Below are 56,813 nucleotides of genomic sequence, written 5' to 3' on the forward strand. Positions count from 1 at the left end.
TTGACGCCCTTCCCATCGAAGGTCGTCGCGCGTCGCGTTTCGGGAATCAGCCAGACATCGAACCAGCCTTCGTCGCGGTTGACGTCGGACACCGTCAGGCTGCAGCCGTTGATCGCGATATAACCCTTCGCGAACACATACCGCTTGAAGGCGTCCGGCACGCCGATGCGCACCATCCGGTTATGTTCGGATACGGCGATGTGCCGGATCGTCCCGGTGAAGTCGACATGGCCGGACAGCGGATGCCCGCCGATCTCCGCGCCGTCCTTCGCGGCCCGCTCCACGTTGACGGGGGCGCCCGTCACGAGATCAGCCAGCGTGGTGATCCGCAGGCTCGGCAGCATCACGTCGAAGTCGATCAGCTCCGGCGAATGGATGGTCGTCACCGTCAGGCAGACGCCGTCGACCGAGACGCTGGCGCCGATCTCGATGTCGTCGGTAAACCGCTCCGGGAATTCGATGCTGAAGGTTCTCAGTTCCCCGTGATCGGCGATCGTCTTGATGGTGGCAACGCCCTGGACAATTCCTGTAAACATGGTCGATCCCTTGTCGCGAATTTGCTGGCCGACATGATAAGGGATCCGGGAAAGGGACACCTCGCGGCGCGCGGTTGCGGGGCGGCAGGCGTGAGGCGCTGACGTAAAAAAGGCCGTGCGCCTGGCACGGCCTCGATCCGGATCCATTATTCATTTGCAGACGCGCGCCGCGACGCGCTTGCGTCATACCTCGGCCGGCTCGCCCAGCGGCCCGGTGTCGTCGTCCGCCGTGCGTCGCGGCGAATCGGCGAGCCCCTTCGCGAGCTCCAGCGCCTGCCGCTCGAACAGCCGGCGATAGATGCCGCCTTCGATGCGGATCAGCGCGTCGTGGTTACCTTCCTCGATCACCTTGCCGCGATCGAGCACGAGCAGCCGGTCGAGCGCGCGCACGGTCGACAGCCGGTGCGCGACCACGAGCGTCGTGCGGCCGACCATCAGCCGTTCCATCGCCTGCTGGATCAACAGCTCGCTTTCGCTGTCGAGGCTCGACGTCGCTTCGTCGAGGATCAGGATCGGCGCATCGGCGAGGAACGCGCGCGCGATCGCGACCCGCTGGCGTTCGCCGCCCGACAGCTTGATCCCGCGTTCGCCGACGAGCGTGTCATAGCCGTCCGGCAGCGTGGCGATGAAGTCGTGCGCGCTGGCAAGCCGCGCGGCGCGCTCGATGTCGGCCCGGCTCGCGTCGGGGCGCGCATACGCGATGTTCTCCGCGAGCGTGCGGTGGAACAGCACGGGCTCCTGCTGGACGATCGCGATCTGGCTGCGCAGCGAATCCTGCCGCACCCGCGCGATGTCCTGGCCGTCGATCGTGATGCGGCCGCCCGACACGTCGTACAGGCGCTGGATCAGCTTGATGAACGACGTCTTGCCCGACCCCGAGTGGCCGACGAGGCCCACGCGCTCGCCTGGCGCGATCCGCATCGAGAAATCGTCGTACAGCGGCACCGGATGGTTGTCGTAGCGGAACGTCACGTGCTCGAAGCGGATCTCGCCTTGCCCGATCCGGATGGCCGGCGCGCCGGGACGATCGTCGATGCCGAGCGGCTGGCGTTCGAGCGCGACGAGTTCTTCCATGTCGTTCACCGAGCGTTGCAGGTTGCGGATGTGCATGCCGACGTCGCGCAGGTAGCCCTGCAGCATGAAGAACATCGTCAGCGCGAATGCGATGTCGCCGACGCTCGCCTCGTCGTTCGCCCACAGCCGCAGCGCGACGCCGATCATCGCGGCCTGCATCGCGACGAGCATCGCGCCCTGCAACCCGCCGTTGAGCGTGCCGCGCACCCAGGTGCGGCGCGTGCGCTGCCGCCACTTGCCGATCACGCGCGCGAGCCGCGCTTCCTCGCGCGTTTCCGCGCCGAACGCCTTGACGACCGCGTTGCAGCTCACGGCATCGGCGAGCGCGCCACCCATGCGCGTATCCCACAGGTTGCCGAGCCGCGCGGCGGGCGCGACGATGCCGAGCGACACGGCCACCGTTACCGCGATGTACAGCAGCGAACCCGCGCCGACGACGAGCCCCATCACGGGCCAGTACGTGCCGAGCAGCACGGTGGCACCGACGAGCATCGTGACCGATGGCAGCAGCGCAATCAGCACGGTGTCGTTCAGCAGGTCGATCGCCCAGATCCCGCGCGTGATCTTGCGCACGGTCGAGCCCGCGAAGCTGTTCGCGTGCCAGTCGGTCGAGAAGCGCTGCACGCGATGGAACGACGCGGCCGCGATCTCGCTCATCATCTTCAGCGTGAGCGTGATGATGTTCAGGTAGACGCCTTGCCGCAGCACCGTCGCGCCGAGCCCGAGCGCGGCGAGCGTGCCGAACGCGACGAGGGCCGCATGCCACGCGGCGGCGCGGTCGGTCACGCCCATCGACAGCGCGTCGACGAGGCGACCGGCGAACAGTGGCGTGAGCACGTCGGCGAGTGCGGCGAGCAGCGCGAGGCCCGCGACCGTGGCGGTGCGGGCCGGCTGCTTGCGCCAGTAACGGAAGGTGAAGCCGAAGACGGCCTGGAATGCCTGGCCGCCCAGATGGGAAGTTTTTCTGGTCATTTATCGTTGCCCGGCGCATCGCGCGACGGGACTTTCCGGTTCGGAGAACATCGAAAACGCAACAGCCAGGCCGCGCGAAAATGGCGGGTGGAAAACGAAACAGGCTGTCGGGAAACGGCGCGGCTGACGGATTAGCGGAAAACTCGGGAGCCGGCGCGGACGGCGGGCTGGATCAGCTGTGCCGTGGGACCACGTTCGGGAAGGTTGCTGGCATTGGGAACATCTGCACCTCCCCTGAAGTGAACGGTTGAAAGGACGCCGAAAAGACGTGAAAAGATTCTATCAGCAGAGTCGGGCGCGCCGCAACGTCTGACGAATGGGCGTTGCCGCGTCGATACGGTTAGTATTCAGGGTTTCGGCCCTTCTTTTGCGGCCCTTCCACAGTGCGGCAACGCAAGGGCCGGCACGCGCATCGATTACACTCCAGCGTCTGCGGCGCACGACGCCGCGGCCCTCGCAGATTCACCACGATACATTCCTGAGGAAACGATGAGCGACGTTCAGCAAGGCATCCTGACCCCGATCGATACGGTGTCCCGATACCTCACTTTTACGATTTCGAATGACGGCAATGTGGCAGCGGCGCTGGCCGCGCTGCGTGAGATCGTCGACGGACGCGACACGGTGGTCGGGTTCGGGCACGCGCTGGCGGCGCACCTTGGGCGCCCGGTGCCGGGCCTGACCGAATTCCCGGCGTTCGCGGTGAAGGACCGCACGCTGCCGGCCACGCCGGCCGACGTGTGGGTCTGGCTGCGCGGCGACGACCGCGGCGAAATCGTGCTGCGCGCGCGGGCGATCGAACGCGCGCTGGCGCCGGCGTTCGCGTTGCAGGATGCGGTCGACGGTTTCCGCTATTCGACCGATCGCGACCTGTCCGGCTATGAAGACGGCACCGAGAATCCGGACGGCGACGAAGCAGTGGCCGCGGCGATCGTGACGGGGCAGGGCGCGGGGCTCGACGGTGCGAGCTTCGTCGCGGTTCAGCAGTGGCTGCACGACTTCGACCAGATGGAGCGCATTCCGTCGGGTGACATGGACAACATCATCGGCCGTCGCCGCTCGGACAACGAAGAACTCGACGACGCGCCCGAGTTCGCGCACGTGAAGCGCACCGCGCAGGAAAGCTTCGAGCCCGAGGCGTTCATGCTGCGCCGTTCGTCGCCGTGGTCGGACGCGCGCCGCGCGGGCCTCTATTTCGTGGCGTTCGGCTGCTCGTTCCGCGCGTTCGACGTGCAGATGCGCCGGATGAGCGGCGCGGAAGACGGTATCGTCGACGGCCTGTTCCGCTTCACGCGGCCGCTGACGGGCGCGTATTTCTGGTGCCCGCCGTTGAAGGACGGCAAGCTCGACTTGACCGCGCTCGGACTGTAAGCGCCTGACGGGTTCGACGAAACGGGGGGCCGCGCATCGTGCGCGGCCCCCCTTTTTTTCGCGGCGATCGTGCGCCGCGTGCGCTGTGTGCGTTGCGTGTCAGCTCAACGTCGTGTCGATCCGCGTGCCGCGCTTGATGAACAGCGTGACCGGCGTCTTCTCGCAGATTTCGGCAAGGCGCTGGCGTTGCGCGTCGTCGAGCGGGCCGTCGAGCGTCACGACGCGGCGCACGTATTGCGTGCCGTCGCGATCGGCATGCAGCTCGGTGCGCACGTCGATGCGCGCGGCCGGCCACGCCTTGCGCTGCATATACATGCGCAGCGTCGCGGCCGTGCATTGCGCGAGGCCGGCCAGCACGAACGCGAACGGTGCCGGCCCGCGATCCTGGCCGCCTTCGCGTGGCGCTTCGTCGCCGGTCAGCGCGTGGGTGCCGGCTTGCAGCTGGACGACGTAGTCGGGCGCATCGGCGTCGAGGACGGCGGCGGCATGGATGAGCGACATGGCAGGTCTCCGGTCAGCGGGAACAAGAAAGCGGGCGCCGCGGGGCGGCGTGCAGCCGTCAGCATACCGTCCCGATCGCGATGGCGCGCGCCGTGCGGCTATGCGTCGGCGACGCCGGCGCTGCTGCGCACGAGCGCGGCGATGCGTTCGCGCACCCACTGGTGCGCGCGATCGGCGTCGCGCGATTCATGCCAGTACGCGAGCAGCGGGAACGGCTTGAGCCGCAACGGCAGCGGCCGCACGACGATCGGCAGCAGCGCGGCCATCCGCAACGCGTAGGTGTGCGGTAGCGTGACCAGCAGGTTGCCGGTCGCGGCGATCTGGCACGCGGCGAAATAGTGCTGGCAGGTGAGCCGGATATCGCGGAAGCGTCCGTCGTTGCCGAGCAGCACGTCGAGCGACTGCGGTTCGCCGAGCGACGACACTGCGACATGCTGCGCCGCGAAATAGTCGCCGCGCCGCAGCGGGTCGCGTGCCAGCGGGTGATCGCCGCGCAGCGCGACGACCAGCGAATCGTCGAGCAGGTGTTCGGTGGCGATGCGCGGGCCGGTCGGCACGCGGCGATCGACGGCGAGATCGAGGTTGCCCGACGCGAGTTCGCGCTCGATGTCGGCCACCGCGATGCGGCGGCTCACGAGCCGCAGGCCCGGCGCTTCGTCGGCGAACGCGGCGACGATCCGCGGCAGCGCGATCGATTCGAGCACGTCGCGAATGCCTACCGCGATGCTCAGGTCGAGCGTCGCGGGATCGAATGCCGACGGCGCGCGCGCGGTGCCTTGCAGACCCTTCAGGTGGACCTGCACGTCCGCGATGATCGAACGCGTGCGTTCGGTGGCCACGACGCGGTTGCCCTGCCGCACGAACAGCGGATCGTCGAAATGCGCGCGCAGCCGGTTGAGCGCATGCGTGACGGCCGGCTGCGTGAGATGCAGCGCGCGGGCGGCCGCGCCGATGCCGCCGTGCACGTAGACGGCGTCGAGCACGCGAAACAGGTTCAGGTCGAGACGGTGATCGGCGGGCACGGGGCGCGGGCGCGTGGTGAATCTTGGCTCGATTCTAAAGGATGCGCAGGCAACGGATACGCGGGCGTTCCGGCGCGGCGATCGATGGCGCGGGACAGGTGCCGATATCGTTTGGGCCGATATCCGGCTTCGCATTTATCCGGATACCCGAGGCCTCCTGTCGTCATGAAATGCGCAGCGTGCGACGCACATCATCGCAACAATCGGCGAGAACGGCCCGTGCGACTCCACGCAGACGCGCCAGTCACCCCCCCCGACAGCCTGTAGTAATCCGCCATCATGCTGTCCCCGTCGGCCATTTCGCGCCAAAGGCGCGACCCGTTCGGCTAAGATGCCGTCGCTTCATATTTCGGGATAGCCGTCCTGTCGCACGCATTCAAACCAAATATAAGCCTGACAGTTCGACGGTAATAAAAGAAGTCGAAACAAGTCGGGGGCTTGGCCAGTGAATGCAGCAGATCAGAGGTGGGTCGTTATCTATTTGAGTACGGGGTTTTCGTTGGCCCAGGCCGCGCGTCTTGGCGAGGCTTTCAACCTGGCGAATCGCCTGCACGCATACAGTGCTGATTACCAGTTGAAGTACGTATCCGAAAGCGGGGGGCTGTTGCAGTCGTCGTCCGGCGTGAGCATCGCGGCCGATCCGCTCGGCGACGAGCACGGCCGTCGTGCGCTCGCGTTCTTTCATCTCCACGGCGACCGCGCGGCCGTCAACTGGGACGGCGCATTGCAGCGTCGCCTGACCGACATTCGCCGTCATGCGCGCTGGATCGTCGACGCAATGGACCTGCCCGCGCTCGCGGCCATGCAGCGGCCGTCGGCGACGCTCGAAGAGCGGCCCGGCCGGGCCGGGCGCCGGGTCGCCACGACGGTCGAGTTGCAGGCCGGCGAAACCGACGTGTTCGCCGCCGTGCTCGACATGTTCCGCGTCGATCTCGGCGACAGCGCCGCGCAGGAGATCGCCAGCAACATGCTGCGGCCCGTCGAGCAACGCTATACGCAGTCGATGTGGGCCTTTCGCGAGCTGAGCGCGAGCCCGTCGATCCGGATGTCGGCGCAGCGGCTGCGCGCGCAGAGCGTGAACCGCATCTCGATCGCGAACGCCGCCCAGGCCGCCGCGATGAGCGAGCGCAACTTCCTGCGGCGCTTCAAGAAGGAGATCGGCGTGACGCCGACCGAGTTCGTCCAGCACGTGCGGCTCGAGCGCGCCTGCCACATGCTGATCCACACGACGCTGCCGGCCGACAAGGTCGCGCGCCGCACCGGGTTCGGCAGCGGCGAACGGCTCGCGAAACTGTTTCGTCAGCGCATGCTGATGTCGCCGACGGAATTTCGCGTCACCGAACGCGAAAGGATCCTCACCCGAGGCGCTACGCCATCCGATGCGCACGGGGGGACCGGTGACGACGCAGGGGGGGCGTGCGCCGCGTGTACCGCCGCGCGGGAGAAAACCGGACGGATACCCGTAGAATCGTCGTGTCGCGATCTCGATCCCCGGTTTCCATGCCCCTCCTCCCCACTACCGCCACCGCCCCTTTCTGCCCGTCGGAAGTAAAGGGCAGCATCACGATCGATGCCGGCGCGCCGCGCTGGCAGAAGCTCAAGCGCTTCTTCGGCCCCGGCCTGCTGGTCGCGATCGGCTACATGGATCCCGGCAACTGGGCGACCGATATCCAGGCCGGCTCGCAGTTCGGTTATTCGCTGCTGTGGGTCGTCGCGTTCTCGAGTCTCGCGGCGATCTTCCTGCAGATGCTCGCGGCGCGGCTCGGCCTCGTCGCGGGCAGGGATCTCGCGCAGGCCAGCTACGACCGCTACGGCCGGCTCGGCCGCATCGTGCAGTGGGTGACCGCCGAAGTGTCGATCATCGCGTGCGACATCGCGGAAGTGCTCGGCTGCGCGCTCGCGTTCAAGCTGCTGCTCGGCGTGCCGCTCGCGTGGGGGATCGTGCTGACCGCGCTCGACACGGTGATCGTGCTCGGCCTGCAGGGCAAGGGGTTCCGGCAGATCGAGGCGATCGTGCTCGCGCTGATCGCGACGATGGCGTTCTGCTTCGTCGCACAGGTCGCGATCACGCCGCCCGACTGGCATGCGGTGGTCGGCGGGCTGGTGCCGGGCGATCCGGGCCACGACCGCAAGGACGCGATCGTGCTCGCGCTCGGCATCGTCGGCGCGACGATCATGCCGCACAACCTGTACCTGCATTCGTCGGTCGTGCAGACGCGGCGCGTGGTGGGCGGTGCGCGCGGGACGATTCGCGACACGCTCGCGCTGGTGCGCATCGATACGTTCGTGTCGCTGTTCGTCGCGATGCTCGTCAACGCGGCGATCCTGATCGTCGCGGGTGCGGCGTTCCACGCGACGGGCCAGCACAACGTGACCGACATCGAGCAGGCCTACAAGCTGATTACGCCGATCGCGGGCGGCGCGGCCGCGCTGCTGTTCGGGATCGCGCTGCTCGCGTCGGGGCAGAGCTCGACGCTTACCGGCACGATCGCCGGCCAGGTGATCATGGACGGCTTCCTGCATACGAAGATCCCGTGCTACCAGCGCCGGCTGATCACGCGCGGGCTCGCGCTCGTGCCGGCGCTGATCGGCGTGCTGTGGCTCGGTGACGGCTCGGTCGGGCAGCTGCTGGTGTGGAGCCAGGTGCTGCTGAGCCTGCAGCTGCCGTTCGCGATGTGGCCGCTGATCCGCTCGGTCAGCGATCGCAATACGATGGGCGAGCACACGATCGGGCGCGGGATGCAAATCGCCGCGTGGGCGCTGTTCGTCGTCATCACCGGTACGAACCTGTTGCTGATTACCGGTGTGGCGGGCTGATACAGCCTGTCACAGGCTGACACAGTCGCGCGGCGCGCATGCGGTAAACTGCGGCCTTTCGATCGTCGTCCGAAGTCCGTTATGTGGAGTGAAATCAGCAACATCGGCGATGCCGCGCTGACCCTGCCGATCGCGCTGACGTGCGCGGCGTGGCTCGCGCTGACCGATTGGCGCCTTGCCGCTCGCTGGGGCGTGCTGCTCGCCGCCGGCATGGGGCTCGTCGGCGCAACGAAGATCCTGTATGCCGGGTGCGGCATCGAGCTGCCGCAATTCGATTTCCGCGTGATCAGCGGCCATACGATGCTGTCGACGTCCGTGTGGACGGTCGCGCTGTCGATGCTGTGGCAGGCGTTCCGGCCGGGCAAGGCGCCCGGCATCGCGGCCGGGCTGGCCATCGGCGCGGTCACGGCCGTCGCGCGCGTGTTCGATCATTCGCACACCGTCCCGGAAGTGATCGTCGGCTGGATGCTCGGCGCGCTCGTCGCGCTGGTGTTCCTGCGCGGTTACGACGGCGCGCGGCAGCGTGCGTTCTCGCCGCGCGTCGCGGCCGTCTGCCTGCTGCTCGTGTCGGGCATTGCGTACGGGCACCGCGCGCCGTTCCAGCAGATGATCGATACTCATTCGCCGCAACTCTGCGCGTTCGTGCGCGCGCCGTCGGGCGACGGCTTCTGACGATAGCCTGCCGCGGCGCTCGGGCGCCGCTTGCTTGCCGCCGGCGTTCGCCCGGCGGTGCCACGATTCCCCCCCGTTTCATCTTCCCGAGCGCTTCCTCGCCCGCGCGGAACGCATCCCCCCGTCATTCCCCGCATCATTGAATCAGCCGGCCCGTGCGCGCATGCCGGCAAACGAAGGTCATGAACCAAGTCTATGACCGGGCATAAGGAATATTCATTTCATCGATTGGCGCCATTCGCGTACGCTGGCTGTCGTTCAACCGGGACCGGCTACCCGGCCTGCCCGCTGCGCATCGCGTTCATCTCGATATACTCGCGGAAACCGTGCGGTGCCTCGTGAGGTCGAGGCACGGCCAACCGGTCCGCAGCGGCCGGAACGGGCACGGCCAACCCGTCGCGGCAGCGGTTCGCGACGACGATTCACGATAGGAGCAGGTCACATGACAGTCGTTTCTTCGCGCCTTGCCGGCAAGTGCGCATATATCACGGGCGCCGCGGGCGGCCTCGGCCGCGCGATCGCGCGCCGGATGGTCGAGCAGGGCGCGCGCGTGTTCGTGACCGACATCGCCGACGCCGCGGTGCTCGACGCGTTCGCGCAGGAACTCAACGCGGGCCATGCGGCACCGGTCGCGTTCGCCGCGACGCAGGACGTGCGCGACGAAGCGCGCTGGCAGGCGTTGCTCGCGCAGGCGGTCGATGCGATGGGCGGGCTGTCGGTGCTCGTCAACAACGCGGGCGTCGGCTCGATCGGCTCGCCCGCGCAGATCGAACTGGACGAATGGCGGCGTGTGATGGCGATCAACGTCGAGAGCATCGTGCTCGGCTGCAAGCATGCGCTGTCGTATCTGGCCGAGAGCCATCCCGCGTCGATCATCAACATCTCGTCGGTCGCCGCGTTCAAGGTCGAGCCGGATTTCACCGCGTACAACGCATCGAAGGCGGCGGTCGCGTCGCTGACGAAGTCGGTCGCGATCGACTGTGCCCGCCGCGAGATCGACGTGCGCTGCAACTCGATTCACCCCGCGTTCATCCGCACGGGGATCGTCGAGCCGCTGTTCCAGTCGCTCGGCGAACGCGACGCCACGCGCAAGCTCGCGCGCGGCATTCCGCTGCGCCGGCTCGGCGAGCCGGACGACGTCGCGCACGCGGCCGTGTATCTCGCATCCGACGAGAGCCGCTTCATGACGGCCGCCGAACTCGTGATTGACGGCGGCATGTGCGCGGTCTGACGCGCATCCCGAACAACAACGCCTGGAGGAGAACATCGTGTCGACACCCGTGAACCGCCAACTGCTGCTGAAGACGCGCCCGGAAGGGCGGGTCGGCCGCGAACACTTTTCGCTCGTCGAGACGCCGGTGCCGGCGCTCGCGGACGGCGAGGTGCTCGTGCGCGTGCTGTATCTGTCGATGGATCCGACCAACCGCGTGTGGATGAGCGACGTGCCGCAGTACCTGCCGCCCGTCGCGATCGGCGAGGTGATGCGCGCGCTCGGCATCGGGCGCGTGGTGGCGTCACGTCATGCGGGGTTCGCGGAAGGCGATCTCGTGCAGGGGCTGGTCGGCTGGCAGGACTATGCGGTCGTGCCGGCCGAGCAGGCCGCGCAGCTCGTGAAGCTGCCCGCGCAGTCGGGCCTGCCGCTGCCGACGCTGCTCGGCGCGTGCGGGATGAGCGGGTTGACCGCGTACTACGGGCTGACCGACATCGCGCCGGTGCAGCCCGGCGAGACGCTCGTGGTATCGGCGGCGGCTGGCTCGGTCGGCTCGATCGCCGGGCAGATCGGCAAGATCCACGGCGCACGCGTGGTCGGCATCGCGGGCGGCGCGGACAAATGCCGCTACCTGACCGAGACGCTCGGCTTCGACGCGGCCGTCGACTACAAGGCCGACGATTTCCGACAGCAGCTGAAGGCGGCGACGCCGGACGGCGTGCACGTGAACTTCGAGAACGTCGGCGGCGAGGTGATGCGCGCGGTGCTGTCGCGGATGGTGATCGGCGGGCGCGTCGCGCTGTGCGGCGTGATCTCGAATTACAACAGTGGGCGCGCGGCGGACGACGTCGGCGTGCTGATCTCGAAGCGGCTGACGATGCGCGGCTTCCTGATCCTCGACTATCGCAAGAGCCGCGAGGCGGTGCAGACGCTCGCGGGCTGGCTGCGCGACGGCCGGCTCAAGGCCGAGGAGACGGTGGCGGACGGTCTCGAAAACGCGCCCGACGTGCTGAATCGCCTGTTCGACGGCGACCATCGCGGCAAGCTCGTGCTGCGCGTGGATCCAGACGCGTGACCGGCCCGCGGCACGGCGTGCGAGGCCGTTCGTACGCTGCCGCGAGCGGGTGTCGGACGCGGTGCGTTCGATCAATCGTGTCTTAGTTTCAGACTTGTCTCATATATTGTCCGGGCTTCTCTCCCTAAAGTGATTGCCAGCAGACAGGCGGCGTGACCGACGCGTCACGCCGCCTTTTTTTCTGGTTACGCGGCAGAGGAGAGGGAACATGCGAAACGACGCGAAGCAGGTGGCATCGGTGGCGATGCGCAATCGAACGGTGCGAGGCGCCGGTGCCGCGCGGCGGATGGCGATCGGGCTTGGCGTGGCGTTCGCGATGTCGAATGCGGTGGCGGCCGGGCAGGCCGCGTCAGGCGGCGTCGTGCGGTTCGCGGGCGCGCTCGTCGATTGCTACGACGTGACGCTCGATGCGCGGTCGGGCGTGGTGGTCGAAGGACGAGAGCGGGCGAACGGCGAGGTTGCGGCAACGCTGCGATTCGATGCGCATGGCCGGCGTTTGCCGGGTGCCCATGTGGCACTGGTCGCGCCTGACGGCGCGCCGTTCGCGCCGGATGTCGCTTCGCGTGTGCGTGCAACCTGGCACGACGCGCACGACGATCGAAGCGTGCCGCTGGTGTCGGGCCGTACATATCGCGTGGGGCCGTATGGCGGCGTGATGAGGCTGGCGGCGGATGAAGAAACGGGCGCCGTGGCGCCCGTCGTGATTCGCATTCGTCATCCGTGATGGCGAATGTCCGCCGCTGCGCGGCACGTGGCCGCGCGGCGTGTCATTCGGCCTGTTCCGCGCGTGCGTAGATGTCCCAGCTCGCCATAAACAGCGCGGCGACGAGCGGCCCGATCACGAAGCCGGTGATGCCGAACAGCGCCATCCCGCCGAGCGTCGAGATCAGCACGACCCAGTCGGGCATCTTCGTATCCTTGCCGACGAGGATCGGGCGCAGCAGGTTGTCGACGAGGCCGATCACGCCGACGCAGAACGCGACGAGGATCGCGCATTTCCACACCGCGCCGATCATCAGGAAGTAGAGCGCGGCCGGCACCCACACGAGGCTCGCGCCGATCGCGGGCAGCAGCGACAGGAACGCCATCAGCGCGCCCCACAGCACGACGCCTTCGATCCCGAGGATCCAGAAGATCAGGCCGCCGAGCGCACCCTGCACGAGCGCGACCGCGATGTTGCCCTTCACGGTCGCGCGCACGACCGTCGTGAATTTCGCCAGCAGCAGGTTCTTGTGCTCGTCGTCAAGCGGCAATGCGCGGCGTACGCGGCGGCCGATCTCGCCGCCGTCGCGCAGCAGGAAGAACACCATGTACAGCATCACGCCGAAGCTCACGACGAACTGGAACGTGTTCTGGCCGATGCTGAGTGCCTGCGCTGCTGCGAGCTGGCTGATCTGCGCGGCGCCATCGGTCAGTCTTTTCTGGATGCCCGGGAGGTTGCTCAGCCCGTATTTCTGCAGCAGGTGCTGGATCGACGACGGCAGCGCGTGGATGATGTCCTGGAAGTATTGCGAATAGTTAGGCTGCACGGTCTTGATTTCCTGATACACGTACGCGATTTCCTGCACGAGCGTCGCGGCGACGAACACGAGCGGCAGGATCACGATCAGGACGATCAGCGACAGCGTCACGAGCGCGGCCAGGTTGCGCCGCTTACCGAAGCGCGCGGCGAGCCAGCGCTGCACGGGCTGGAACAGGATCGCGAGAATGGTGCCCCAGAACACCGCTCCGGAAAACGGCGCGAGGATCCAGCAGAGTCCGACGGTGACCGCGGCCAGCAGGAAATAGAAGAATTTTTGGTGGTCGTGTCCGCTTTCCATGGATGACATTCGCGCAGATTGATGCGTGGTTTGATTGAATCTCGTTGTCCCGCGCGCGATCGGTTCGCGATCGTCACGGGTTCGCGGCGAAACGCGCCGCGGGGCGGCCGTCCGCCGGTCGGCTCGAACCGGAGTATGCCCGCAAAGGTGCCGCCATCATAGCCGCTGCGCGCGGCACATGCGAAAACGCCGCGGCCGGGGCCGCGGCGCTGCCGGGAAGCCGACGCGGCGCAACGCCGCGTGTCGCGTCGTCAGATATTGAGCTTCGTGACCTTGGTGCCGTTCACCGACAGGTCGCCCATCAGGCCCGCGTTGGTCAGGACCAGCACCTCGACCGGGGCGGTGGCCGTGGTCGTATCGACCGCGCCGTTTGCGCCGACCTTCACGACCGCGACCGATGCGTCGGCGCCGGCGGCCCAGCCTTCGGACTTGCGGAACGAGTCGAGCGCATCCTGCGTCATGAACAGGAACACGATCGCCTTCGACTGCGCGCCGGCCTGCAGGCCGACCGACAGCGACGACGTGTTGTAGTAGCCGACCGTGCTGCCGCCGACGCGCAGCGCGCCGTTGCCGGACTGGCCGCCGACGATGAAGCCGGCCTGCAGCACGCTCGGGAACACGAGCACGCCGCGCGATTTCCCGACGAGTTCACGCGAACCCGGCACCGTCGAATAGAGGCGTGACAGCGTCGCGTTGACGCTGGCGTCGATCGACTGGCGCTTCGACGCGCTGGCCGCGGCGCCTTCCGGTTTGTCCGGGGTGGTCGTGCAGCCGGCGAGCGCGAGGCCGCCGAGCAGGACGGCGGCGGCGGCTTTCATGGCAAAGGTCTTCTGCATGGCGTTTCTCCTTCGTTATCTGATTGAGGACGGACGGACGGTGCGGGCAGCGGAGCGGCCGGCCCCGTTCAACGGCGGGCAAGGAGCAGGCCCGCAACGAACGCGAGGCCGGCGACGACGCCGGCGGTTTGCCACGGGTTGTCGTGCACGACCTGCGACACGCGTTCGGCCGAATCGCGCAGCCGGGCCGCCGCGCTGCCCGACGCGTGGTCGAGCGCGCTGCGCGCTTCATCGAGCCTGGATTGCACGCGCTTGCGCAGCGCGGCGATATCGCCGTCGCCGTCGTTTTTCAGCAGATCTTCGAGTTCGTCGACCAGCCCGCGCAGATCGTCGGTGACGTCGGCATGCAGGTCGCGGGCGGCCGAGCGCGTCGTGCGGCCCACGCGCCGGCCCGTGCGACGAATGTCGGCGAGGCCGCGATCCAGCTTGTGTTCAATCGAGTCGGTGAGCGCCATGATGTTTATCCTCCTTCGATTCAAGGTAAATTTGAAGATAAGACGAATCCCAGCAACTTATGTGATTCACTTGGCCCAATTTTGTTTCGAGACAAATTTTCAATTCGTCGGCAGGATCGCCGCGAAGCCCGGCCACATGGGGCGGCACGGCGGTTGAAAAAAATTCTCATGCCGGGCGAAGCGGCGTATCGGGCGGCGGTACGCGGTGAAAGCCTGGTAAATATGGCGTCGCCAGGGTTGTTCGGTAAATAGTGCCGTTGCAGGCCTTGTACTGATGCAAATGCACTAGTCGATGCTGTGTGGACGCGCACGGTTTGTGCCCGGGGCCGCCCCTATGCGCCGTCGCCAAGTGCGACGTCGATCACGACGGGATCGTGGTCCGATGAGCGGTACGCGTCGGGTGCGTAATAGGACGACCGTTGCGCGGACGTTTTGTAATCGGGCAAGGGTTGCAGGGCCACCGGTTCGTCGGCGTTGATGTGCCAGACGTGCACGGCTTTCACGCGCGCGGCGAGTGAAGGCGTGGCGAGCGCGTGGTCGAGGTTGCCCGCTTCGCCGTGAAATACGTAGCTGTACGCAGCATCGCCGCCGAAGCGGGTAACCAGGTTCGCGTAGCCGCGCGATTCGAGCGCGCGAACCGGATCTTCCTTCGCGTAGCTGTTCAGGTCGCCGATCAGCAATATGCCGTCGGCCGCGGTGCCTGTCGGCGACGTGGCGAGCCAGTCGGCGACGCGCGCGGCGGCCCGCGTGCGTGCTGCGTTCCAGCAGCCCTGGCCGTCCGACTGGTCGCGATCGGCGCCGGTCGCGTTCGGGCAGTTCTTCGATTTCAGGTGATTGACCGCGACCGTGAAGGCGCGCGAGCCGCCGATGCGCCGGAATGTCTGCGCAAGCGGCGGGCGGTGCCGGCCGCCGAGCGCGACGGTCGCCGCGCGCCCGGCCGGCTCGACCGTGCGGCTGTCGTACAGCAGCGCGACCGCGATCGTATCGAGGCCGAGCCGCGCGGTGCCGGGCTCGACCACGCGCCAGCCGTCGCCAAGTTGCGCGGCGAGACGCCGCACGGCGCTCGCGTTGCCGTAGCCGTTGTTCGCGATCTCCATCAGCCCGATCACGTCGGCGCGCAACGCGCGCAATGCCGCGACGATCTTCGCCTCCTGCCGCGCGAACGCGGCGGGCGATTTCGCGCCGCGGTTGGCCGGGGCATCGAATCCGCCGCCTGTCCCGTCGCCGTTGAAATAGTTGAATACGTTGAACGACACGATGCGCACGTCGGCAGCGGGATGCCGGGCCGGCGCATCGGTACGCGGGTTCGCGGCGGCATCGAACACCGGTGCCGCACCGGCAACCGGTTGCAGCCGCCACGCGCCGTAGCGCAGTTCGAGCACGCCTTCGACGCCGCGCACCGTGTAGCCCGCGCGCAGCGTGTTGGCGGCACTCAGCGCGGGCGGCGGATAGCGCACGGTCGCGGGATCGCGGCGGTTCGAGCCGTCGTCGAGCACGATGCGGTTGCGTGCGTTGGCGGCCGCGAGCGCGGCGGCCTCGGCTGGCGGTGCGACGTGGGTCGGGATGCGCAGCCGGCCGTTGCTGAGGACGATGCTGCCGTAGCGGCCGAGTTCGTGGGTGTCGCTGACCGTCAGCGTTTGCGGCAGGCGCACCCGCATGCCTTCATGTGCGGCCAGCACGGCGGGCGTGGCGACCGGCAACGTGAGTGTTGCCGGTGTGACCGTCTGTTCGCGTGCGCAGACGGTCATGCCGCCCGACAGCGTGAATTGCGTCCGGCCGTATCGCTCGTCGACGCGGCCCGTGAGATGCACGAGATCGCCGGCCTTCGCGCGCGCGTTCGGTGCGTACACGAATACGCCTTCCGGGACGCCCGGCCGGTGCCGTCGCTGCGCATCGGCCTGCTGGACGAAGAAGCCGTCCAGGCCGTCGGCGCCGCCGAATGCCGCGGTGACGACCGCTTCGATCGAGGTCGTTTGGCCGGCCAGCGGCGACGGGCCACCGGCGCCGCGGAGGTCGGCAATCGGCGTGGTTGCGCCGCCGCAGCCGGCGCTGATCTGCGGCGTGGCCACGGCCGGCCGGGCGAAGACGGCGGCGGGGGCGGCAGGGGCGAAGAGGGCAGCCAGGGCGATGAACGATGCAACGACAAGCGGCGCAAGCAGGCGTGACATGGGGCGGTCCACAGGAAGAAAATCCGAAGGTTCGGGAAGGCATCTTGACGGCAAAATGTCAGGAAGTGGCCGAAATGGCCGTCCGGCCAGTACCGATTGGCCGACGATGCAAGCCGCCCAGCGGCTGCTACGCTTTTGCATCGGTCGGCGCATCCCGATCGCGCAGCGCACGCTGCCGCGCCCCGTTCCCACAGGAGAAGTCCATGTCTTACATGCTGTTGATTGTCGAGCCGACCGACCAGCGCGCCGAACGCACGCTCGACGAAGGTCAGGCGCTGTACGCGCGGATGGTCGATTTCGCCGAGACGCTGAAGGCGCGCGGCGTGCTGCGCGGCGTCGAGTCGCTGGAGCGTTCCGAGCGCGGGACGCGCGTGCAGGTGCGCGACGGCGAGGCGCGCCTGCTCGACGGCCCGTTCGCGGAGGCGAAGGAGATGGTCGGCGGCTTCTTCCTCGTCGACGTCGACACGCGCGAGGAAGCGATCGAGATCGCGAGCCAGTGCCCGGCTGCGCAATGGTGCACTGTCGAGGTGCGCGCGGTCGGCCCGTGCTTCCTGTGAAGGTCGCGACTCGGTATATACCCTGATTTGTCGCGGAATATGTCGATCCGGCTGTCATCCGGCCGTCGTCCGGATAAGGCGCCGATGAACGGGTACCGCCTTCCACCGATGACAAGGAGTAAGCGATGCGATTCATGATCATGATCCGGGCGAACGCCGTCAGCGAGTCCGACGCGTTGCCCGACAACCGGCTGGTCGAGGCGATGACCGTCTATCACGAGGAACTGGCCAGGGCCGGCGTGCTGCTCGACGCAAACGGGCTGCGGCCGAGCGCGAGCGGCTGGCGCGTGCGCTACACGGGCGGCAAGGGCACGGTGGTCGACGGCCCGTTCGCCGAAACGAAGGAACTGATCGCCGGCTATACGCTGATCCAGGTGCGCTCGCGCGAAGAAGCGCTCGAATGGACGCGCCGGTTTCCCGCGCCGTTCGGCGCCGAGATGGATTGCGAGATCGAAGTGCGGCCGCTGTTCGAGCTTGACGACCTCACGCCGAGCGACGCGGTCGAGCGGTTCCGCGAACTCCACGTCGGCCGCACCGACGCCTGATTGATTGCCCACCTGAATCCAACCTCACCGGGAGTACCCGACATGCACAAGATGGTCTTCATCAACCTGCCCGTGGCCGACCTGCCGCGTTCGAAGGCGTTCTACCAGGCGCTCGGCTTCGAGGTCGTGCCGGCCTATACCAACGACCAGGCCGCCTGCATCAAGATCAGCGACACGATCTTCGCGATGCTGCTCGTGCGGCCGTTCTTCCAGACGTTTACCGGCAAGACCATCATCGATCCGGCAACGCAGGTGCAGGCCCTGTCGTGCCTGTCGTGCGAAAGCCGCGCCGAGGTCGACGCGATCGTCGCGAAGGCACTGGCGGCCGGCGGGTCCGCGCCGCAAGCGCCGCGCGAGTATCCGAACATGTACGGCCACGGGTTCGACGATCCGGACGGCCATGCATGGGAGCTGATGGCCATGCCGCTGGACGCGTCCGCCCAGGGGCAGGCGTCGTGACGCGTGAGGCGACTCACCGTGCGATCGAAGCGGTCTGGCGGATCGAGGCGCCCAAGATCATCGCGCGCGCCGCGCGCGTGGTGCGCGACGTCGGCGTGGCGGAGGAGCTGGCGCAGGACACGCTCGTCGCGGCGCTCGAGCACTGGCCCGTCGACGGCGTGCCCGACAACCCGGCCGCCTGGCTGATGACGGCCGTGAAGCGTCGCGCACTCGATCGTGTCCGGCAGGAGTCGCTCCATGCGGCCAAGCGCGACCAGCTCGGCCACGAGATGGACGCGCTTGAAGCGCATGTCGTCCCCGACATCGCCGAGGCGCTCGCCGACGCGAGCGACGACGACATCGGCGACGATCTGCTGCGGCTGATCTTCACGTCGTGCCACCCGGTGCTGTCGACCGATTCGCGCGTCGCGCTGACGCTGCGGCTGCTCGGCGGGCTGACGACGGGCGAGATCGCTCGCGCGTTCCTGACGCCCGAGCCGACGATCGCGCAGCGGATCGTGCGCGCCAAGCGCACGCTCGCGGCGGCACACGTGCCGTTCGAGGTGCCGGCCGCCGATGCGCGGCCCGCGCGGCTCGCGTCGGTGCTCGAAGTGATCTATCTCGTGTTCAACGAAGGCCATGCGGCGACCTCGGGCGACGACTGGACACGCCCGGCGCTGTGCGACGAGGCGTTGCGGCTCGGCCGCGTGCTGGCCGGGCTGGCGCCGGACGAGAGCGAGGTGCTCGGGCTCGTCGCGCTGATGGAACTGCAGGCGTCGCGCATGCACGCGCGCACCGACGCGCAGGGCCGGCCCGTGCTGCTGCTCGACCAGGATCGCAGCCGCTGGGATCCGCTGCTGATCCGGCGCGGCCTCGCGGCGCTCGAACGCGCGACGAAGCTCGGCGGCGTACGCGGGCCGTACGCGCTGCAGGCCGCGCTGGCCGCCTGCCATGCACGCGCGCGGCATGCGTCGGATACGGACTGGGCGCAGATCGTCGCGCTGTATGACGCGCTCGCCGAAGTCGCACCGTCGCCCGTGGTCGAGCTGAATCGCGCGGTGGCCGTCGGCATGGCGTTCGGGCCCGCTGCGGCGCTCGAACTCGTCGACGTGCTGCGCGACGATCCCGCGCTCGCGCACTATCACTGGCTGCCGAGCGTGCGCGGCGACCTGCTGGCGAAGCTGGGCCGCGCCGACGAGGCCAAGGCCGAATTCCGCCGCGCGGCGGAACTGACGCGCAACGAGCGCGAACGCGAATTGCTGCTCAGGCGCGCGACGGACGCGTGACCCACGTGGCACACGCGGCACACGCGGCACACGCGGCACACGCGGCACACGCGAACGCCGCGCACCGTGCGCCGCGCCCCGCCAAGCACTATCGCCCGGATTGAAAAAGCCTATTGGGGGATGCGAACACGAACGCCTAGATTGAAGAGCACGATGCGCGCGCCCCGGCACACGCATCGTTCCCCACATACCTGATCGGCCCGGCTTCGCATGCGGCCGCGCCGACTCGAACGGAGGCGCAAATGGCTCAACTCAAGGGCAGCAAAACCGAAGAGAACCTGAAGGCCGCATTCGCGGGCGAATCGCAGGCGAACCGGCGCTATCTGTATTTCGCTTCGAAGGCTGATGTCGAAGGCCAGAACGACATCGCCGCGCTGTTCCGCTCGACCGCCGAAGGCGAAACCGGCCATGCGCACGGCCACCTCGAATACCTGGAAGCCGTCGGCGATCCGGCCACGGGCTTGCCGTTCGGTTCGTCGCGGCAGAATCTCGAATCGGCGATCGCCGGCGAAACGCACGAATACACCGACATGTATCCGGGCATGGCGAAGGCGGCGCGCGACGAAGGCTTCGACGAAATCGCGAACTGGTTCGAGACGCTCGCGAAGGCTGAACGCAGCCACGCGAACCGCTATACGAAGGCGCTGGACAGTCTCGTCGACTGACGGGCCGCCGCGGGTCGCACGGCAGGCGGTGCGATCGGCAAGCGGCCGGCTGTTCGTTCATCGCTGCCCGCATCGAGCGGGCGGCGCTGGCGCGCATGCGCGCCACGCTGGATGGAGCGCCCCATGCCCCACAAGGAAGGCAGTCTCGAAGCCCCGACCCGGCATCCGCTCGACTGGCAGTCCGAAGCGTTCTACGACCAGGCCGCGATCGACGCGGAAATGACGCGCGTGTTCGACATCTGTGCCGGATGCCGGCGCTGCGTGTCGTTATGCGGCGCATTTCCGACGCTGTTCGATCTGGTCGACGACACGCCGATGGGCGATATCGAGGAAGTGCCGAAGGACGCGTTCGGCAAGGTCGTCGACCAGTGCTACCTGTGCGACCTCTGCTACATGACGAAATGTCCGTACGTGCCGCCGCACGCGTGGAACGTCGACTTCCCGCACCTGATGCTGCGCGGCAAGGCCGCGCGCTACAAGCGCGGCGAAGCGACGCTGCGCGACAAGGTGCTGTCGAACACCGACGCGCTCGGCCACTTCGCCGGCATTCCGATCGTCACGCAGGCGGTGAACGCGGTGAACCGCACGCCGCCCGCGCGCCATGCGCTCGAAGCGACGCTCGGCGTCGATCGCGATGCATGGCTGCCGGAATTCGCGCCGCGCAAGTTCCGGCGCACGGCGAAGCCCTCGGACGGCCTGCCCGTGCGCGACGGCGAACGCACGCCCGGCAAGGTCGCGATCTACGCGACGTGCTACGTGAATTTCAACGAGCCGGGCATCGGCCACGACCTGCTCGCGATCCTCGCGCACAACGAGATCCCGTACGAACTCGTCACGCGCGAAGCCTGCTGCGGGATGCCGCTGCTCGAGCAGGGCAACCTCGCCGGCGTGGCCGCGAAGAAGGACGTGAACCTGCCTGTGCTCGAACGCTATGCGCGCGAAGGCTATGCGCTGATCGGCGCGATCCCGAGCTGCGTGCTGATGTACAAGAGCGAGCTGCCGCTGATGTTCCCCGGCGACGAAGCCGTGCGCGCGGTGGCCGACGCATTCTGGGATCCGTTCGAGTACGTGATAGCGCGCCATCGCGACGGACTGCTGAAGACCGATTTCAAGACGGGCCTCGGCACCGTGTCCTATCACGTGCCATGCCACGCGCGCGTGCAGAACATCGGCCGCAAGACGGCCGACGCGCTGTCGCTCGTGCCCGATACGCGCGTGAATGTCGTCGAGCGCTGCTCGGGCCATGCGGGCACCTTCGGCGTGAAGAAGGAATTCCATGCGGACGCGATGCGGATCGGCGGGCCCGTGTTCAAGGCGATGGCCGAGCCGCAGCCGGATTTCGTGTCGTCGGACTGCGCGCTGGCCGGCCATCACATCGTGCAGGGCATCGACGACAAGGGGCTGCCGTCCGCGCCGCTCGCGCATCCGCTCACGCTGCTGCGCCGCGCGTACGGCATCTGAGCCGCCGCCGGCCGACCCACGAGGACCTCCCATGACGTTGACCCGCGACTCCCTGCTGACGCTCGAAGCGTACGCGAAGATCCGCAAGACCGAACACGCGCGGCTCGTCGCGTACAAGCGCCGCCGCGCGGTTGCGCTCGGCAATCACCTGCGCTTCCTGTTCGAGGACGAGACGACGATCCGCTACCAGATCCAGGAGATGCTGCACATCGAGAAGATCTTCGACCAGGCGGGCATTGAAGGGGAGCTGGAAGCGTATCTGCCGCTCGTGCCCGACGGCACGAACCTGAAGGCGACGCTGCAGATCGAGTACGAGCACGAGATCGAACGGCGCGCGGCGCTCGCGCGGCTGATCGGCGTCGAGGATCGCGTGTACCTGCAGGTCGACGGGTACCCGAGCGTCTACGCGATCGCCGACGAGGATCTCGAGCGCGACAACGCCGAGAAGACGTCGGCCGTGCACTTCGTGCGCTTCGAGTTCGGCGCGCCGATGCGTGCGGCGCTCAAGGGCGGGGCGGCGCTGTCGATCGGCTGCGATCACCCGGCCTACACGATGCCGCCGCAACGGGTGGACGCGGACGTGACCGCATCGCTGGCCGGCGATTTGCGCTGACGCGTCCGCTGCGCATTCGGCACGGCCTGCGCACCGTTTTCCGTTTTTCCGTTCCGACCCGAAACAGGATTTCCGCAGACGATGCGGCGCTGTCGTGCGCCTGCCGCCGCCAAGATGTAACAGACGTCACGAGTTTGCATGTGGCGAAAAGCGTGCATCGCACGTCACCGTGCTTTCATCACCCGCAGAGAAACAATAAAAAGATTGTGCACGGAAATAATTAAAATCGGCAGAATTTGAATGATTTACCGATTCGTGAATATCTTGTTACGCTTTTTTCCCTGATTTACCGATGTCGGGCGGCAATGCACCGGATTGTTGCCGGCAGGGGTCGGAGCGGCCCGAAAATGCACATAAAAAGCTATTCTTCATACGCTGCGGAGCCCCGCCGGACGGGGCTTTCCAGCGACGGGCATAAAGATCTCGCAAAAAAATTCATGCGTAAATACATTACGCATCCATGGCGGGTTGTTTCAGTGCGTAACATTAAGTCATTGTCATATTGAGATTAACCCTAGGGATGGTATGCTTCGTGCACAAAAATTCCCACATTGGAGTGAGACCGTGATTTGTGCGTCATAGCCGGGAATCGCGGCACCGTGAAAGTGCGGTGCCGCACCGGCATGCACAACCCCGGATAACCATAATGTGCAACCTGGCCGCCCCGCGACGCGATGTGTCGCGACGGCGCCGCCAATCGCAGCCCCGGCCTGGCTGCGTGGAGAGATCTACTATGTTCTTCGATGAGCTTAACGATGAAGAGTGGTTTCGTCTTTCAACGCTGATCGCCGATGAACCCATCCGGCTGAACCGTCGTGGGCGTCCACGTGCCGAACCGCGCGTCGTTGCCAATGCGGTGCTCTGGATCCTGACGACCGGTGAAGCCTGGTCGAAGCTGCCCGGTCGTTATCCGTCCGGGCCGACGTGCCGTCGCCGCTACGAAGAGTGGCTCGCGTCCGGCACGCTGCTGCAGATGATCGACGTGCTGACCCAGTTCAGCGGGCGCACGTTCGCGTATATCCCGCCGCCGCCGGTGCCGGTCGTGGCCGCGCGTCGTGCCGAGCCCGTGCCCGACAACGACCGTTTGCGCGGCGTGTTCTGGCAAAACCCCGAATCGTGGCAATTGCCGGTCGCGCAGGCAAACGTTTGGGATGGCGAGGGCGCGTCGCTGAGCGCGATGCCGGTCGACGAAGTGGTCGATCCGTCGGCGGTGTCGTTCACGGTGCCGGGTGCGCCGTCGACGGAGTTGCGCCATGCGCATGCGTCGTCGGCGAGCTTCGCCGCGGCCGAACCGCAAGTCGACGAATATCGCGGCTATACGATCTGCGGTATCGCGCAGCCCGTGCAGAACCTGATGTATCGCGCGTGGGCCGAGATTACGCGGGACGACCGGCGCGTCGAGCGCTCGGGCCTCATCGGCCCGCGCTTCACCGATGCCGAGGAAGCCGAGCAGTTCGCGCTCGACTGGGCGCGCCAGTGGATCGATCGCCATGGCGCGAGCGACGAACCGGTGCGCGAGCCGCAAGGCGAGGTGCTGGCCGGCCTGTCCGCGCTTGCGCGTGCGGAGTCGGACATCAAGCGCTTCATCGCCGAGCGTCATGCGGGCGCGCTGTCCGAAAGCCGCAACGATCCGGTGCAGTCGGAGCGTCGCGAATACGTGTACCGCGTAGGCTGATCGCCGTCCCGATGCAACGCGCGGGCCGTCGTGTGCCACGACGCCCGCGCGGAAATCCCGTCTTTCCATGTCTGCCTTGCCCGGGGCGCCGCTGTCGAAGCGGCGCCCCGGGCGTACCGCGTGTTGTTACTGCCGGCCGTAGGTATCGTCGAAGCGGACGATGTCGTCCTCGCCGAGATACGCGCCCGACTGCACCTCGATCAGCTCGAGCGGCATCTTGCCCGGATTCTCCAGGCGGTGCGACACGCCGAGCGGGATGTACGTCGATTCGTTTTCCGACAGCAGGAACGTTTCGTCACCGCGCGTGATGCGCGCGGTGCCGCGCACGACGATCCAGTGTTCGGCACGGTGGTGGTGCATCTGCAGCGACAGTCGCGCACCCGGCTTCACGACGATGCGTTTCACCTGGAAGCGCTCGCCCATGTCGACCGAGTCGTAGTGGCCCCACGGGCGATGGACCTTGCGGTGATCGGCGGCTTCCGCGCCGCGTTGCGCCTTGATTTGCCCGACGATTTTCTTCACGTCCTGCACGCGCGACTTGTCCGCGACGAGCACGGCGTCGGGCGTTTCGACGACGACGAGGTTCTGCGTGCCGACGCAGGCGACGAGCCGGCTTTCCGAATGCGCGAACGTCGATTCCGCGCCTTCGAGCAGCACGTGCCCGCGGCCGACGTTCCCGGCTTCGTCCTTCGGCGAGATCTGCCAGATCGCGTCCCACGAGCCGACGTCCGACCAGCCCGCGTCGAGCGGCACGACGACGCTCTCGCACAGCTGCGGCAGGGTCGCGAGCGGCTCCATCACCGCGTAGTCGATCGAGTTCGACGGCGACGCGGCGAATGCGTCGCGATCGACGCGGAAGAAATCGCCATCGGCCTTGCCCTGGGCGACCGCCTGTTCGCAGGCTGCGTAGATCGCGGGTTCCAGCTGGCGGATCGCTTTCAGCCAGACCGATGCGCGAACGATGAAGATCCCGCTGTTCCACCAGTATTCGCCCGATGCGACGTACTGCTGAGCGAGTTCGAGATGCGGCTTCTCGACGAAACGGTCGAGGCGGCGCACGTCGAGGCTGCCCGTCCCGGCATCGCCGAGCGGCGCGCCAACGCGGATGTAGCCGTAGCCGGTTTCCGCGTGCTTGGGGACGATGCCCATCGTGGCGATCTTGCCTTGCATCGCGCAGTGCACGCCGGCTGCGACAGCCGCGTGGAAGCGCGGCAGGTCGGCGACCGCATGGTCGGCCGGCATCACGGTCATCACCGCATCGTTGCCGCCGGCGACGAGCCGCAGGGCGGCGAGCGTCAGCGCGGGCGCGGTGTCGCGGCCGATCGGCTCGAGCATGATCGATGCGGATTTGCGGGTCAGGCGCAGCTGTTCGGCGGTCGTGAAGCGGTGATCCTCGCCGCACACGATCAGCACGTCGTCGTTCAGCGGATAGGCGCCCGTCAGGCCGTCGAGGCGCAGCGCGGTCGATTGCAGCAACGAATGTTCGCCGAGCAGGCCGATCAGCTGTTTCGGAAAACGTTCGCGCGACATCGGCCACAGGCGCGTGCCGGAACCGCCGGCGAGAATCACCGGTTGCACGGCGACGCGCGTGCCGGCGGCGGGGGCGGTGGAAGAAGAATGGCGCGTTTCGGCAGCCACGGCCGGAGCATTCATGAGGACACTCTCCACGGTTGAAGTCAGTGCCTATCTTTGTAGCACGAAGTAAATCGACAATAAAACCGGGTCCATTGTTTGATATTCGCCAGGCATTCATCAGGAAGAATTTTCCTCGCTAGCATCCGATGCAAATAAAAAAATAAAAAATAAATTGGGGAATCGGCCGGTCTTGACCGCCCGAAAAGGGTGCGCGGAAATCGTAAAGGTTCCGAAAAATTCCCGATTCCTGAGCATTTCGGGAAAACCTGCCGATTTAATTCAAAAACTTCGCGGCAAGAATTTCCGATTATTTTTCGAAATACTTGTGCGCTTGAGGAGGAATTTTCTTACCGCTTCAATAGCGTCATGCAACGTTTGAATCGAATGTGCGGCACGGGTCGCACAAGGAGCTGTTCGGCAAACGCCTGTTCAAAGAGGAAGCAGACATGTTGAGCGTGCTGGCGAGAGTCATCGATATCGCGATGGTCGTGATGGGGGCGTTGATCGCCGCCACGCTGCACGGTGGCAGCATCTGGCTCAACGACCTGCAGCGCACGATGATGCTGTTCGATTGCCTGCTCGTCGTCGTGTGCTTTCCCGCCTTCGGCATCTACCAGTCGTGGCGCGGCAAGCGTCTCGTCGGGCTGGTGGGGCGGGTTGCGTTCGCGTGGCTCGTGGTCGAGCTCGCGGGCATCCTGTTGAGCTTCAGCTTTCATCAGTCGGGCGACCTGTCGCGGCTGTGGCTGGGTTACTGGGCGCTCGTGACGATGGCGCTGCTCGTCGGTTCGAAGGCCTGCGTGCACGTCGTGCTGCGGCAACTGCGTCGCGGCGGCTACAACCTGAAGGCGGTCGCGATCGTCGGCGGTACGCCGGCGGCGCGGCGGCTGATCGCGCAGATGCGGGCGCGGCCGGAAGCCGGTTTCAATCCGGTGTGCGTGTACGACGAAAGCGAAGCGCCGGGCGAAGTCGCGCTCGACGACGTGCGCATCGAGCGGCAGTTCGAATCGCTGGTGTGGCTGGTGCGCAGCCGCGCGATCAGCGAGCTGTGGCTCACGTTGCCGATCACGGAGGAGCGTCGGATTCACCAGATCGTGACGGTGTTCCGCCACGACTTCGTGAATATCCGCTTCATCCCGGACGTGCGCACGCTGTCGTTCTTCAACCAGGAAGTGGTCGAGGTGCTCGGCGTGCCGGCGATCAACCTCGCGGCGTCGCCGATCACCGACGTGCGGATCCTGCCGAAGTTCGTGTTCGACCGGGCGTTCGCGCTGGTGGCGCTCACGGGCCTCGCGCCGGTGATGCTGCTGATCGCGTGCCTGATCAAGCTGACGTCGCGCGGGCCGGTGTTCTTTCGCCAGAAGCGCAAGGGCATCGACGGGCACGAGTTCGAGATCTACAAGTTTCGCTCGATGAAGGTGCACCAGGAAGTGGCGGGGCAGGTCACGCAGGCGAAGAAGAACGATTCGCGCGTGACGCCGGTCGGCCGGTTCCTGCGCCGCACGAGCCTCGACGAGCTGCCGCAGTTCATCAACGTGCTGAAGGGCGAGATGTCGGTGGTCGGCCCGCGCCCGCATGCGCTCGCGCACGACGACATCTACAAGGATCTGGTCAAGGGCTACATGTTCCGCTACCGGATCAAGCCGGGCATCACCGGGTGGGCGCAGATCAACGGCTTTCGCGGCGAGACCGACCAGATCGAGAAGATGATGGGACGCGTGAAGCTCGATCTGTACTACATGCAGAACTGGTCATTCTGGCTCGACATCAAGATCGTCGTGCTGACGCTCTGGAAAGGCTTCACCGGCAGCAACGCTTATTGAGTCTCGAGGCCGCGCCACGCAGGCATTCCGGCTTTACGAATTTCGAATCATTGGTCAAGAGGTCCGACACATCATGAATCTGACTATCATCGGCAGCGGTTACGTAGGTCTTGTCACCGGCGCCTGTCTCGCCGACATCGGGCACGACGTGTTCTGTCTCGACGTCGACCAGGCAAAGATCGACATCCTGAACAACGGCGGCGTGCCGATCCACGAGCCGGGTCTCAAGGAAGTGATCGCGCGCAACCGCTCGGCCGGCCGCCTGCGTTTCTCGACCGACATCGAGGCCGCGGTCGCGCACGGCGACGTGCAGTTCATCGCGGTCGGCACGCCGCCCGACGAGGACGGCTCGGCCGACCTGCAATACGTGCTCGCGGCGGCGCGCAACATCGGCCGCCACATGACAGGTTTCAAGGTGATCGTCGACAAGTCGACGGTGCCGGTCGGCACGGCCGAGCGCGTGCGCGCGGCGGTGGCGGAAGAGCTCGCGAAGCGCGGCGCCGACCAGATGTTCTCGGTCGTGTCGAATCCGGAATTCCTGAAGGAGGGCGCGGCGGTCGACGATTTCACGCGGCCGGATCGCATCGTGATCGGCTGCGACGACGACGTGCCGGGCGAGCGCGCCCGCGAACTGATGAAGAAGCTGTACGCACCGTTCAACCGTAACCACGAACGCACGCTGTACATGGACGTGCGCTCGGCCGAATTCACGAAATACGCGGCGAACGCGATGCTCGCGACCCGCATTTCGTTCATGAACGAACTGGCGAACCTCGCCGACCGCTTCGGCGCGGACATCGAGGCCGTGCGCCGCGGGATCGGCTCCGATCCGCGTATCGGCTATCACTTCCTGTATGCCGGCTGCGGCTACGGCGGCTCGTGCTTCCCGAAGGATGTCGAGGCGCTGATCCGCACGGCTGACGAGAACGGGCAGGTCCTGCAGATCCTGAAGGCCGTGTCGTCGGTCAATGCGACGCAAAAGCGCGTGCTCGCCGACAAGATCGTCGCGCGCTTCGGCGAGGACCTGACCGGCCGCACGTTCGCCATCTGGGGCCTCGCGTTCAAGCCGAACACCGACGACATGCGCGAGGCGCCGAGCCGTGAGCTGATCGCCGAGCTGCTGTCGCGCGGGGCGCGCATCGCCGCGTACGACCCGGTCGCGCAGCAGGAAGCGCGCCGCGTGATCGCGCTCGATCTCGCCGATCACCCGAGCTGGCTCGAGCGCCTGACCTTCGTCGACGACGAGGCGCAGGCCGCCCGCGATGCCGACGCGCTCGTGATCGTCACCGAATGGAAGATCTTCAAGAGCCCCGACTTCATCGCGCTCGGCCGCCTGTGGAAGACGCCGGTGATCTTCGATGGCCGGAACTTGTACGAGCCGGAGACGATGAGCGAGCAGGGCATCGAATACCACCCGATCGGCCGGCCGGGCTCGCGCCAGGCCGTCGCCGCCCGTGTGCCGGGCACCGCGCCTGCAAGCGCGTAACCCGTTTCCCGTCACTCGTTACGAGACGCCATGTTCCGGAACATCCTGATCGTCTGCCACGCGAACGTCTGCCGCAGCCCGGCAGCGGAAATGCTGTTCAAGTCGCACGTCGCGTCACGCGGCGGCCCGCGCCCGACGTTCCACTCGGCGGGCGTGCATGCGAACGACGGCGACGGCATCGATCCGGTGATGCGTCAGCTGCTTGCCGAGCGGGGCGTCGATGCGACGACCCACCGCTCGCGGCGGCTGTCGCGCCGGATTGTGCGCGACGCCGACCTGATTCTCGTCAGCGAGCGTGGACAGATCAAGGCCGTCGAATCGGTCGATCCGTTCGCGCGCGGCAAGGTCCACCTGCTCGGCAAGTGGGAAGGGGCCGAGATTGCCGACCCGCACGGCGGCCCCGAGGCCGATTACCGCGAGAGCTACTCACTGATCGAACGTCTGGTTCAAGGATGGCTACAGAAACTATGCTGAAACGCCCGATGCGCCCGGTGGCGCTTGCCGTCGCGCTGACGACTTTCCTGTCAGCCTGTGCAACCGCTCCCGGCAACTACCTCGACTCGTCGAACCTGAAGGACGAAGGCCGGCAGGAAGCGGCCGAAACCTATCCGGTTCATTACATCGACGCCAAAGTGGTGATGGACCAGCTGCAGAAAGCGCAGGTCGACCATCCGCTGCCGCCCGGACGTTACACCGATCCGTCGGAGTACGTGTACCGCGTCGGCCCGCAGGACATCCTCGGCGTCACCGTGTGGGACCACCCCGAGCTGACGACGCCGCAGGGCCAGTCGTTCTCGAGCGGCGGCAACACGACGCAGTCGGTCGCCGGCGCGCTGCAGCAGCCGTATACGACCGCGCTGCCGGGCCAGGCCGATCCGTACGGCCAGACGGTCGCATCCGACGGCACGATCTTCTTCCCGTTCGTCGGCCGCATCAAGGTGGCCGGCAAGACGGTCGCGCAGATCCGCGAGCAGATGGCCACCACGCTGTCGCGCTATGTGAAGAATCCGCAGCTCGACGTGCGCGTGCTGTCGTTCCGCAGCCAGAAGGTGCAGGTGACGGGCGAGGTGAAGCAGCCGGGCCCGCTCGCGGTGAGCGACGTGCCGCTGACGCTCGTCGACGCGATCTCGCGCTCGGGCGGCTCGACCAACGAGGCCGACCTGCAGCGCGTGCGCCTGACGCGCGACGGCAAGCTCTACACGCTCGACGCGAACGGCGTGCTCGATCGCGGCGAAGTGAAGCAGAACGTGATGCTGCAGCCGGGTGACATCATCAACGTGCCGGACCGCAGCGACAGCCGCGTGTTCATCATGGGCGAGGTCAAGACGCCGGTCACGGTGCCGATGCTCAAGGGCAAGCTGACCCTCGCCGATGCGCTGACGTCCGGCGGCGGCATCCTCGACACGGATGCGAACCCGCGCAAGATTTACGTGATGCGCGGGATGCATGACAACCCGACGAAGCCGGAAGTGTTCCGTCTCGACATGACGCAGCCGGATGCGCTGATGCTGTCGAGCCGCTTCCCGCTTCAGCCGCTCGACGTCGTCTACGTCAGCACGGCCAGCTCGGTGCAGTTCAACCGTGTGCTGCAGCAGGTGCTGCCGACGATCCAGACGATCTTCTTCATGCGGCAAATCACGCGCTGATAGCCCGCCGGGGCGGCGCCTCCGCCCCGGCACCACTCAAGCGGGAACGAATGGTGAACACGCAAGCGAAACACTCCTACGCGGATCTGTCCGCGAAAACCGAGGAAGAGGACGTCGTCCTCGGCCAGTTGCTCCAGGTGATCATGGACGACATCTGGCTGCTGCTCGGCATCGCGGTGACGGTCGTCGCGCTCGCCGGCCTCTACTGCTTCGTCGCGAAGCCGGTCTATCAGGCCGACGTGCACGTGCGGGTCGAGGGCAACGACAACACGTCGCAGGCGCTCACGCAGACGCAGACGGGCGCGTCGATCAACAGCGGCCCGCAGCAGGCGCCGACCGATGCGGAAATCGAGATCATCAAGAGCCGCGGCGTGGTCGCGCCGGTGGTCGAGCAGTTCAAGCTGAACTTCTCGGTCGTGCCGAAGACGCTGCCGGTGATCGGCAGCTTCGCCGCGCGCGTCGCGACCCCGGGCGAACCGGCGCGGCCGTGGCTCGGCCTGAAGTCGTACGCCTGGGGCGGTGAAGTCGCCGACGTCGATTCGATCAACGTCGTGCCCGCGCTCGAAGGCAAGAAGCTGACGCTGACGGCCGGCCCGAACGGCACCTATTCGATCGTCGACCAGAACGGCATGCGGCTGCTGTCGGGTCATGTCGGCGAATCGGCGCAGGGCGGCGGTGTGACGCTGCTCGTGTCGAAGCTCGTCGCGCGCCCCGGTACGCAGTTCACGGTGGTCCGCTACAACGATCTCGACGCGATCAGCGGCTTCCAGACCGGCATCCAGGTGACCGAGCAGGGCAAGCAGACGGGCGTCGTGCAGATCTCGCTCGAAGGCAAGGACCCGGACCAGACCGCCGCGATCGCGAACGCGCTCGCGCAGTCGTACCTGAACCAGCACGTGGTCGCGAAGCAGGCCGAAGCGACCAAGATGCTCGACTTCCTGAAGGGCGAGGAGCCGCGCCTGAAGGCCGACCTCGAACGTGCAGAAGCTGCGCTGACGCAATACCAGCGCACGTCGGGCTCGATCAACGCGAGCGACGAGGCGAAGGTCTACCTCGAAGGCAGCGTGCAGTACGAGCAGCAGATCGCCGCGCAGCGCCTGCAACTCGCGTCGCTCGCGCAGCGCTTCACCGATTCGCACCCGATGGTGATCGCCGCGAAGCAGCAGCTCGCGGAGCTGCAGGGCGAGAAGGACAAGTTCAGCAACCGCTTCCGCAGCCTGCCGGCCACCGAAGTGAAGGCCGTCCAGCTGCAGCGTGACGCGAAGGTTGCCGAGGACATCTACGTGCTGCTGCTGAACCGCGTGCAGGAGCTGTCGGTGCAGAAGGCCGGCACGGGCGGCAACATCCACCTCGTCGACTCGGCGCTGCGTCCGGGCGATCCGGTCAAGCCGAAGAAGGTGCTGATTCTGTCGGCCGCGGTGTTCCTCGGGCTGATCCTCGGCACGGGCGTCGTGTTCCTGCGCCGCAACATGTTCCAGGGCATCGAGGATCCGGACCGCATCGAGCGCGCGTTCAACCTGCCGCTGTACGGGCTGGTGCCGCAAAGCGCCGAGCAGGTGAAGCTCGACGCGCAGGCCGAGAAGGGCGGCAGCCGTGCGCGGCCGATCCTCGCGAGCCTGCGTCCGAAGGATCTCAGTGTCGAGAGCCTGCGCAGCCTGCGCACCGCGATGCAGTTCGCGATGATGGACGCGAAGAACCGCGTGATCGTGCTGACGGGCCCGACGCCCGGGATCGGCAAGAGCTTCCTGACGGTCAACCTCGCGGTGCTGCTCGCCCATTCGGGCAAGCGCGTGCTGCTGATCGACGCGGACATGCGGCGCGGCCTGCTCGACCGTTACTTCGGCCTCACGTCGCAGCCGGGCCTGTCCGAGCTGCTGAGCGACCAGTCGGCGCTCGAAGATGCCGTGCGCGAGACGCCGGTGCAGGGCCTGTCGTTCATCTCGGCCGGCACGCGCCCGCCGAACCCGTCGGAGCTGCTGATGTCGACGCGCCTGCCGCAATACCTCGAAGGGCTCGGCAAGCGCTACGACGTCGTGCTGATCGATTCGCCGCCGGTGCTGGCAGTGACCGACGCGACCATCATCGGCCGCATGGCCGGCTCGACGTTCCTCGTGCTGCGCTCGGGCATGCATACCGAGGGCGAGATCGCCGACGCGATCAAGCGCCTGCGCACCGCGGGTGTCGACCTGGAAGGCGGGATCTTCAACGGCGTGCCGCCGAAGGCGCGTGGCTACGGCCGCGGCTATGCGGCCGTGCATGAATACCTGAGCGCCTGATCCGCATCGCACGTAACCGGGCGGGCAGCGAGCGTTGCCCGCCCGGCCGACAGGAGAACCAACGATGAAAATTTCCGTGCTCGTTCCGACCTATCGGCGTCCCGCCGACCTCGCGCGCTGCCTGGCGGCGCTGCAGCGGCAGCATCGGCTGCCCGACGAGGTGATCGTCGTCGCGCGCCCGGAGGACGACGCCACGCACGAACGGCTCGCCGATCCGGCGGTCGGCGGCGCGCTGCCGCTGCGCATCGTGCCGGTCGAGGTGCCGGGCCAGGTCGCCGCACTGAACAAGGGGCTCGACTCGGCGAACGGCGACGTCGTCGCAATCACCGACGACGACGCGGCGCCGCATCCCGACTGGCTTGCACGCGTCGAGTCGGTGTTCGAAGCCGATCCGCGCGTGGGCGCGGTCGGCGGGCGCGACTGGGTGCACGAGAAGGGCCGCGTGCTCGACGAATCGCGCGAACTCGTCGGCCAGCTCACGCTGTCCGGCAAGATCGTCGGCAATCATCATCTCGGCGTCGGCGGTGCGCGCGAAGTCGACATGCTGAAAGGCGCGAACATGAGCTATCGCCGTGCCGCGATCGAGCGGCTGCGCTTCGACACGCGGCTGCGCGGCGCCGGGGCGCAGGTGCACAACGACATGGGTTTCAGCATGCACGTGCAGCGCGATGGCTGGAAGCTCGTCTACGACCCGGCAATCGCGGTCGATCATTTCCCGGCCGAGCGCTTCGACGACGACCGGCGCGATGCCGCGTCGCTGAATGCGATCAGCAACGGCGCGTACAACATGCACCTGATCCTGCGCGAGCATCTGTCGCCGATCCGGCGCGAGATCGCGTGGTGGTGGTGGACGCTGGTCGGTACGCGCGTCTACCCGGGCCTCGCGCACGTGCTGCTGTCGCTGCATACGGCGAAGCGCGAGCGGATCCGCGAGCACTGGCGCGCGGTGCGCCGCGGCGCGCGCGATGCCCGCCGCGCGAACCTTGCCCCCCATCGTGCGGCGATGCCGCCGGTGACGTCTTGAACGGTCCGCGCGCGCAACGCCGCGCGGCCACCCACGGAGGGCTGAAATGAAACTACCCCCACGCTCACTTTGTTCGCTGCCCCCCGAGGGGGCGGTCAATCTCCTTGGGGCGGCCCGGCGGAGACTGACATGACTACGGCTACCAAGGTCCACGTTCACCTGTTTTACGGCGCCGATCCGCGTACCTACCGGAAAGGCGAGGACATCGGCTGCCTGTACGGCTATCACCATGCCGAATCCGACGAATTCCGGCTGACCTATTCGCAGGATGGCGGCGAGAACCGCGTAGCCAGCCTCGCGCGCCGTACGCTGAAGGCGGCGCTCGGCTTCGACGTCGTGCATGCGTGGCGCAACCGCGCGGCGCTGCTGAACACCGATGTGATCTGGACGCACACGGAGCAGGAGCATCTCGCCGCTTCGCTGATCCTGAAGCTTGCCGGCGCGCAGGGCAAGCGCCCGCTGCTGCTCGCGCAGAGCGTGTGGCTGTTCGACAAGTGGGGCAGCTTCGGCGGCCCGCGCCGCTGGCTGTACCGCAAGCTGATCGCGCGTGCCGACGCGCTGACCACGCTGGCGCGCGACAACGCCGACCTGTGCCGCCGCTATCTCGGCCGCGACGCCGAGTTCGTCTACTACGGGCTGAACACGCAGGATTTCCCGATCAACGAGCCGCAGCAATGGCAACCGAACCGGCCGCTGCGGATCGCGGCGATCGGCAACGACCGCGACCGCGACTGGCGCACGTTCCTCGCCGCGTTCGGCGGCGACGAGCGCTACGACGTGCGGCTCGCGACGCGCCGCCGCGTGCCGCGCGAGTGGCATGCGCCGAACGTGAAGATCGGCTCGGCGTCGGGGCTCGCGAAGCAGCACGAGCTGTACGCGTGGGCCGACGTGATCGTCGTGCCGCTGCGGCCGAACTTCCACGCGTCGGGCATCACCGTGATGCTCGAGGCGGCGGCTGTCGGCAAGCCGATGATCGTGTCCGACGTCGGCGGGCTCAGCGACTACTTCCCGCACGATACGGCCGCCTATGTGCCGGCGTTCGACGCACAGGCGATGCGTCAGGCCGCCGATCGCTTCGTGGCCGATCCGGCCGCGGCGCTGGGCTGCGCGCGGGCCGCTGCCGCGTGCCTGCGCGAGCGCGACCTGACCACGCAGGCGTTCGCCGAGCAGCACGTGCGGATCACGCGCGACATGCTGCGCCGGCGCCGGACGCCGGCAGCCGCGGGCCTGGCGATGCCGCTCGCGGATTCGCGACCGTCGTCGCGGTGAGAGCGGATCGATGAGTACGATTACCGCCGAACGCGCGCCGTCGCGCAACCGCAACCGCAGCTGGCTACCCGAGCCGAAGCACTGGGTCGGGCAGGCCGGGCTGTGGACGTTCACCGCCGCGCTGATCGCCATTCACCAGGGCAAGGTGCTGACGCTCGCGTTTCCGGTGCTGGCCATCGCGGTCGGCATCTGGCTGTATTTCAAGAGTCCGGCGCGCTACGTCGGCTTCATGTGGTGGGTGTGGTTCCTGAGCCCGGAAGTGCGGCGTCTCGCCGACTGGTCGAAGGGTGCATTTACGCCAACGAGCCTGATCCAGGTCGCGCCGCTCGCGGTGACGATGATCGCCGGCCTCGGGCTGATCCGGCATTACCGCGTACTCGCGCAGCGGCGCGGGATCCCGATCCTGCTGATGCTGTTCGGGCTCGCGTACGCGTACCTCGTCGGGATCGTGTCGAGCGGCGTGATGGCCGCGACCTACGACCTCGCGAACTGGGTGTACCCGGTGCTGATCGGCTTTCACATCATGGTCAACGCGCGCGACTACCCGGAGTACCGCGACGTGCTGCTGTCCACGTTCATGTGGGGCATGCTGGTGATGGGCGTGTACGGCGTCGTGCAGTACTTCGTGATGCCGCAGTGGGACGTGCTGTGGATGATCGGTTCGGACATGGGTTCGCAGGGTGAGCCGGTGCCGTACGGCGTGCGCGTGTTCAGCACGATGAACTCGTCGGGGCCGTTCGCGTTCGCGATGATGGGCGCGCTGGTGTTCGTGCTCGCGGCGCCGCAGAAGATCCGCTGGTTCGCGGGGGCGGCCGGCTTCGTGTCGTTCGCGCTGTGTCTCGTGCGCTCGACGTGGGGCGGCTGGGTGATCGCGCTCGCGATCCAGCTCGCGCAGTCGAACAACCGCGTGCGGATGCGGATCCTGATCAGCGGCGTCGTGCTGGTCGGGCTGTGCGTGCCGCTGCTGACCGTCGGGCCGGTGGCCGATCGCCTCGGCCAGCGTCTCCAGTCGATCACGAACCTGAAGGACGACCGCAGCTACGACGACCGCAACAAGTTCTACGCGACCTTCGCGCAGACGGCGTTTACCGACGTCGCCGGCGAAGGGATGGGCGCGACGGGCGCATCGACGAAGCTGTCGAGCGACAGCGGCGAACTCGGCAAGTACGGCAGCTTCGACAGCGGCGTGATGAACGTGCCGTTCGTGCTCGGCTGGCCCGGCACGCTGCTGTACCTCGCCGGCGTCGTGATGCTGTTCGGCCGCACGCTGCGCGCGGCGTTCAAGCTGCGCAAGGACAAGTTCGTCGGCGCGTGCCTGAGTCTGTGCCTGTCGACCTTCGCGATGCTCGTGTTCACGAACTCGCTGATCGGCACGGGCGGCCTGCTGATGTTCACAGCCATTTTTTCGATTCTTTCCGCGGCGCACTGGCAAAAGGCACAACGCCTGCTGGCCGCCGCGCGTTTACGGGGAGGCGACCATTGAGAATCGCGATCGTCACGCACGTCGTGCGACATAACGACGGGCAGGGCCGCGTCAATTACGAAATCGCGCGCGCGGCGCTGGCCGAGAACTACGAGGTCACGCTAGTCGCGTCGCACGTCGCGCCCGAGCTGCTGGCCGACCCGCGCGTGCGCTGGGTGCCGGTGAAGGTCGGCGGCTTCTGGCCGTCGAACCTCGTCAAGCAGCAGGTGTTCGCGCTGAAGAGCGCGGCCTGGCTGCGCGCGCATCGCGACGAGTACGACGTGCTGCACGTGAACGGCTTCATTTCGTGGATCAAGGCCGACGTGAATACCGCGCACTTCGTGCACGGCGGCTGGTTCAAGAGTCCGTACTATCCGTTCGGGCCGACGAAGGGGCTGTGGTCGGCGTACCAGTACGTCTATACGCGCGTGAACACCACGCTCGAGCGCTGGGCGTACCGGCGTTCGCGCGCGATCACGGCCGTGTCGCAGAAGGTGGCCGACGAGATCGCCGGGCTCGGCATCGACAGCCGCAAGATCAGCGTGATCTACAACGGCGTCGACACCAGCGCATTCGCGGGCGCGCAGGCCGATCGCGCGGCGTTCAAGCTGCCGGACGATGCGTTCCTGCTGCTGTTCGTCGGCGACCTGCGCACGCCGCGCAAGAACCTCGGCACCGTGCTGAAGGCGCTGACGAAGCTGCCGGCGAACGTGCATCTGGCGGTGGCCGGCTACCTGCCCGGCAGCCCGTATCCGGACGAGGCGCGCGCGCTCGGCATCGATTCGCGCGTGCATTTCCTCGGTCTCGTGAAAAACATGCCGACGCTGATGCGCTCGGTCGACGCGTATGTCTTTCCGTCGCGCTACGAAGCGATGAGCCTGTCGCTGCTCGAGGCGATGGCGGCCGGGCTGCCGGTCGTCACCGCGCGCACGGCGGGCGGCGCGGAAATCATTACGCGTGAATGCGGGATCGTGCTGGAGGATCCGGACGATCCGGCCGCGCTCGCGCAGGCGATCGGTACGCTCGCGGCGTCGCGCGACACCTGTCGCGCGATGGGCGCCGCCGCCCGCGAACTGATGACCCGTTTCGGCTGGGCGCACATGGGCGCCCAGTATGTCGCGCTCTATCGGCGCATCGGCCAACCTTCGCAGCCGTCCGCTTTCGAGCGGGTCGAGCATGCGGTCACGCAGGAGCAGTCGTGATGTCCCAATCTTCCCGGCCGATCAAATCGTTGCAAATCGGCATGCACTGGTTCCCCGAACGAGCGGGCGGCCTCGACCGGATGTATTACTCGCTCGTCGGCGCGCTGCCGGGCGCGGGTGTCGAGGTGCGCGGGCTCGTTGCCGGCTCGCCGAAGGTCGCCGACGACACGGATGGTGCGATCCAGGGTTTCGGCCCCGCAACGGAATCGCTCGCGCGCCGGATGCTCGCCGCGCGGCGAGCGCTGCGCGAGGAGGTTCGCAGCGAGCGGCCGGACGTGATCTCGTCGCACTTCGCGCTGTACACGTTCCCGGGCCTCGACGTCACGCGCGGGATTCCGCAGGTGTCGCACTTCCAGGGGCCGTGGGCCGACGAAAGCCAGGTCGAGGGTGCCGCGTCGCTCGGGCAGCGCGCGAAGCGCTATCTCGAACAGGCCGTCTATACGCGTTCGTCGCGGCTGATCGTGCTGTCGCAGGCGTTCGGCCAGATCCTGACGAATCGCTACGGAATCGATCCGTCGCGCGTACGCGTGATTCCCGGCTGCGTCGATACCGCGCAGTTCGACACGCCGCTCACGCCCGGCGAGGCGCGGCACAAGCTGCAACTGCCGCAGGACCGGCCGATCGTGCTGGCCGTGCGCCGGCTCGTGCGGCGCATGGGGCTGGAGGACCTGATCGACGCGATCGGCCTCCTCAAGCACCGTCACCCGGACGTGCTGCTGCTGATCGCCGGCAAGGGCAAGATCGGCGAGGAACTGCAGCAGCGCATCGATGCGGCCGGGCTGCAGGACAACGTGAAGCTGCTCGGCTTCGTGCCCGACAACCATCTTGCGGCGCTGTACCGCGCGGCGACGGTCAGTGTCGTGCCGACGGTCGCGCTCGAAGGCTTCGGGCTGATCACCGTCGAATCGCTCGCGTCCGGCACGCCCGTGCTGGTCACGCCGGTCGGCGGGTTGCCGGAGGCCGTCGCCGGGTTGTCCAGCGATCTCGTGCTGCCGTCCACCGGCGCGGACGCGATTGCGGAAGGCCTCGGCGCCGCGCTGTCGGGCGCGATCACGCTACCCGACGAGGCCGCGTGCAAGCGCTATGCGCGCGATCATTTCGACAACGCGGTGATCGCGCGGCGCGTAGCCGGCGTGTACGAAGAGGCGATCCAGGCAGCGGGTTGAGTGCCCGCGGCGCGCAACCTGCGCGCCGAACCGAAAGCCGGACCGGTGCGCGCGCGACCGGTTCGCGTGCCGGCCGCCTGCGAAGGGCTGGCCGGCCTTCTCCATCCGATACGCGGCGCCGGCACGCATCACGCGCGCCTGAGCGTCGCAGCCCAGACACCGAGCGCCGCCACGCTCACGACGGCGCCGAGCACACAGACGCCCGTCCATCCGGCGCGCGCATACATCATCGTCGACGCAATCGCGCCGAGCCCGCTGCCGGCCGAATAGAACAGCATGTAGCAGCCGACGAGGCGCGCATGCGCATCGGGCCGCGCGCCGAGAATCATGCTCTGGTTGACGACGTGGACGGCCTGTCCGCCGACATCGAGCAGCACGATGCCGACGATCAACCACGCAATCGACGTATTGCCGAACGCGAGCGGCAACCACGAACACGCGAGCAACGCGAGCGCGGCGCCGGTCGTCGCTTCGCCGCGCCCGCGATCCGCGAGCCGGCCCGCGCGGGCGGCCGCTGCCGCACCCAGCGCGCCGACCAGGCCGAACGCGCCGATCTGCGTATGCGACATCGCGTGCGGCGGCGCGCTCAGCGGCAGCACCAGCGCGCTCCAGAAGATGCTGAATGCCGCGAACATCAGCAGCGCGATCGCGCCGCGCACGCGCAGCACGCGTTCATTGCGCAGCAGCGACACCATCGATCGCAGCAGCGCCGCGTAGCCGATGCGCTCGCGCGGCCCGTTCTCGTCCGGCAACAGCCGCGACAGCACGGCGAGCATGGCGATCGCGAGCGCGCCCGACACCAGATAGACGGCCCGCCAGCCCGCGATATCGGTGACGACGCCGGCCAGCGAGCGTGCGGCCAGCAACCCGACCACGACGCCGCCTTGCGCGGCCCCCACCACGCGCCCGCGTTCGCCGGCGCCCGCCAGCGCGGCCGAGCACGCGATCAGCCCTTGCGTCATCGCGGTGCCGAGCAGCCCGACGGCGACCATCCCTGCCAGCAGCGCGACGCGCGTCGACGAGGCGGCGACACCGATGCAGGCCGCCGTCAGCAGCAGGAGCTGCACGGCGATCAGGCGTTTGCGGTTCAGCAGGTCGCCAAGCGGGACGACGAACAGCAGCGCGAGCGCACAGCCGAGCTGCGTCGCGGTGATGACACCGCCGACGGCCGCCTGCGACACGCCGAAATCCCGCGCGATCGAATCGAGCAGCGGTTGCGCGTAGTAGACGTTCGCGACGCTGGCCGCGCAGCAGACGGCCAGCAACGCGACGCGCGCCGCGGACAGGCGGCCGACGTCGGCCGGATGCGCTGCAGGGGCAGGTGCGTTCGATGCAACGCTGCCGGAATGACAGGAAGAATCCATGAGTTCCCTTACGCAAAGTAGTTGCAAATTGAAACCAGAATGGAGTGTAGGAAAAGTAGTTTTAAAATGCAACTTGTTGTGCGGCGGGCGAGACGTCCGCGCACGGATGGCCGGCGTTGCCGAGAAGGCGGCCGGCGCGATGGCGGAGAGGAACATGGCCAGGCAGAAAAGTCTTGCGGATTCGCCGTGCCCGGTGGCACGGGCGACCGATATCGTCGGCGATCGCTGGGCATTGCTGATCGTGCGCGATGCATTCGACGGCGTGCGCCGGTTCGGCGATTTCCGCGCGAGCCTCGGCGTCGCGAGCAACATCCTGTCCGACCGGCTCAGGATGCTGGTGGACGCAGGCGTGTTCGACGTCGTGCCGGCGTCGGACGGCAGTGCGTATCAGGAGTACGCGCTGACCAAAAAGGGCGAAGGGCTGTTTCCGGTGATCGTGATGCTGCGGCAGTGGGGCGAGGCGAACCTGTTCGCGCGCGGCGAGCCGCATTCGGTGCTGGTCGACCGCAGTACCGGGCGCGCGATCCGCAAGCTCGCGCTGCGGCATGACGACGGCCGGCCTTTGAAGGCGGCGGAGACTGCCGTGAAGAAGATCGGCGACGAAGCCGGTACGACGCGACAGTGAGCGTCATGCGCGACGGCTGTGCCGTCGGATAGACTGTCGCGATCGTCGTCGACCGGAGCCGCATCGTCATGTCCCACCCGCTGGATTCCGCCGGTTATCGGCTGCTGCTCGACTTGCAGCGTCGCATCCACGACTACTGCGAGCGCGAGGGCGCCGAGGACGGGCGCGACCATGCCGATCCGGCTGAGCCGCTGTGGCAGACCGATTTCAACCATGTCACCGTCGCGCCGATGCGGGCCGGGTTGCATGTCCGGTACTTCGGCGGCGCCTGGGAGGAGCCGTTCGACTGGACGCTGCAATGTCTGGCCGAGCGGGACGTCGCGGCGCTCGTGACCGATCTCGCGTTCAGCGGCCTCGACGAAGGCGCGAACGGCACGCGCGAATGGGATTTCGGTCCGCTGCTCGATTCGGACGCGCGCTTCCCGATGCTGCGCTCGCTGTATGTGCGGCCGACCGAACCGGCCGATCACAACCAGTCGATGGTCGTGCGCCGCGACCTGATCATGCAGGAGGGCGGCGAGATTGCCCGCTTTGCCGCGAAGGCGCCGTTTCTCACCGAGCTGACGGTGCCGAATGCGCCCGACGCGCGCTTCTTCGACGTGCCGCTTGCGCATCTCCAGCGGCTGCGCATCGGCGGTGGAGACGACACGCAGCAGTTCATCGAGCGTCTTGCCGGCAGCGACAACCTGTCGTCGCTCGGCTGGCTCGATTTCTCCGAATCGACCGCATTGCATTCGACGTGGAAGCGCGCGCGCGACGCTGGCAGCGTCACGTCGTTCGAGGCCTACGAGCGCTTGCTGAAGAGCCCGGCCGGCCAGCGGCTCCACACGCTGACGCTGAGAAATACCTGTCTCGATCGGGACGCGCTCGACGCGCTGCAGGCCCTGCATCCGCGGCTGTCGTTCATGGTGATCCAGGCCGGCCACGGCGGCTACGTGAGTCACTTCAAGGACAACGTGTTCCCGTGGCGTCACCTGGTCCAGCGCGACCCCGGCGACGCCTGACCGCCTCCGTTCAATCGGCTGCCGCCACGGCCTGACGCGCGGGCGATGCGCCGCGATGCGCATCGGGCCGCACCCGCGTCGCGAGCAACGCGGCGGCGACCAGCAGCGCGACCGACACGGCCGTTTCGGTCCGCAGCCCGTTCACGACCTGCGCCGCGCCGCCACCGCCGGCGAGCGCGCCGAACGCTGCGACGCCCATCGCGCCGCCGGCCTGCCGCGCGGTATTCAGCACGGCCGACGCGATGCCGGCCCGCTCGGGCGCGACCGACGCGAGCACGGCGGTCGTCATCGCCGGCACCGCGAAACCCATGCCCGACGGAATCAGCAGGAACGGTACCAGCAGCACGGCCAGCGGCGTCGATGCGTCGATGAAATGCAGCGACCCGTAGCCGAGTGCGGCGACGAGCGCGCCCGCCAGCATCGGCGCACGCGGGCCGTGACGCGCCACGACGCGGCCGCTCGCGAGGTTCGACAGCAGGAAGCCGCCCGTCAGCGGCAGGAACGCGAGGCCCGCCTGCAATGCCGATTCGCCGCGTGCGCGCTGCAGGTACAGCGCGAGCACGAACACGGTGCCGTAGTACGTGAGGTTCACGCAGATCCCGAACAGCACGGCCGCGCTGAACGTGCGATGGCGGAACAGCGACAACGGCAGCATCGGCGTGGCTGTGCGCGCTTCCACCGCGACGAATGCGAGCGCGGCGAGTGCGGCCAGCGCGAAGCCGCCGGCGACGACCGGATGCGCGAAGCCGAGCGGCCGCCATTCGATCACCGCGCCGGTCAGCGCGGTCAGCATCGCGATCGCGATGAACTGGCCGCGCAGGTCGAGTGCACGGACGGAACGGGAAGGCGTGGCCGGCGTAGCCCCCACGCGGCGCGCGGGTACCCATGCCAAGGCGGCCGCCAGCCCGGCCGCACACAGCGGCAGGTTCACGAGGAAGATGCCGCGCCAGCCCCACGCCGCGATCAGCAGGCCGCCGACGACCGGGCCGGCCGCGATCGAAATCGACCCGGCTGCCGTCCATCCGCCGACGGCTCGCGCACGCAGGTGCGGGTCGTGCCGGCACGCGTCGTTGAGCAGTGCGAGCGAATTGGGCAGCATCGCCGCGGCACCGACGCCCTGCAGCGCGCGCGCCGCGATCAGCATCGCGGGCGTGCTGGCAGCACCGCAAGCGAGCGACGCGACCGCGAACAGCCCGAGGCCCGCGATGTACAGGCGGCGCGCGCCGAACCAGTCGCCGAGCGCGCCGCCCGACAGCATCAGTACCGCGAACGCGAGCGTGTACGCATCGACGACCCACTGCAGGCCGGCGACCGGCAAGTGCAGGTCGCCGGCGAGATGCGCAAGCGCGATGTTGACGATCGTCACGTCGAGTTGCGTGACGACGAAGCCGGTGCTGACGGTCGCGACGATGCGGGCGAGCGCGGGCGGGAAGGCGGAGGAGGGGGCGGTCGTATCCATGCGTCAATCGTAGGACGCGGCGGCGGGCGATGTTTCAGCGGGACGTGAAGCATCGAAGCGGGCGACAGGATGCGATGAGACGGCGAACGGGAGCGGCGAAGGCTGCGACCGGCCGGGCGCTCGCGCCATGCGGTTTGCCGAACCGTGCCGCTGCGACGTGCGTTGACGCGGGTTCACCGCCGGCACGCGGCTGCGCTCAATGCCGCGCGCCGCGCCAGCGTCCCGGCGCTACGCCGAAGCGCTTCGTGAACGCGTGCGTGAACGTGCTTTGATCCGCGAAGCCGACCATTGCGGCGATATCGACGAGCGGATACCGGCCGTCTGCGAGCAGGATCACGGCCGCGTCGAGCCTGAGCCGCTGCAGGTAGCGATGCGGCGTTTCGCCGAACGCATCGACGAACAGTTGATGAAAACGGCGCATCCCGTAGCCGCAGTGCGCGGCGAGATCGGCGATGCGTAGCGGCTCCGCAAGCCGTGCGCGCAGCCAGCGGTCGATGCGTGCGAAATCGAGGCCCGGTGCGGGTGCGGCGATGCCGCGTTCGTCGAGCAGTGCGCCGCACAGCCGCGCGGCCGCCTGCCACTGAAAACGGTGCGCGGCCGCGTGCTGCGCGTCGCCGGCGGGTGCGTCGAGTTGCGCGGCTGCCGCCGCGATCTGCGCGACCAGCGACGTCAGCGCCGGATCGATCGCCACGGCGCGCGCGTTGTCGAACAGCCGCTGCGGCACCGCGAGCGATGCGGGCGGGAGATTGAGCACGAGCTGGCGGTTCTCGCCCAGGCCCGCGTAATCGTGGCGCGCGCCGGCCGGAATCAGCCAGGCGCCGTGCCGGTCGAGACGCTGGCTGACGCCGTCCACCGCCATCACCATCGCGCCGTCGATGCCGAGCACGATCTGGTGAAAGTCGTGCACGTCCGACGCTTCGAGCGTGTCGTAGCGTTGCAGTGCGACGGTGGGGGACGGAAGGTGTGCCATGGGGCAGGGCGTCAGCCGGCGGCTCGTGTGCCGTGTCAGAGGGCGAGCAGTTCGACTTCGAACACGAGCGTCGCATTCGGCGGAATCACGCCGCCTGCGCCGCGCGGGCCGTAGCCGAGTTGCGGCGGGATCGTCAGGCGACGCACGCCGCCGACCTTCATGCCCTGCACGCCTTCGTCCCAGCCCTTGATGACCATGCCGCCGCCGAGCACGAACGCGAACGGGTCGTTGCGATCCTTGCTCGAATCGAATTTCTGACCGTCGGTCAGCCAGCCCGTGTAGTGGACGCTGACGGTCTGGCCGGCTTGTGCAACGTCGCCGGTGCCTTCGGTCAGGTCTTCGTATTTGAGGCCCGATTCGGTCGTGATGACAGACATGACTTCTCCTGAAAAAGGATAGGTAAAACCGCTATTGTAGGCGAGCACGCAGCGGGCCGCCGCTCGTGGCGTTCGGCCGGTCGCACGCGTGTCGCGGACGGCGGCGGGCCGCCGCGGCCGCGATCGCCCGAAACGCAAATGGAACGCTTGTTTGAATTTTTCTCGAGCCGCGCGACCGAGGTTGCACCGCGCGAGTGCGACGCGTGTATGAATCGGTGCTACCGGCGCGTTCGGCCGCATGCTGCACGGCTTCTCCCGATTCCGTGAAACGCCCGCCGCACGGGGCTTTCAGGCCACGGCTGCGATACTGCGCCGGCCGCCGCAACTGGCACGCGTGCGGTCTCGCGCGTTCGAATCCCGACCCGTCCGGATGCCGTTCGAGCGCCGTTTTTTCGGCCTTTTCGACCGTGCCCTGTTTGGAAGCGCGCATCTACCGCGCGGCTTGCGTGCGCCGCCGCGGGCGGCCTATCTTTACAGCTGTCAATGTCAAGATTTTGGCGGTGCGCGACGCGCCGCCCGGGCCCGCGCCGGCCGCGTCGGACGACGCGCCGGAACCAGGAGAACGATGAACATGAAGTCAGCCGCTTCCGCCACCGCAGCCGGAATCATGCCGGTGCGCCGCGACCTGCGCTTCGACCTGCCGGTCGAACGCGCGAAGGACTGGCATGGCCTCGGGTCGCACGTGACCCATTTCTTCAACGCACTGTCGCTGCTGTTCCCGGCCGGCGAGCGTTTCTTCATGGATTCGGTGCGCAACTACCGCGACCGGATCGACGATCCCGTGCTGAAGCAGCAGGTGCTCGGCTTCATCGGCCAGGAGGCGATGCACACGCGCGAGCACATCGAATACAACGAGCTGATGCAGGCGAACCACCTGCCGGCGCGCAAGCTCGACAAGCGCGTGTGGACGGTGCTCGGCTACATGAAGCGCAAGCTGCCGCATTCGGTGCAGCTCGCGCACACGGTCGCGGCGGAGCACTACACGGCGATGCTGGCCGACTGGCTGCTGCGCGACCCGACGCGCCTCGACGGCTCGGTCGAAGGCTACCGCCAGATGTGGATCTGGCACGCGCTCGAGGAAACCGAGCACAAGGCCGTGTCGTTCGACGTATGGAATGCCGCGATGGAACCGGGGCTGCGCCGTTACCTGATCCGGATCGGCGTGTATCTGCTGACGACGCTGACGTTCTGGCCGACCGTGTTCCTGATGCATGCGACGCTGCTGTGGCGCGATCGCGGCGCCGGCCACCACGTGCGCGGCATGCTGCGGATGATGGCGTTCCTGTACGGGCCGCGCCGCGGGCTGTTCCCGCGCATCGCCGGCGAATGGCTGAGCTTCTTCCGGCCGGGTTTCCATCCGTGGGATCACGACAACCACCACCATCTCGCGCGGGTCGACGCGCTCGCCGCCACCTATGGCGAACACGGCGGCACGCCAGCCGGCCGTGGCCGCGCGAACGCGCCGGCGCCGCTCGCGTCGGGCCGCTGATACCGCTGCCGCGCCAGCGCGCGCGGCAGCGGGCCGCGCATGTTGCGTTCGTGCATCAGCCGGCTTCCTCTGACGATTGACCGAAATTAATTCGAACCGGATGGCCGGGTGTCCGGCCGGCCGGTCGACCGCCCGCGCAAGCCTGCGCGGGCGAGCCGATGCTGCGTGCGCCGCCTCGCCCGCGAACCCCGCGCGCCAGCACCGGCGCGGCTTTGCGCGTCGCGCGGCCGCCCGCTCGGGGCTCGCGCCGCACACGTCACCGGGATAACACCCATCTAGCCGCGCACCGGCCGCATCGATATACCGTTCATGACAATGTCCACCTCACGTGCGATTCATGCGCGGGGGGATTTTATTCGGACGGAAATGCGGCCAATATGTCGTTTCGATCGTGGTCCGTCGCACGCGACGGCGAGGCCGGCGCGCGATACCAATGCCAAGCGGGGAACAACGATGGTTGCTAGGTCACCTGACGCAAACGGGCATGCGGTGCCCGAGATGACGCATGTGTCCATTACCGCGCCCGAAGACGGACGCAAGCTGTTCGTGATCATGCGTTCGCCCGACGAGCCGTTGCTTGCGCAACTGCGCGGGCTCGGCTGGGAAATCTCCGTCGCGAAGACGGCCGGCGCCGCGCAGAACATGACGTCCGGCGTGACCGTCGCCGCCGGGCTGGTCGATTTCACCGGGTTCACGTCGCGCGATTATCCCGCGCTGAAGGCATGCCTGAGCCAGCCGTCGATCGGCTGGATCTCCATTGCGCAGGCCGGCATCACGATCAGTCCCGCCGTGCGCGAACTGATCCGCAGCTATTGCTTCGATTACGTGACCCTGCCGTTGCCCTACGAATGGATTTCGCACGTGCTCGGTCATGCGCGCGGGATGGCCGCGCTCGATCGCGTCGATGGCGCGGCCTATGCGGCGTCGATCGGCGAACACGGGATGATCGGCAACTGCGAGGCGATGCAGCAGCTGTTCAGCACGATCCGCAAGGTCGCGAAGACCGACGCGAGCGTGTTCATCTCGGGCGAGTCGGGCACCGGCAAGGAGCTGACGGCGCTCGCGATTCACGAGCGTTCCGGCCGCGGCAAGGGTCCGTTCGTCGCGATCAATTGCGGCGCGATTCCGCATCACCTGCTGCAGTCGGAACTGTTCGGCTACGAGCGCGGCGCGTTCACCGGCGCGAATCAGCGGCGCGCGGGCCGGATCGAATCGGCGAACGGCGGCACGCTGTTCCTCGACGAAATCGGCGACATGCCGGTCGAAAGCCAGGCGAGCCTGCTGCGTTTCCTCCAGGAAGGGAAGATCGAGCGGCTCGGCGGGCAGGAGTCGATCCCGGTCGACGTACGGATCATCTCGGCCACCCACGTGGATCTCGACGGCGCGGTCGAAGCCGCGCGCTTCCGTGCGGACCTTTATCACCGCCTGTGCGTGCTGCGCATCCACGAGCCGCCGCTGCGCGCGCGCGGCAAGGACATCGACATCCTCGCGCACTACGTGCTGCAGAAGTACAAGGCCGACAGCGGCCGCAAGATCAGCGGCTTCACGTCCGCCGCGCTCGACGCGATGCGGCGCTACGAATGGCCCGGCAACGTGCGCGAGCTGATCAACCGCGTGCGGCGCGCGATCGTGATGGCCGAGAGCCGGCTGTTGACGCCGCACGATCTCGGGCTCGACACGCCGGGCGAAACCGAGCCCGTGACGCTCGAGCAGGCGCGGGCGCTCGCCGAGCGCACCGCGATCGAGAATGCGCTGTTGCGCAACGATCACCGCATCAACAAGGCCGCGGCCGAACTCGGCATTTCGCGCGTGACGCTCTACCGGATGATGATCGAGCACGGGCTGAACGATCACGACAACAACGGCGGGAACGGCGACAACGGCGGGCACGATGGCGCGCCGTCCGGCGACGCGGGGCATCAGCGGGTCGGCTGAGCGGCGCACGCGCGACGCGTGAACCGATACAGCGCACGCCGGGTTCGCCCGATCGCCGTGCCGTCGGCCGGCCCGGCGCCGGCCGATTCCTGCCGCGAACGACCCGCGATTTTCGCGCCGCCGACGGCATGTAAAGCGCATGAAACGTTTCGCCTCGGCGGCCAGGCAAATTGGCGCGGCAAATCGGGGTGAACGGCCGGCCGCCCATCGGTAAAAATGCCGCACTGCATTGTTCAGCCTTATCCGGCAAGGCGGGGCCGCCACGCGCCCGATGCGTGCCGCGCACCGCGTGTTTCAGTTTCGCAACTTCTCGTATTCCGCCCCCGTTCCGGGCGCCGGGCTGCCCGGTCAACCCCTTGTCCGGCCGGGCTCGCGCGAAGCTGGCCCGCTCCTTGCGGAAGAGTGCGTGCGAGAGTCGACGATGCACGGTCCGTCCGGTTCGGCAGCGAACCCTGTCTGCACCGGCCAGGACCCAGTCCGCGGGGATGCGGCGGCGGCGCGCGGCACCAGCCGCGTTCCGGCGAGCACGGAGCGTCGTCGCCTGATCGTCGGGGCACCGGCCTCGCCCGGTTGCCGGAACAACCATCAGACTGATACGGGGAAGAAAAATGATCGATCGCCACACGCCGCGGCCGGCAGGCCGCGATCGCAGTGATTCGGAGCATCGCCGGTCGAACGTCGTTCTCGCAGCCGGCCGGCATGCATCGACAGGCCATCTCTCCGCGTCCGGTGCGAGGCGGATCCGGCTGATTGCCGGTCATCCGCGCCGGGTCGGCACTTTCCTGCACGCGAACCCGATTCGCAAGGGCATGTGCGCACGGGCGCCGATACCTCGACGCCCGGTCTTCGCCTACTGACCGAAGCCGCACGACATCCGTTCGCGCCGGGCATCGTCGTCGCGAACAATCAATCTGCAATCCGAATGAAATGCGCGGCGTCGTGCTGTACGTGCAACGGATGATGCATTCGATGTGACGGCAAACGGCGTCGTGCCGTTGCCGTCCGGTGGTGAGGGGAGGGGCGGTCGGACGCGCGCGACGGGAGTGGCGCCCGTACGCGCGCGACGCCGTTTCAGCCGCCGTAGATGTCGAAGTCGAAGTACTTCGACGCGAGCCGCTTGTAGGTGCCGTCCTTGACGATGTCGAGAATGGCGCCGTCGATCTTCGCCTTCAGGTCGGTGTCCTCCTTGCGCAGCCCGATGCCGGCGCCGATGCCGAGCACCTTGTCGTCGACGAGCTCGGGGCCGACGAACGTGTAGTTCGCGCCGCGCGACGATTTCAGGAACCCGATGGCCGCCTGCACTTCATCCTGCAGCGCCGCGTCGAGGCGGCCCGAGGTCAGGTCCGCGTACACGCCGTCCTGGTTCTGGTACGACACGACGTTCGCGCCTTGCTTGCCCCAGTACGCCTTCGCATACGTTTCCTGCGTCGTGCCCTGCTCGACGCCGATCGATTTGCCCTTCAGCGATTCGGCCGTCGGCAGCAGCGGCGAGCCCTTCTTCACGACAAGCCGCGTCGGCTGGTTGTAGATCTTCGTCGTGAAGCCGATCTGCTGCGCGCGTTGCGGCGTGATCGACATCGACGACAGCACCGCGTCGAACTTCTTCGCTTTCAGCGCCGGAATCATCCCGTCGAAATCGTTCTCGAGCCACACGCACTTCGCCTTCAGGCGCGCGCAGATCTCGTTGCCGAGGTCGATATCGAAGCCGACCAGCTTGCCGTCGGGTGCCTTCGACTCGAACGGCGCGTAGCTGGCATCGGTGCCGAAGCGGATCGTGGTCCAGTCCTTCGCGACGGCGGGGCCTGCGGATACCGCGAGCAGGGCGATCGAAACAGCGGCAATCAGTCTCTTCATGGTGCGTTCCTTGGCGGGTGCTTCCGGTTTCTGTGCGACACGGTTTCACGGACACGAACCGCGTCTGCGCGCGGTGTCCGCACGGCCATTAACGCAGAAAATAAAATCCGAGTCCAGAATGGACAAAAAATATCGTTTTGGCGGGTGTGCCGGCCGGTCGCCGGGTGTCGACCCTTGCAAAAATACGAAAATGGACTAATCTTGTTAGTAAATTCGTTTCGAGACTAACGATCATGTCACAGCCCGCCTACGATTCGCATTCCGCCCCGCCGCAGGCCTCGGTCGCGCAGATGTCGGCGGCCGGCCTGCGTGCGTTTTTCAACATAGCGCGCGACTGGGAGCTGACGATCGACGAGCAGATCGTGCTGCTCGGTTCGCCCGGCCGTTCGACGTTCTTCAAGTGGAAGGCCACGCCGGAATCGGCGCGGCTGCCGCGCGATACGCTCGAGCGGCTATCGCTGCTGCTCGGCATCTACAAGGCGCTGCAGATCCTGCTGCCGCAGCCGGCCGCGGCCGATGCGTGGGTCAAGCGGCCCAACGACGCAGCGCCGTTCGGCGGCAAGCGCGCACTCGACCGGATGCTCGCCGGCAATGTCGGCGATCTGGTCGCCGTCCGGCAATATCTCGACGCGATGCGAGGTGGCTGGGCGTGACGATGCCGATTCAAGTACAACAATGGCCCACGACCGCGGTCGACTGGGCGCCTGCCTATCGCGTGATCCCCACCCGTTTTCCGGCGATCAACCTGTTCGACCGCGTGGCGTCGGCGGACGATTTCGACGCGCTTTATGCGCTCGAGTCGCTGACCAACGATCGCATCCGCAACGAAGTCGGTTCGCTCGACCTGGTGCCGCCCGCCGAGCGCCGCTACGGGCAGGGCTGGGGGCCGATTATGGCCGCGTTCACGCACCTGAATCCGCAGGGCAGCCGCTTTTCCGACGGCAGCTATGGCGTGTTCTATTGCGCGCGCTCGCGCGATACGGCGATCGCCGAGACGCGCTATCACAGCGCACTGTTCCTGGCCGCGACGAAGGAGCCGCCGATGCGGCAGCAGATGCGGCTCTACACGGTGATCGCGCAAGGCGACGTGGCCGATGTGCGCCTGTGGCCGAAACGCGATCCGGCTTTGCTGCATCCGCTCGATTACAGCGCCGGGCAGGCGCTCGGTCGCGCCGTGCGCAATGCCGGCGGCGCGGGGATCGTCTATCCGTCGGTGCGCGATCCGCGCGGCGAGTGCCTGGCGGCGTTCCGGACCGCGCTGCTGCGCGACTGCCATCACGCAGCCTATCTCGAATACAACTGGAACGGTTCGGCCGTCGACGCGGTGTTCGAACTGAACCAGGTCGGCTAGGTCGGGCTCGCTCGCACGCGAGCCTCAGCGCGTCAGGGCAGCGGCCAGTCGCCCGCGTGGCGTTCGCGCGCTTCGGCCTGCGTCATCGACCAGGTGCGCCCGGTGCGCGGCTCGGCGAGCGTGAGCCGCCCGGCCGGTGCGAACGCGCCCGTGTCGATGAACCACTGCGCGCCGATCCGCTGCGGCGCGCGCACCGGCGTGTGTCCGGTGCAGGTCAGCGACAGCCCGGCCTGCCGCGCCGGATCGGCGAGCCCCTGGACGAGATCGCGGCCCCAGATCAAGCGCTCGCGCACGTCGTGCGCATAGCTGCCCGTGTCGAGATCGGCGTCCGAGCCGAAGAATTCCGCATGCAGCACGTTGAAGCGCCCGGGGCCGTCGCCGATCACGCGCACCAGCGGCAGCGCGTCGACGCGCGCCGCATGCGCGTGCAGCCGTTCCGGCGGCAGGTCGGCGCCCCAGTCGCCGCCGATCCCGCGCCACGCGTCGGGCGACAGCTTGCCGCGCGCCACGAGGCTCAGCACTTCCTCGTGATTGCCGCGCACGACGTGGCACCACGGGCGATCGAGCAGGTTGAGGGTGGTTTCGGAGGCCGGGCCGCGGTCGACGAGGTCGCCGACCGAGAACAGGCGGTCGCGATCCGGATCGAAGCGGAGGTCGTGCAGCAGTGCGCGCAGCACATCCACGCAGCCGTGCAGGTCGCCGACGACCAGGTCGCGGCCGACCGTGTTCGCCGGATGGTGGCAGAGGGGGGTGGTGGCAGTCATCCCAATATCTTAGGCGCTCGCGCCCATCGCCACGTCACGATGGAATGACGATAATCGGGGCGGTACCCGCCGGTACGGCGCGAAGGGCTGCTCCGCGCGCCGGCCGAACCTTTCCATTTGCTTTCGGAATCACACGATGACGTTTTATCCGCAGGTATTACGCAACCGGCCGCGCCTGGTCGCGGCGTTCGTCGCCGGCCTGCTGTGCGCGGTGCTGCTGCCGTTTCCGCTGCGTCCGACGGTGCGTGCGCTGATCGGCTGGGATTGCGCGATCTGGCTGTATCTCGCGCTGATGTGGGTGCGCATGGTCACCGCGCACCATCACAAGGTGCGCGAAATCGCGATCCGCGACGACGAAAACGCGACCACCGTGCTCACGGTCATCTGCATCGCGACCGTCGCGAGCGTGGCCGCGATCGCGATCGAACTCGCGACCGCCAAGAGCGTCGGCTTTCGCGCAGGGCTCAGCCATTACGCGATCACGGGTGCGACGCTGTTCGGCGCGTGGTTCCTGATCCCGACGATCTTCACGCTGCACTACGCGCGGCTCTATTACGGCTCGCCGAGCAACGATCGCGCGCTGCGCTTCCCGGACCAGAAGCCCGAACCCGATTACTGGGATTTCCTGTATTTCGCGTTCACGCTCGCGGTCGCGTCGCAGACGGCCGACGTGTCGCTGACGAACCGCTCTGCGCGGCGCTCGGTGCTCGCGCAGTCGATCCTGTCGTTCTACTTCAACATGGCCGTGCTCGGGCTGTCGATCAACGTCGCGGCGGGCCTGCTGAGTTGACGCGGGCTACTTGAGCAGTTCGTACGGGCCGCCGCGTTCCAGCGCCCGCCGATATGCCGGCCGCGCGTGGATCGCGTCGAGAAAGCGCGCGATCGCGGGGTGCCGGCCGTCGCCCCCGCGCGCGGTCGCGGCTTCGAGTGGAAAGCTCATCTGGATGTCGGCGGCGCTGAAGCCGTCGCCGACGAACCAGCCGGTGCGGCTCAACGTGTCGTCGATATAGCCGAGATGCAGCGCGATCTGCGGATCGACGAAGCTCGACTGCAGCGTCGCGGCGATCTTGCGCGCGATCGGCTTGGCGAAGAACGGCATCGGCGCGTGCGCGATCCGCAGCGCGACGAGCTTGAGCAGCAGCGGCGGCATCGCCGACCCTTCCGCGTAGTGCAGCCAGTACGTGTAGTCGTGCCGCTCGGGCGTGCCGGGCGGCGGCGCCAGGCGGCCGTTGCCGTAGCGTTCGACCAGGTACTCGATGATCGCGCCCGATTCGGCGTACGTGCGGCCGTCGTCGGTGACGACGGGCGACTTGCCGAGCGGATGGATCGCGCGCAACTCGGGTGGCGCGAGCATCGTTTTCGGATCGCGCGCGTAGCGCACGATCTCGTACGGCACGTCCAGTTCTTCGAGCAGCCAGAGCACGCGCTGCGAGCGCGAGTTGTTCAGGTGATGGACCGTGAGCATGTCGGCACCGGAAGTGGGGGCGGGAACGCCATCATACCCAGCGCGTGTGGCGCGTACACGAAACGCGTCGTGTGCCGTTTCGGGCCGTTTCGGGCCGTGTCTGGCCGACTGCGCCTGGCCGGCCGCCCCGATCCATCATGTGCGCCGCATCGCGATCCACGCGCCCCAGAACAGGCTCGCAAAAAAGCGCAGCGGCGCATCGAAGCCCGCATCGCGCAGCAGCCCGAACACGGCTTCCTCGGACACAGGCGGATCGGCGCCCTGCAGGATCTTCGCGAGTTGCGCGCGCACGGCGTCGGGCGTCGCACCCTTCATGCGCCAGCGCTGCTGCCACGCGTCGAGCAGGCGAGGGTGGTCCGCGTAGCGGCGATGATTGCCGGCCAGCACGAGCGGCGCGCCGGGTTTCAGGCGCCGCGCGATTGCTTGCAGCAGCGCCGCCTTCGCTTCGTCGCCCGGGACGTGATGCAGCACGCCGATCAGCGTCGCGCCGTCGAACGCGGGCGTGTCGGCCAACGCATCGACACGGTCCTCGACGAACGCCGTGCGCGCACCGAAGCCCGCGGCGTCGACGTTCGAGCGTGCGAGCGCGAGCATTGGCGCGGAAGGGTCGACGGCCGTGAACCGCCAGCCTGGCTCTAGCGCGGCCGCCACGCAGATTTCCTGCCCCGTGCCGCCCGCGCCCGCGACGAGGATCCGCGCATCGGGGGCATCGATCGCCGACGCGAGCATGCACGCGGTGAGTTCGTGGCAGGCATCGTAGCCGGCGAGCGCGATGCGGGATTGCTCGGTGTATTCGTGTGCGCGTGCCGGATCGAATTTGGCGGCGCTGGCGGGAAGCGACATGACGGGTTCCTCGGGTTGGGCGCGGACGACGTGTCCGCGAGCATGGCGCAGAGCGTAAGCGTGCGCAGCCGGTGCAACAAGGCGAGCGATCATTCCGGTATGCCGGCTACCTGACTCGCCGGCACCTGCCGGCATGCGGGTTTTCCCCGGGGTCGATTCGTATTTAAAAATGCTCGGGAACGATGCATCGCGGTGGCGAATCCGGCGCATACTCGTTTCTCTCCCCCCGCCTGGCCGTCGCATGCCGGGCCCCGATGTGCCGCGCCGCTGGCGCGGCCATGCCGCTCGGTACGCACGAGGAGCGCATGATGTCCGATTGTCCGCACGATCCGTATGCGCAGCACCACATTCACTGCTTGCCGTTCGGCGCACAGCCCTGTGGCGCGCTCAGCGCGACGCCGCGCACGCATTTTCGCGTGTGGGCGCCGGGCAGCGCGCAGATCCAGCTCGAACTCGATACCGGCTTCGGCCCGTTGCTCGTCCCGATGACGGCCGCCGGCACGAACTGGTTCGAAGTCTTTGCCGATTGTGGTGCGGGTGCGCTTTACCGCTATCGCCTCGACGATACGGTATCGATTCCCGATCCCGCGTCGCGCTCGCAACCGGAAGGGCTCAACGGCCCGAGCGAGGTCGTCGATCCGCGCGCGTTCACGTGGCGCAACACGTTCTGGCACGGACGCGCGTGGGAAGACATCGCGCTCTATGCGATTCGTCCGCACGCGGTGGGTGGCTTCGACGGCGTGCGCCGGCGCCTGCCGCAACTCGCGCGCCTCGGCGTGACTGCGCTGGAACTGCTGGCGTCGCCGCACGACAGCCTGCCGTTCGCGCCGCTCGCGGCCGAAGGCGGCCCCGATGCGCTGAAGGCGCTGATCGACGGTGCGCATGGCTACGGTCTCGCGGTGCTGCTGGAGCTCGACTACGCGCGCTTCGGCAGCGGCACCGACGCGCTGCGCCACTACGCGGCGCCGTTCTTCCATACGCGCGACGATCCGCTGCAGGCGCCGCCGCTCGCGCTCGATCATCCGGAAGTCTGCGATTTCTTCTGCGACAACGCGCTGTACTGGATCGACGAGTACCGTTGCGACGGGCTGCGCCTGCGCGAAGCCGACCGGATCGGCGCGTCGTGGCTGCGCGAGATCGCGGATCGCGTGCGCGCGGCCGTGCCGGCCGACCGGCTGATCCATCTCGTACTCGGCAGCGAGCGGCATCCGGCGCATCTTGCCGATACCCATTTCGATGCGCAGTGGAACGGGTGCGGCGAACGCGCGTTGCACCGGCTGACGGGGCGCGACACGTCGGCCCACGAAGGCATTTCCACGCACCAGTCGATCCACACGCTCGCCCGCGCGCTGACCGCGGCCGGGGCTGCGTTCCAGCCGGCCGCATCGGGAGAAGGCATGGTTGCCGACAGCGGGCTGTCGTTGACGTCGCTGGTGCTGTCCGATGGCGCGTGGCGCGACAGCGGGCAGGGCGACCACGGGCAGGAGGCCGGTCTGGCCGCGCTTGCGCTGTCGCTGCTCACGCCGCAGATTCCGTTGATCTTCGACGAAACCGCACGCGATATCGATCGCGCGCATTTCGTGCAGTCGGCGCTGGCCGTGCGCGCGAAGCTGATCGCGCCGCGGCTGTCCGATTGCCGGCCGCAGGAGGCGCGTGCGCTGAAGTCGGGCGGCGACGGCGATGCCGACGCACTGCTTGCATCATGGCGGCTCGCCGACGACGAGACGCTGACGATCGCGTTGAACCTGTCGCCCGAGGCGCTGCCGTTCGACGCACCGAAAGGGCGGGTCGTGTTCGAGACGCCGGCCCGTGCGCGCGACCGGGTCGACGAACGGGTATTGCCGCCGTATTCGCTCGTCGCGTGGCTGACGGGCGACGTCAACCGGTATGCGCTCACGCACGATGCGCGCCGCATCGATGACGGTGCGTGGCGAGAAATGCGTCCGAACCTGAACGCATGACGATGTGAGCGGGCAAGAGTCCGAGAGGCCGGGCGCATCTGCGCCCGGCTGCACCACCGCAGGAAATCCCCGAACTACCAGAACCCGCGAATGCCTGCGACGCCGTATGCGCCGTGGCGGCGCGCATCGTCGAGGTGCGTGCGCGTCATGCCGCCGAGTGCGAAGACGGGCATCGCGGCTTCAGCAGCCAGCGCTTCGAACTGCGCCCAGCCGAGCGTCGGCGCACCGGGGTGGCTGAGCGTCGGCAACACGGGCGACAGCGTGACGAAATCCGCGCCGGCGCGTGCGGCCAGCAGCAGGTCGTCGTGCGTGTGACAGGCGGCGGACATCCATCTTCCGGCCGGCAAAGGCCGCTGCGCGGCCGCGCGCAACGCGGTGCCGTCGAGATGCCAGCCGGCGTTGTCGAGCCGCATTACGCCGGCTGCATCGATCGGACCGTTCAGCATCAGGTGCGCGCCGGCTGCGTCGCAGCGCGCGAGCGCTTCGGCGGCGAGTGACGCGAACGCGGTTGCGTCGAGCGATTTCACGCGCAGTTGCACGAGCGTCTCGCCGCGCGCGAGCACGGCCGACAATCGATCGAGGAACGCCGCGCAATCG

51 protein-coding genes (2 of these 51 only partly in view) are annotated in these 56,813 nt (G+C 67.7%); 33 read left to right on the forward strand and 18 right to left on the reverse strand.

Going from position 1 to position 56,813, the window contains the following annotated elements; genetic code table 11:
* On the reverse strand, positions 1–536 hold the 5' portion of the coding sequence (locus QZM67_RS20485) for a riboflavin synthase subunit alpha (RefSeq protein ID WP_175025044.1). Its footprint begins 178 nt before the window's first position; the window shows 536 of its 714 coding nt (coding positions 1–536); its start codon is at positions 534–536; its stop codon lies beyond the left edge, outside the window.
* 183 nt (positions 537–719) lie between these two features.
* Complete coding sequence (locus tag QZM67_RS20490; RefSeq protein ID WP_301806185.1) at positions 720–2,582, reverse strand: ABC transporter ATP-binding protein; 1,863 nt, start codon at positions 2,580–2,582, stop codon at positions 720–722.
* 489 nt (positions 2,583–3,071) lie between these two features.
* Here QZM67_RS20490 and QZM67_RS20495 point away from each other — a divergent pair, with 489 nt between their 5' ends.
* Positions 3,072–3,953, forward strand: a complete 882-nt coding sequence (locus tag QZM67_RS20495) for a Dyp-type peroxidase (protein WP_175025046.1) — start codon at positions 3,072–3,074, stop codon at positions 3,951–3,953.
* A gap of 99 nt (positions 3,954–4,052) precedes the next feature.
* On the opposite strand, the gene QZM67_RS20500 is transcribed toward QZM67_RS20495, so the two are convergent.
* Both QZM67_RS20500 and QZM67_RS20505 read right to left on the reverse strand, forming a co-directional pair.
* The gene (locus QZM67_RS20500) at positions 4,053–4,454 is read right to left on the reverse strand and encodes an OsmC family protein (protein WP_043177923.1); all 402 of its coding nucleotides are present in this window, start codon (positions 4,452–4,454) and stop codon (positions 4,053–4,055) included.
* A gap of 98 nt (positions 4,455–4,552) precedes the next feature.
* On the reverse strand, positions 4,553–5,476 hold the full coding sequence (locus QZM67_RS20505; RefSeq protein WP_301806187.1) for a LysR family transcriptional regulator: 924 nt from the start codon (positions 5,474–5,476) through the stop codon (positions 4,553–4,555).
* 499 nt (positions 5,477–5,975) lie between these two features.
* Here QZM67_RS20505 and QZM67_RS20510 point away from each other — a divergent pair, with 499 nt between their 5' ends.
* The 6 genes from QZM67_RS20510 (at position 5,976) to QZM67_RS20535 (ending at position 11,974) form a co-directional block, all read left to right on the forward strand.
* The gene (locus QZM67_RS20510; protein ID WP_301806189.1) at positions 5,976–7,028 is read left to right on the forward strand and encodes a helix-turn-helix domain-containing protein; all 1,053 of its coding nucleotides are present in this window, start codon (positions 5,976–5,978) and stop codon (positions 7,026–7,028) included.
* Entirely contained in the window at positions 6,977–8,293 is a 1,317-nt protein-coding gene (locus tag QZM67_RS20515; RefSeq protein ID WP_122949105.1) for an Nramp family divalent metal transporter, read from the forward strand. Before QZM67_RS20510 ends, QZM67_RS20515 begins: the two co-directional genes overlap by 52 nt.
* 81 nt (positions 8,294–8,374) lie before the next feature.
* Positions 8,375–8,965: a phosphatase PAP2 family protein gene (locus QZM67_RS20520; protein ID WP_043177918.1), complete on the forward strand. Its 591-nt coding sequence runs from the start codon at positions 8,375–8,377 to the stop codon at positions 8,963–8,965.
* A 442-nt stretch (positions 8,966–9,407) separates the two neighbouring features.
* On the forward strand, positions 9,408–10,196 hold the full coding sequence (locus QZM67_RS20525) for an SDR family oxidoreductase (protein ID WP_043177917.1): 789 nt from the start codon (positions 9,408–9,410) through the stop codon (positions 10,194–10,196).
* Between the two features lie 37 nt (positions 10,197–10,233).
* Positions 10,234–11,250, forward strand: a complete 1,017-nt coding sequence (locus QZM67_RS20530; RefSeq protein WP_043177915.1) for an NADP-dependent oxidoreductase — start codon at positions 10,234–10,236, stop codon at positions 11,248–11,250.
* A gap of 208 nt (positions 11,251–11,458) precedes the next feature.
* Positions 11,459–11,974 carry a thioesterase gene (locus QZM67_RS20535; RefSeq protein WP_301806191.1) on the forward strand — a complete coding sequence of 172 codons (516 nt, stop codon included), beginning with the start codon at positions 11,459–11,461 and terminating at the stop codon, positions 11,972–11,974.
* A gap of 43 nt (positions 11,975–12,017) precedes the next feature.
* Here QZM67_RS20535 and QZM67_RS20540 read toward each other — a convergent pair whose 3' ends face one another.
* The 4 genes from QZM67_RS20540 to QZM67_RS20555 form a co-directional block, all read right to left on the reverse strand.
* Complete coding sequence (locus tag QZM67_RS20540; RefSeq protein WP_175025051.1) at positions 12,018–13,070, reverse strand: AI-2E family transporter; 1,053 nt, start codon at positions 13,068–13,070, stop codon at positions 12,018–12,020.
* Between the two features lie 251 nt (positions 13,071–13,321).
* A complete protein-coding gene (locus QZM67_RS20545; RefSeq protein WP_089453450.1) occupies positions 13,322–13,906 on the reverse strand; it encodes a YSC84-related protein in 585 nt (194 codons plus the stop codon).
* Between the two features lie 68 nt (positions 13,907–13,974).
* A complete protein-coding gene (locus QZM67_RS20550) occupies positions 13,975–14,361 on the reverse strand; it encodes a YqjD family protein (RefSeq protein WP_043177905.1) in 387 nt (128 codons plus the stop codon).
* Between the two features lie 332 nt (positions 14,362–14,693).
* On the reverse strand, positions 14,694–16,529 hold the full coding sequence (locus QZM67_RS20555; RefSeq protein WP_301806192.1) for an ExeM/NucH family extracellular endonuclease: 1,836 nt from the start codon (positions 16,527–16,529) through the stop codon (positions 14,694–14,696).
* A 203-nt stretch (positions 16,530–16,732) separates the two neighbouring features.
* On the opposite strand from QZM67_RS20555, the gene QZM67_RS20560 reads away from it, so the two are divergent.
* From QZM67_RS20560 to QZM67_RS20595, 8 genes are all read left to right on the forward strand, one after another.
* A complete protein-coding gene (locus QZM67_RS20560; RefSeq protein ID WP_301806194.1) occupies positions 16,733–17,086 on the forward strand; it encodes a YciI family protein in 354 nt (117 codons plus the stop codon).
* 125 nt (positions 17,087–17,211) lie between these two features.
* Complete coding sequence (locus tag QZM67_RS20565; protein WP_301806196.1) at positions 17,212–17,631, forward strand: YciI family protein; 420 nt, start codon at positions 17,212–17,214, stop codon at positions 17,629–17,631.
* Between the two features lie 42 nt (positions 17,632–17,673).
* Positions 17,674–18,090 (forward strand): VOC family protein, encoded by a 417-nt coding sequence (locus QZM67_RS20570; RefSeq protein ID WP_301806198.1) that lies wholly within the window; start codon positions 17,674–17,676, stop codon positions 18,088–18,090.
* Complete coding sequence (locus QZM67_RS20575; protein WP_301806200.1) at positions 18,087–19,355, forward strand: RNA polymerase sigma factor; 1,269 nt, start codon at positions 18,087–18,089, stop codon at positions 19,353–19,355. The genes QZM67_RS20570 and QZM67_RS20575 overlap by 4 nt, the downstream gene beginning before the upstream one ends.
* Positions 19,356–19,597: 242 nt before the next feature.
* Positions 19,598–20,020, forward strand: coding sequence for a rubrerythrin family protein (locus QZM67_RS20580; protein WP_043177896.1), 423 nt, complete (start codon positions 19,598–19,600; stop codon positions 20,018–20,020).
* 123 nt (positions 20,021–20,143) lie between these two features.
* Positions 20,144–21,481, forward strand: a complete 1,338-nt coding sequence (locus QZM67_RS20585; RefSeq protein ID WP_301806202.1) for a heterodisulfide reductase-related iron-sulfur binding cluster — start codon at positions 20,144–20,146, stop codon at positions 21,479–21,481.
* A gap of 31 nt (positions 21,482–21,512) precedes the next feature.
* The gene (locus QZM67_RS20590; protein WP_301806204.1) at positions 21,513–22,094 is read left to right on the forward strand and encodes a DUF3501 family protein; all 582 of its coding nucleotides are present in this window, start codon (positions 21,513–21,515) and stop codon (positions 22,092–22,094) included.
* 733 nt (positions 22,095–22,827) lie between these two features.
* Positions 22,828–23,769, forward strand: coding sequence for a DUF6566 family protein (locus QZM67_RS20595; protein WP_175025058.1), 942 nt, complete (start codon positions 22,828–22,830; stop codon positions 23,767–23,769).
* A gap of 126 nt (positions 23,770–23,895) precedes the next feature.
* Here QZM67_RS20595 and QZM67_RS20600 read toward each other — a convergent pair whose 3' ends face one another.
* Entirely contained in the window at positions 23,896–25,422 is a 1,527-nt protein-coding gene (locus QZM67_RS20600; protein WP_301806206.1) for a mannose-1-phosphate guanylyltransferase/mannose-6-phosphate isomerase, read from the reverse strand.
* A gap of 428 nt (positions 25,423–25,850) precedes the next feature.
* Here QZM67_RS20600 and QZM67_RS20605 point away from each other — a divergent pair, with 428 nt between their 5' ends.
* The 10 genes from QZM67_RS20605 to QZM67_RS20650 all read left to right on the forward strand — a co-directional run bounded on the left by QZM67_RS20605 (position 25,851) and on the right by QZM67_RS20650 (position 38,755).
* Complete coding sequence (locus tag QZM67_RS20605) at positions 25,851–27,224, forward strand: undecaprenyl-phosphate glucose phosphotransferase (RefSeq protein WP_011355869.1); 1,374 nt, start codon at positions 25,851–25,853, stop codon at positions 27,222–27,224.
* A gap of 73 nt (positions 27,225–27,297) precedes the next feature.
* Entirely contained in the window at positions 27,298–28,710 is a 1,413-nt protein-coding gene (locus QZM67_RS20610; protein ID WP_301806209.1) for a UDP-glucose/GDP-mannose dehydrogenase family protein, read from the forward strand.
* A 30-nt stretch (positions 28,711–28,740) separates the two neighbouring features.
* Positions 28,741–29,184: a low molecular weight protein-tyrosine-phosphatase gene (locus tag QZM67_RS20615; RefSeq protein ID WP_043177889.1), complete on the forward strand. Its 444-nt coding sequence runs from the start codon at positions 28,741–28,743 to the stop codon at positions 29,182–29,184.
* On the forward strand, positions 29,178–30,356 hold the full coding sequence (locus QZM67_RS20620; RefSeq protein ID WP_043177888.1) for a polysaccharide biosynthesis/export family protein: 1,179 nt from the start codon (positions 29,178–29,180) through the stop codon (positions 30,354–30,356). Before QZM67_RS20615 ends, QZM67_RS20620 begins: the two co-directional genes overlap by 7 nt.
* Positions 30,357–30,406: 50 nt before the next feature.
* Positions 30,407–32,632: a polysaccharide biosynthesis tyrosine autokinase gene (locus QZM67_RS20625; protein WP_043177886.1), complete on the forward strand. Its 2,226-nt coding sequence runs from the start codon at positions 30,407–30,409 to the stop codon at positions 32,630–32,632.
* A gap of 64 nt (positions 32,633–32,696) precedes the next feature.
* Positions 32,697–33,656 (forward strand): glycosyltransferase family 2 protein, encoded by a 960-nt coding sequence (locus tag QZM67_RS20630; RefSeq protein WP_175025061.1) that lies wholly within the window; start codon positions 32,697–32,699, stop codon positions 33,654–33,656.
* Between the two features lie 129 nt (positions 33,657–33,785).
* On the forward strand, positions 33,786–34,925 hold the full coding sequence (locus QZM67_RS20635) for a glycosyltransferase family 4 protein (protein WP_301806213.1): 1,140 nt from the start codon (positions 33,786–33,788) through the stop codon (positions 34,923–34,925).
* Positions 34,926–34,935: 10 nt separating this feature from the next.
* Positions 34,936–36,408, forward strand: a complete 1,473-nt coding sequence (locus QZM67_RS20640; protein ID WP_043179150.1) for an O-antigen ligase — start codon at positions 34,936–34,938, stop codon at positions 36,406–36,408.
* On the forward strand, positions 36,405–37,589 hold the full coding sequence (locus QZM67_RS20645; protein WP_043177882.1) for a glycosyltransferase family 4 protein: 1,185 nt from the start codon (positions 36,405–36,407) through the stop codon (positions 37,587–37,589). Before QZM67_RS20640 ends, QZM67_RS20645 begins: the two co-directional genes overlap by 4 nt.
* Positions 37,589–38,755 carry a glycosyltransferase family 4 protein gene (locus tag QZM67_RS20650; protein ID WP_043177880.1) on the forward strand — a complete coding sequence of 389 codons (1,167 nt, stop codon included), beginning with the start codon at positions 37,589–37,591 and terminating at the stop codon, positions 38,753–38,755. The genes QZM67_RS20645 and QZM67_RS20650 overlap by 1 nt, the downstream gene beginning before the upstream one ends.
* Positions 38,756–38,883: 128 nt before the next feature.
* On the opposite strand, the gene QZM67_RS20655 is transcribed toward QZM67_RS20650, so the two are convergent.
* The gene (locus QZM67_RS20655; protein WP_301806217.1) at positions 38,884–40,119 is read right to left on the reverse strand and encodes an MFS transporter; all 1,236 of its coding nucleotides are present in this window, start codon (positions 40,117–40,119) and stop codon (positions 38,884–38,886) included.
* A 154-nt stretch (positions 40,120–40,273) separates the two neighbouring features.
* Between QZM67_RS20655 and QZM67_RS20660 the strand changes: the two genes are divergently transcribed.
* Positions 40,274–40,744, forward strand: coding sequence for a helix-turn-helix domain-containing protein (locus tag QZM67_RS20660; RefSeq protein WP_301806218.1), 471 nt, complete (start codon positions 40,274–40,276; stop codon positions 40,742–40,744).
* 68 nt (positions 40,745–40,812) lie between these two features.
* On the forward strand, positions 40,813–41,748 hold the full coding sequence (locus tag QZM67_RS20665; RefSeq protein WP_175025065.1) for a hypothetical protein: 936 nt from the start codon (positions 40,813–40,815) through the stop codon (positions 41,746–41,748).
* Between the two features lie 10 nt (positions 41,749–41,758).
* On the opposite strand, the gene QZM67_RS20670 is transcribed toward QZM67_RS20665, so the two are convergent.
* The 3 genes from QZM67_RS20670 to QZM67_RS20680 form a co-directional block, all read right to left on the reverse strand.
* Positions 41,759–43,207 carry an MFS transporter gene (locus QZM67_RS20670; protein ID WP_301806219.1) on the reverse strand — a complete coding sequence of 483 codons (1,449 nt, stop codon included), beginning with the start codon at positions 43,205–43,207 and terminating at the stop codon, positions 41,759–41,761.
* 196 nt (positions 43,208–43,403) lie between these two features.
* On the reverse strand, positions 43,404–44,177 hold the full coding sequence (locus QZM67_RS20675; protein WP_301806222.1) for an AraC family transcriptional regulator: 774 nt from the start codon (positions 44,175–44,177) through the stop codon (positions 43,404–43,406).
* A gap of 35 nt (positions 44,178–44,212) precedes the next feature.
* A complete protein-coding gene (locus QZM67_RS20680) occupies positions 44,213–44,554 on the reverse strand; it encodes an FKBP-type peptidyl-prolyl cis-trans isomerase (protein ID WP_043177872.1) in 342 nt (113 codons plus the stop codon).
* A 571-nt stretch (positions 44,555–45,125) separates the two neighbouring features.
* Between QZM67_RS20680 and QZM67_RS20685 the strand changes: the two genes are divergently transcribed.
* Both QZM67_RS20685 and QZM67_RS20690 read left to right on the forward strand, forming a co-directional pair.
* Positions 45,126–46,043 carry a metal-dependent hydrolase gene (locus QZM67_RS20685; protein ID WP_043179148.1) on the forward strand — a complete coding sequence of 306 codons (918 nt, stop codon included), beginning with the start codon at positions 45,126–45,128 and terminating at the stop codon, positions 46,041–46,043.
* 453 nt (positions 46,044–46,496) lie between these two features.
* The gene (locus QZM67_RS20690; protein WP_301806441.1) at positions 46,497–47,978 is read left to right on the forward strand and encodes a sigma-54 dependent transcriptional regulator; all 1,482 of its coding nucleotides are present in this window, start codon (positions 46,497–46,499) and stop codon (positions 47,976–47,978) included.
* 1,071 nt (positions 47,979–49,049) lie between these two features.
* On the opposite strand, the gene QZM67_RS20695 is transcribed toward QZM67_RS20690, so the two are convergent.
* Positions 49,050–49,832: an ABC transporter substrate-binding protein gene (locus QZM67_RS20695; protein WP_175025070.1), complete on the reverse strand. Its 783-nt coding sequence runs from the start codon at positions 49,830–49,832 to the stop codon at positions 49,050–49,052.
* Positions 49,833–50,065: 233 nt separating this feature from the next.
* On the opposite strand from QZM67_RS20695, the gene QZM67_RS20700 reads away from it, so the two are divergent.
* Both QZM67_RS20700 and QZM67_RS20705 read left to right on the forward strand, forming a co-directional pair.
* The gene (locus QZM67_RS20700; protein WP_043177863.1) at positions 50,066–50,485 is read left to right on the forward strand and encodes an MbcA/ParS/Xre antitoxin family protein; all 420 of its coding nucleotides are present in this window, start codon (positions 50,066–50,068) and stop codon (positions 50,483–50,485) included.
* 2 nt (positions 50,486–50,487) lie between these two features.
* Entirely contained in the window at positions 50,488–51,183 is a 696-nt protein-coding gene (locus QZM67_RS20705) for an RES family NAD+ phosphorylase (protein ID WP_043177860.1), read from the forward strand.
* 32 nt (positions 51,184–51,215) lie between these two features.
* Here QZM67_RS20705 and QZM67_RS20710 read toward each other — a convergent pair whose 3' ends face one another.
* Positions 51,216–51,947, reverse strand: a complete 732-nt coding sequence (locus QZM67_RS20710; RefSeq protein ID WP_301806226.1) for a metallophosphoesterase — start codon at positions 51,945–51,947, stop codon at positions 51,216–51,218.
* 136 nt (positions 51,948–52,083) lie between these two features.
* Here QZM67_RS20710 and QZM67_RS20715 point away from each other — a divergent pair, with 136 nt between their 5' ends.
* Positions 52,084–52,737 carry a DUF1345 domain-containing protein gene (locus tag QZM67_RS20715; RefSeq protein WP_043177847.1) on the forward strand — a complete coding sequence of 218 codons (654 nt, stop codon included), beginning with the start codon at positions 52,084–52,086 and terminating at the stop codon, positions 52,735–52,737.
* Positions 52,738–52,743: 6 nt separating this feature from the next.
* On the opposite strand, the gene QZM67_RS20720 is transcribed toward QZM67_RS20715, so the two are convergent.
* Entirely contained in the window at positions 52,744–53,412 is a 669-nt protein-coding gene (locus QZM67_RS20720) for a glutathione S-transferase (protein WP_175025073.1), read from the reverse strand.
* Positions 53,413–53,547: 135 nt separating this feature from the next.
* Positions 53,548–54,255 (reverse strand): class I SAM-dependent methyltransferase, encoded by a 708-nt coding sequence (locus tag QZM67_RS20725; protein WP_301806231.1) that lies wholly within the window; start codon positions 54,253–54,255, stop codon positions 53,548–53,550.
* 308 nt (positions 54,256–54,563) lie between these two features.
* On the opposite strand from QZM67_RS20725, the gene QZM67_RS20730 reads away from it, so the two are divergent.
* Positions 54,564–56,216: a DUF3459 domain-containing protein gene (locus QZM67_RS20730; RefSeq protein WP_301806444.1), complete on the forward strand. Its 1,653-nt coding sequence runs from the start codon at positions 54,564–54,566 to the stop codon at positions 56,214–56,216.
* 74 nt (positions 56,217–56,290) lie between these two features.
* Here QZM67_RS20730 and QZM67_RS20735 read toward each other — a convergent pair whose 3' ends face one another.
* Positions 56,291–56,813: the 3' portion of a thiamine phosphate synthase gene (locus QZM67_RS20735; protein WP_301806447.1), read on the reverse strand. 62 nt of this gene lie beyond the right edge of the window; the window shows 523 of its 585 coding nt (coding positions 63–585); its start codon lies beyond the right edge, outside the window; it ends in the stop codon at positions 56,291–56,293.

It is taken from the genome of Burkholderia sp. AU45251, from assembly GCF_030482905.1.
Taxonomy (GTDB): Bacteria; Pseudomonadota; Gammaproteobacteria; order Burkholderiales; family Burkholderiaceae; genus Burkholderia; species Burkholderia aenigmatica.

Bases quoted from the DNA above. Each gene is read 5' to 3' on its own strand.
- QZM67_RS20490 (WP_301806185.1), bottom strand. From the start codon at position 2,582: ATGACCAGAAAAACTTCCCATCTGGGCGGCCAGGCATTCCAGGCCGTC.
- QZM67_RS20495 (WP_175025046.1), top strand. From the start codon at position 3,072: ATGAGCGACGTTCAGCAAGGCATCCTGACCCCGATCGATACGGTGTCC.
- QZM67_RS20500 (WP_043177923.1), bottom strand. From the start codon at position 4,454: ATGTCGCTCATCCATGCCGCCGCCGTCCTCGACGCCGATGCGCCCGAC.
- QZM67_RS20515 (WP_122949105.1), top strand. From the start codon at position 6,977: ATGCCCCTCCTCCCCACTACCGCCACCGCCCCTTTCTGCCCGTCGGAA.
- QZM67_RS20520 (WP_043177918.1), top strand. From the start codon at position 8,375: ATGTGGAGTGAAATCAGCAACATCGGCGATGCCGCGCTGACCCTGCCG.
- QZM67_RS20525 (WP_043177917.1), top strand. From the start codon at position 9,408: ATGACAGTCGTTTCTTCGCGCCTTGCCGGCAAGTGCGCATATATCACG.
- QZM67_RS20535 (WP_301806191.1), top strand. From the start codon at position 11,459: ATGCGAAACGACGCGAAGCAGGTGGCATCGGTGGCGATGCGCAATCGA.
- QZM67_RS20540 (WP_175025051.1), bottom strand. From the start codon at position 13,070: ATGGAAAGCGGACACGACCACCAAAAATTCTTCTATTTCCTGCTGGCC.
- QZM67_RS20545 (WP_089453450.1), bottom strand. From the start codon at position 13,906: ATGCAGAAGACCTTTGCCATGAAAGCCGCCGCCGCCGTCCTGCTCGGC.
- QZM67_RS20550 (WP_043177905.1), bottom strand. From the start codon at position 14,361: ATGGCGCTCACCGACTCGATTGAACACAAGCTGGATCGCGGCCTCGCC.
- QZM67_RS20555 (WP_301806192.1), bottom strand. From the start codon at position 16,529: ATGTCACGCCTGCTTGCGCCGCTTGTCGTTGCATCGTTCATCGCCCTG.
- QZM67_RS20560 (WP_301806194.1), top strand. From the start codon at position 16,733: ATGTCTTACATGCTGTTGATTGTCGAGCCGACCGACCAGCGCGCCGAA.
- QZM67_RS20565 (WP_301806196.1), top strand. From the start codon at position 17,212: ATGCGATTCATGATCATGATCCGGGCGAACGCCGTCAGCGAGTCCGAC.
- QZM67_RS20570 (WP_301806198.1), top strand. From the start codon at position 17,674: ATGCACAAGATGGTCTTCATCAACCTGCCCGTGGCCGACCTGCCGCGT.
- QZM67_RS20580 (WP_043177896.1), top strand. From the start codon at position 19,598: ATGGCTCAACTCAAGGGCAGCAAAACCGAAGAGAACCTGAAGGCCGCA.
- QZM67_RS20585 (WP_301806202.1), top strand. From the start codon at position 20,144: ATGCCCCACAAGGAAGGCAGTCTCGAAGCCCCGACCCGGCATCCGCTC.
- QZM67_RS20590 (WP_301806204.1), top strand. From the start codon at position 21,513: ATGACGTTGACCCGCGACTCCCTGCTGACGCTCGAAGCGTACGCGAAG.
- QZM67_RS20595 (WP_175025058.1), top strand. From the start codon at position 22,828: ATGTTCTTCGATGAGCTTAACGATGAAGAGTGGTTTCGTCTTTCAACG.
- QZM67_RS20600 (WP_301806206.1), bottom strand. From the start codon at position 25,422: ATGAATGCTCCGGCCGTGGCTGCCGAAACGCGCCATTCTTCTTCCACC.
- QZM67_RS20605 (WP_011355869.1), top strand. From the start codon at position 25,851: ATGTTGAGCGTGCTGGCGAGAGTCATCGATATCGCGATGGTCGTGATG.
- QZM67_RS20610 (WP_301806209.1), top strand. From the start codon at position 27,298: ATGAATCTGACTATCATCGGCAGCGGTTACGTAGGTCTTGTCACCGGC.
- QZM67_RS20615 (WP_043177889.1), top strand. From the start codon at position 28,741: ATGTTCCGGAACATCCTGATCGTCTGCCACGCGAACGTCTGCCGCAGC.
- QZM67_RS20620 (WP_043177888.1), top strand. From the start codon at position 29,178: ATGCTGAAACGCCCGATGCGCCCGGTGGCGCTTGCCGTCGCGCTGACG.
- QZM67_RS20625 (WP_043177886.1), top strand. From the start codon at position 30,407: ATGGTGAACACGCAAGCGAAACACTCCTACGCGGATCTGTCCGCGAAA.
- QZM67_RS20630 (WP_175025061.1), top strand. From the start codon at position 32,697: ATGAAAATTTCCGTGCTCGTTCCGACCTATCGGCGTCCCGCCGACCTC.
- QZM67_RS20635 (WP_301806213.1), top strand. From the start codon at position 33,786: ATGACTACGGCTACCAAGGTCCACGTTCACCTGTTTTACGGCGCCGAT.
- QZM67_RS20640 (WP_043179150.1), top strand. From the start codon at position 34,936: ATGAGTACGATTACCGCCGAACGCGCGCCGTCGCGCAACCGCAACCGC.
- QZM67_RS20650 (WP_043177880.1), top strand. From the start codon at position 37,589: ATGTCCCAATCTTCCCGGCCGATCAAATCGTTGCAAATCGGCATGCAC.
- QZM67_RS20655 (WP_301806217.1), bottom strand. From the start codon at position 40,119: ATGGATTCTTCCTGTCATTCCGGCAGCGTTGCATCGAACGCACCTGCC.
- QZM67_RS20660 (WP_301806218.1), top strand. From the start codon at position 40,274: ATGGCCAGGCAGAAAAGTCTTGCGGATTCGCCGTGCCCGGTGGCACGG.
- QZM67_RS20665 (WP_175025065.1), top strand. From the start codon at position 40,813: ATGTCCCACCCGCTGGATTCCGCCGGTTATCGGCTGCTGCTCGACTTG.
- QZM67_RS20670 (WP_301806219.1), bottom strand. From the start codon at position 43,207: ATGGATACGACCGCCCCCTCCTCCGCCTTCCCGCCCGCGCTCGCCCGC.
- QZM67_RS20675 (WP_301806222.1), bottom strand. From the start codon at position 44,177: ATGGCACACCTTCCGTCCCCCACCGTCGCACTGCAACGCTACGACACG.
- QZM67_RS20680 (WP_043177872.1), bottom strand. From the start codon at position 44,554: ATGTCTGTCATCACGACCGAATCGGGCCTCAAATACGAAGACCTGACC.
- QZM67_RS20685 (WP_043179148.1), top strand. From the start codon at position 45,126: ATGAAGTCAGCCGCTTCCGCCACCGCAGCCGGAATCATGCCGGTGCGC.
- QZM67_RS20690 (WP_301806441.1), top strand. From the start codon at position 46,497: ATGGTTGCTAGGTCACCTGACGCAAACGGGCATGCGGTGCCCGAGATG.
- QZM67_RS20695 (WP_175025070.1), bottom strand. From the start codon at position 49,832: ATGAAGAGACTGATTGCCGCTGTTTCGATCGCCCTGCTCGCGGTATCC.
- QZM67_RS20700 (WP_043177863.1), top strand. From the start codon at position 50,066: ATGTCACAGCCCGCCTACGATTCGCATTCCGCCCCGCCGCAGGCCTCG.
- QZM67_RS20705 (WP_043177860.1), top strand. From the start codon at position 50,488: ATGCCGATTCAAGTACAACAATGGCCCACGACCGCGGTCGACTGGGCG.
- QZM67_RS20710 (WP_301806226.1), bottom strand. From the start codon at position 51,947: ATGACTGCCACCACCCCCCTCTGCCACCATCCGGCGAACACGGTCGGC.
- QZM67_RS20715 (WP_043177847.1), top strand. From the start codon at position 52,084: ATGACGTTTTATCCGCAGGTATTACGCAACCGGCCGCGCCTGGTCGCG.
- QZM67_RS20720 (WP_175025073.1), bottom strand. From the start codon at position 53,412: ATGCTCACGGTCCATCACCTGAACAACTCGCGCTCGCAGCGCGTGCTC.
- QZM67_RS20725 (WP_301806231.1), bottom strand. From the start codon at position 54,255: ATGTCGCTTCCCGCCAGCGCCGCCAAATTCGATCCGGCACGCGCACAC.
- QZM67_RS20730 (WP_301806444.1), top strand. From the start codon at position 54,564: ATGTCCGATTGTCCGCACGATCCGTATGCGCAGCACCACATTCACTGC.